This window comes from Streptomyces sp. 1114.5 (genome assembly GCF_003635085.1).
Lineage (GTDB): Bacteria > Actinomycetota > Actinomycetes > Streptomycetales > Streptomycetaceae > Kitasatospora.
Genome location: NZ_RBXE01000001.1, coordinates 2,457,836 through 2,515,047, shown reverse-complemented (window position 1 = coordinate 2,515,047; position 57,212 = coordinate 2,457,836). Strand labels below are relative to the sequence as shown.

The 57,212-nt window shown below is 74.0% G+C and carries 44 protein-coding genes, 5 tRNA genes and 1 pseudogene (2 of these 50 running past the window's edge); 30 read left to right on the top strand and 20 right to left on the bottom strand.

Annotated elements, in window-relative coordinates; genetic code table 11:
* Together BX285_RS11115 and BX285_RS11110 are read right to left on the bottom strand one after the other, a co-directional pair.
* Positions 1-56, bottom strand: partial view of an ABC transporter transmembrane domain-containing protein gene (locus BX285_RS11115; RefSeq protein ID WP_121175031.1) — the beginning only. It extends 3,985 nt beyond the left edge of the window; the window shows 56 of its 4,041 coding nt (coding positions 1-56); its start codon is at positions 54-56; its stop codon lies beyond the left edge, outside the window.
* 304 nt (positions 57-360) lie between these two features.
* The gene (locus BX285_RS11110; protein ID WP_121177429.1) at positions 361-1,062 is read right to left on the bottom strand and encodes a TetR/AcrR family transcriptional regulator; all 702 of its coding nucleotides are present in this window, start codon (positions 1,060-1,062) and stop codon (positions 361-363) included.
* A gap of 148 nt (positions 1,063-1,210) precedes the next feature.
* Between BX285_RS11110 and BX285_RS11105 the strand changes: the two genes are divergently transcribed.
* The 4 genes from BX285_RS11105 (at position 1,211) to BX285_RS11090 (ending at position 7,751) form a co-directional block, all read left to right on the top strand.
* Complete coding sequence (locus tag BX285_RS11105) at positions 1,211-2,929, top strand: carboxyl transferase domain-containing protein (RefSeq protein ID WP_257032774.1); 1,719 nt, start codon at positions 1,211-1,213, stop codon at positions 2,927-2,929.
* Positions 2,930-3,094: 165 nt separating this feature from the next.
* A complete protein-coding gene (locus BX285_RS11100; RefSeq protein ID WP_121175030.1) occupies positions 3,095-5,386 on the top strand; it encodes a biotin carboxylase N-terminal domain-containing protein in 2,292 nt (763 codons plus the stop codon).
* Complete coding sequence (locus tag BX285_RS11095; RefSeq protein ID WP_257032772.1) at positions 5,383-6,363, top strand: hydroxymethylglutaryl-CoA lyase; 981 nt, start codon at positions 5,383-5,385, stop codon at positions 6,361-6,363. The genes BX285_RS11100 and BX285_RS11095 overlap by 4 nt, the downstream gene beginning before the upstream one ends.
* A gap of 197 nt (positions 6,364-6,560) precedes the next feature.
* Positions 6,561-7,751, top strand: a complete 1,191-nt coding sequence (locus BX285_RS11090) for an acyl-CoA dehydrogenase family protein (RefSeq protein ID WP_097237822.1) — start codon at positions 6,561-6,563, stop codon at positions 7,749-7,751.
* Between the two features lie 32 nt (positions 7,752-7,783).
* On the opposite strand, the gene BX285_RS11085 is transcribed toward BX285_RS11090, so the two are convergent.
* Positions 7,784-8,320, bottom strand: coding sequence for a universal stress protein (locus tag BX285_RS11085; RefSeq protein ID WP_373560509.1), 537 nt, complete (start codon positions 8,318-8,320; stop codon positions 7,784-7,786).
* Positions 8,321-9,077: 757 nt separating this feature from the next.
* Between BX285_RS11085 and BX285_RS11080 the strand changes: the two genes are divergently transcribed.
* Positions 9,078-9,854: an HAD family hydrolase gene (locus BX285_RS11080; RefSeq protein ID WP_121177426.1), complete on the top strand. Its 777-nt coding sequence runs from the start codon at positions 9,078-9,080 to the stop codon at positions 9,852-9,854.
* Positions 9,855-10,197: 343 nt separating this feature from the next.
* Here BX285_RS11080 and BX285_RS11075 read toward each other — a convergent pair whose 3' ends face one another.
* Complete coding sequence (locus BX285_RS11075; RefSeq protein WP_183107049.1) at positions 10,198-10,998, bottom strand: GNAT family N-acetyltransferase; 801 nt, start codon at positions 10,996-10,998, stop codon at positions 10,198-10,200.
* A gap of 980 nt (positions 10,999-11,978) precedes the next feature.
* Here BX285_RS11075 and BX285_RS11070 point away from each other — a divergent pair.
* The 5 genes and pseudogenes from BX285_RS11070 to BX285_RS11050 form a co-directional block, all read left to right on the top strand.
* Positions 11,979-12,984, top strand: a pseudogene (locus BX285_RS11070) (helix-turn-helix domain-containing protein); the annotation flags it as partial.
* Between the two features lie 931 nt (positions 12,985-13,915).
* Entirely contained in the window at positions 13,916-14,518 is a 603-nt protein-coding gene (gene orn / locus BX285_RS11065) for an oligoribonuclease (protein ID WP_097237820.1), read from the top strand.
* 123 nt (positions 14,519-14,641) lie between these two features.
* Positions 14,642-14,717, top strand: a tRNA-His gene (locus BX285_RS11060).
* 176 nt (positions 14,718-14,893) lie between these two features.
* A complete protein-coding gene (locus tag BX285_RS11055; RefSeq protein WP_097237819.1) occupies positions 14,894-15,340 on the top strand; it encodes a DUF4442 domain-containing protein in 447 nt (148 codons plus the stop codon).
* A 124-nt stretch (positions 15,341-15,464) separates the two neighbouring features.
* Positions 15,465-16,364, top strand: a complete 900-nt coding sequence (locus BX285_RS11050; protein ID WP_121175028.1) for a hypothetical protein — start codon at positions 15,465-15,467, stop codon at positions 16,362-16,364.
* Between the two features lie 147 nt (positions 16,365-16,511).
* Here BX285_RS11050 and BX285_RS11045 read toward each other — a convergent pair whose 3' ends face one another.
* Together BX285_RS11045 and BX285_RS11040 are read right to left on the bottom strand one after the other, a co-directional pair.
* Positions 16,512-17,420 (bottom strand): spermidine synthase, encoded by a 909-nt coding sequence (locus BX285_RS11045; RefSeq protein WP_121177424.1) that lies wholly within the window; start codon positions 17,418-17,420, stop codon positions 16,512-16,514.
* A gap of 69 nt (positions 17,421-17,489) precedes the next feature.
* Positions 17,490-18,005, bottom strand: coding sequence for a hypothetical protein (locus BX285_RS11040; RefSeq protein WP_259470498.1), 516 nt, complete (start codon positions 18,003-18,005; stop codon positions 17,490-17,492).
* 264 nt (positions 18,006-18,269) lie between these two features.
* Here BX285_RS11040 and BX285_RS11035 point away from each other — a divergent pair, with 264 nt between their 5' ends.
* On the top strand, positions 18,270-19,904 hold the full coding sequence (locus tag BX285_RS11035; protein WP_121175027.1) for a tetratricopeptide repeat protein: 1,635 nt from the start codon (positions 18,270-18,272) through the stop codon (positions 19,902-19,904).
* 47 nt (positions 19,905-19,951) lie between these two features.
* Here BX285_RS11035 and BX285_RS11030 read toward each other — a convergent pair whose 3' ends face one another.
* Positions 19,952-20,608, bottom strand: a complete 657-nt coding sequence (locus tag BX285_RS11030; protein WP_121175026.1) for a histidine phosphatase family protein — start codon at positions 20,606-20,608, stop codon at positions 19,952-19,954.
* Between the two features lie 242 nt (positions 20,609-20,850).
* On the opposite strand from BX285_RS11030, the gene BX285_RS11025 reads away from it, so the two are divergent.
* The 3 genes from BX285_RS11025 to BX285_RS11015 are packed head-to-tail and all read left to right on the top strand — an operon-like array spanning position 20,851 to position 25,078.
* Entirely contained in the window at positions 20,851-22,068 is a 1,218-nt protein-coding gene (locus BX285_RS11025) for a hypothetical protein (RefSeq protein WP_121175025.1), read from the top strand.
* Positions 22,065-23,711 carry a hypothetical protein gene (locus tag BX285_RS11020; protein WP_259470497.1) on the top strand — a complete coding sequence of 549 codons (1,647 nt, stop codon included), beginning with the start codon at positions 22,065-22,067 and terminating at the stop codon, positions 23,709-23,711. The genes BX285_RS11025 and BX285_RS11020 overlap by 4 nt, the downstream gene beginning before the upstream one ends.
* Positions 23,711-25,078, top strand: a complete 1,368-nt coding sequence (locus BX285_RS11015) for an AAA family ATPase (protein ID WP_097237815.1) — start codon at positions 23,711-23,713, stop codon at positions 25,076-25,078. Before BX285_RS11020 ends, BX285_RS11015 begins: the two co-directional genes overlap by 1 nt.
* Before the next feature lie 3 nt (positions 25,079-25,081).
* Here BX285_RS11015 and BX285_RS37230 read toward each other — a convergent pair whose 3' ends face one another.
* Positions 25,082-25,378 carry a hypothetical protein gene (locus BX285_RS37230; RefSeq protein ID WP_097237814.1) on the bottom strand — a complete coding sequence of 99 codons (297 nt, stop codon included), beginning with the start codon at positions 25,376-25,378 and terminating at the stop codon, positions 25,082-25,084.
* Between the two features lie 234 nt (positions 25,379-25,612).
* On the opposite strand from BX285_RS37230, the gene BX285_RS11005 reads away from it, so the two are divergent.
* From BX285_RS11005 to BX285_RS10995, 3 genes are all read left to right on the top strand, one after another.
* Complete coding sequence (locus BX285_RS11005) at positions 25,613-25,969, top strand: hypothetical protein (protein ID WP_097237813.1); 357 nt, start codon at positions 25,613-25,615, stop codon at positions 25,967-25,969.
* A gap of 128 nt (positions 25,970-26,097) precedes the next feature.
* A complete protein-coding gene (locus tag BX285_RS11000) occupies positions 26,098-26,655 on the top strand; it encodes a bifunctional DNA primase/polymerase (RefSeq protein WP_097237812.1) in 558 nt (185 codons plus the stop codon).
* A gap of 68 nt (positions 26,656-26,723) precedes the next feature.
* A tRNA-Lys gene (locus BX285_RS10995) sits at positions 26,724-26,797 on the top strand.
* A 166-nt stretch (positions 26,798-26,963) separates the two neighbouring features.
* On the opposite strand, the gene pgi is transcribed toward BX285_RS10995, so the two are convergent.
* Entirely contained in the window at positions 26,964-28,625 is a 1,662-nt protein-coding gene (gene pgi / locus BX285_RS10990) for a glucose-6-phosphate isomerase (RefSeq protein WP_121175023.1), read from the bottom strand.
* 195 nt (positions 28,626-28,820) lie between these two features.
* Positions 28,821-30,404, bottom strand: a complete 1,584-nt coding sequence (locus BX285_RS10985; RefSeq protein ID WP_183107048.1) for a Na+/H+ antiporter — start codon at positions 30,402-30,404, stop codon at positions 28,821-28,823.
* 202 nt (positions 30,405-30,606) lie between these two features.
* Here BX285_RS10985 and BX285_RS10980 point away from each other — a divergent pair, with 202 nt between their 5' ends.
* The 4 genes from BX285_RS10980 (at position 30,607) to BX285_RS10965 (ending at position 33,466) form a co-directional block, all read left to right on the top strand.
* A complete protein-coding gene (locus BX285_RS10980) occupies positions 30,607-31,515 on the top strand; it encodes an NADP-dependent oxidoreductase (protein ID WP_121175022.1) in 909 nt (302 codons plus the stop codon).
* A 100-nt stretch (positions 31,516-31,615) separates the two neighbouring features.
* A tRNA-Lys gene (locus BX285_RS10975) sits at positions 31,616-31,689 on the top strand.
* 152 nt (positions 31,690-31,841) lie between these two features.
* Positions 31,842-32,831 (top strand): GlxA family transcriptional regulator, encoded by a 990-nt coding sequence (locus BX285_RS10970; protein ID WP_121175021.1) that lies wholly within the window; start codon positions 31,842-31,844, stop codon positions 32,829-32,831.
* Positions 32,831-33,466 carry a DJ-1/PfpI family protein gene (locus BX285_RS10965; RefSeq protein ID WP_121175020.1) on the top strand — a complete coding sequence of 212 codons (636 nt, stop codon included), beginning with the start codon at positions 32,831-32,833 and terminating at the stop codon, positions 33,464-33,466. Before BX285_RS10970 ends, BX285_RS10965 begins: the two co-directional genes overlap by 1 nt.
* A 51-nt stretch (positions 33,467-33,517) precedes the next feature.
* On the opposite strand, the gene BX285_RS10960 is transcribed toward BX285_RS10965, so the two are convergent.
* Positions 33,518-34,708, bottom strand: coding sequence for an MFS transporter (locus BX285_RS10960; RefSeq protein WP_259470496.1), 1,191 nt, complete (start codon positions 34,706-34,708; stop codon positions 33,518-33,520).
* 128 nt (positions 34,709-34,836) lie between these two features.
* Positions 34,837-36,492, bottom strand: a complete 1,656-nt coding sequence (locus BX285_RS10955; RefSeq protein ID WP_121175018.1) for a chitinase — start codon at positions 36,490-36,492, stop codon at positions 34,837-34,839.
* A 214-nt stretch (positions 36,493-36,706) separates the two neighbouring features.
* On the opposite strand from BX285_RS10955, the gene BX285_RS10950 reads away from it, so the two are divergent.
* Positions 36,707-39,913: a S41 family peptidase gene (locus BX285_RS10950; RefSeq protein WP_259470495.1), complete on the top strand. Its 3,207-nt coding sequence runs from the start codon at positions 36,707-36,709 to the stop codon at positions 39,911-39,913.
* Between the two features lie 38 nt (positions 39,914-39,951).
* Here BX285_RS10950 and BX285_RS10945 read toward each other — a convergent pair whose 3' ends face one another.
* From BX285_RS10945 to snpA (BX285_RS10925), 5 genes are all read right to left on the bottom strand, one after another.
* Entirely contained in the window at positions 39,952-40,197 is a 246-nt protein-coding gene (locus BX285_RS10945) for a hypothetical protein (protein WP_097237805.1), read from the bottom strand.
* 198 nt (positions 40,198-40,395) lie between these two features.
* Positions 40,396-42,465 (bottom strand): phosphocholine-specific phospholipase C, encoded by a 2,070-nt coding sequence (locus tag BX285_RS10940; RefSeq protein ID WP_097237804.1) that lies wholly within the window; start codon positions 42,463-42,465, stop codon positions 40,396-40,398.
* Positions 42,466-42,665: 200 nt separating this feature from the next.
* Positions 42,666-43,325 (bottom strand): pentapeptide repeat-containing protein, encoded by a 660-nt coding sequence (locus BX285_RS10935; RefSeq protein WP_121175017.1) that lies wholly within the window; start codon positions 43,323-43,325, stop codon positions 42,666-42,668.
* A 118-nt stretch (positions 43,326-43,443) separates the two neighbouring features.
* Positions 43,444-44,070 (bottom strand): snapalysin, encoded by a 627-nt coding sequence (gene snpA / locus BX285_RS10930; protein WP_183107047.1) that lies wholly within the window; start codon positions 44,068-44,070, stop codon positions 43,444-43,446.
* 311 nt (positions 44,071-44,381) lie between these two features.
* The gene (snpA, locus tag BX285_RS10925; RefSeq protein ID WP_121175016.1) at positions 44,382-45,053 is read right to left on the bottom strand and encodes a snapalysin; all 672 of its coding nucleotides are present in this window, start codon (positions 45,051-45,053) and stop codon (positions 44,382-44,384) included.
* A 254-nt stretch (positions 45,054-45,307) separates the two neighbouring features.
* On the opposite strand from snpA (BX285_RS10925), the gene BX285_RS10920 reads away from it, so the two are divergent.
* Positions 45,308-46,288, top strand: a complete 981-nt coding sequence (locus BX285_RS10920) for a LysR family transcriptional regulator (protein ID WP_259470494.1) — start codon at positions 45,308-45,310, stop codon at positions 46,286-46,288.
* On the opposite strand, the gene BX285_RS10915 is transcribed toward BX285_RS10920, so the two are convergent.
* Positions 46,285-47,493, bottom strand: coding sequence for a low temperature requirement protein A (locus BX285_RS10915; RefSeq protein ID WP_097237800.1), 1,209 nt, complete (start codon positions 47,491-47,493; stop codon positions 46,285-46,287). The genes BX285_RS10920 and BX285_RS10915 overlap by 4 nt on opposite strands.
* Before the next feature lie 447 nt (positions 47,494-47,940).
* A complete protein-coding gene (locus tag BX285_RS10910; protein WP_121175014.1) occupies positions 47,941-49,647 on the bottom strand; it encodes an ABC transporter family substrate-binding protein in 1,707 nt (568 codons plus the stop codon).
* Between the two features lie 335 nt (positions 49,648-49,982).
* Here BX285_RS10910 and BX285_RS10905 point away from each other — a divergent pair, with 335 nt between their 5' ends.
* From BX285_RS10905 to BX285_RS10885, 5 genes are all read left to right on the top strand, one after another.
* Positions 49,983-50,963, top strand: a complete 981-nt coding sequence (locus BX285_RS10905) for an ABC transporter permease (RefSeq protein WP_030060231.1) — start codon at positions 49,983-49,985, stop codon at positions 50,961-50,963.
* 16 nt (positions 50,964-50,979) lie between these two features.
* On the top strand, positions 50,980-51,906 hold the full coding sequence (locus tag BX285_RS10900; RefSeq protein ID WP_121175013.1) for an ABC transporter permease: 927 nt from the start codon (positions 50,980-50,982) through the stop codon (positions 51,904-51,906).
* A gap of 70 nt (positions 51,907-51,976) precedes the next feature.
* A complete protein-coding gene (locus BX285_RS10895; protein ID WP_121175012.1) occupies positions 51,977-54,055 on the top strand; it encodes an ABC transporter ATP-binding protein in 2,079 nt (692 codons plus the stop codon).
* Positions 54,056-54,115: 60 nt separating this feature from the next.
* Positions 54,116-54,189 (top strand) — tRNA-Lys (locus BX285_RS10890).
* Between the two features lie 73 nt (positions 54,190-54,262).
* Positions 54,263-54,922: a GPP34 family phosphoprotein gene (locus tag BX285_RS10885; protein WP_183107046.1), complete on the top strand. Its 660-nt coding sequence runs from the start codon at positions 54,263-54,265 to the stop codon at positions 54,920-54,922.
* A gap of 28 nt (positions 54,923-54,950) precedes the next feature.
* Here BX285_RS10885 and BX285_RS10880 read toward each other — a convergent pair whose 3' ends face one another.
* Positions 54,951-55,838 carry an alpha/beta fold hydrolase gene (locus BX285_RS10880; protein WP_259470493.1) on the bottom strand — a complete coding sequence of 296 codons (888 nt, stop codon included), beginning with the start codon at positions 55,836-55,838 and terminating at the stop codon, positions 54,951-54,953.
* Positions 55,839-55,961: 123 nt separating this feature from the next.
* Between BX285_RS10880 and BX285_RS10875 the strand changes: the two genes are divergently transcribed.
* A tRNA-Lys gene (locus tag BX285_RS10875) sits at positions 55,962-56,035 on the top strand.
* 240 nt (positions 56,036-56,275) lie between these two features.
* Positions 56,276-57,212, top strand: the start of a protein-coding gene (locus tag BX285_RS10870) for a transglycosylase domain-containing protein (protein ID WP_259470492.1). The gene runs 1,502 nt beyond the window's last position; the window shows 937 of its 2,439 coding nt (coding positions 1-937); the start codon lies at positions 56,276-56,278; the stop codon falls past the right edge of the window.

Below are 57,212 nucleotides of genomic sequence, written 5' to 3'. Positions count from 1 at the left end.
GGGGCCGGTGGGCCGCTCGGGAATTGCTCCACCGTGGATCCGTGAGTCTCAGGCATATTTAGGGATGCTAACCATTTCGTCGGGTGGCCGCCACGGCGTTTCCGGCCCCGGTGGATTCGGGGCGGCCCGGAACGGCCCGGATCGTCCGGTCCGGCGGACTGGCCAACAGCCGGCGGCCTGCGGTGATTCCCGATCGAACCACCCGCCCCCGCGCGGCACCCGTCGACCGCCGCCCGCCTCCAGAGTCGCCGACCAGCCGCCGAACGCCCAGCGGCCGGGGGCGGGCGGAGGCCGTCCTTTGGGCCTAGGACTCCGGAAAAGGCGGGAGAACGATCCCGGACGGGCAGGGGCAGACCGGACTCAGACGCCCGCGGACGCCGAGCCGGTCGACGCCGAGCCCGCCGATGCCGGTCCGGTCGACGCCCCGCCGGTCGACGCCGCGTTGGCGGCAGCGGCGAACGCGCCGTGGGCGAGGGTGTGCAGCAGCGTGGCCATGCCGTCGCGCTGGAGCCCCGAGCGCTCGCCCTGGCCGGGGTTCGAGCCGAGGCTGTGCGGGGTCGAGTTGATCAGACCGAAAACGGCGTGCACGGCGGCCCGGGCCACCGGCTCGGCGGCGGGGTCGGCCAGCGGCGGGTAGGCCTGCCGCACCACCTCCACCCACAGCTCGACGTAGCCGCGCTGGAGCCGACGGACGGTGCGGCGGTCCTCCTCCTTGAGGTTCAGCAGCTCGCGGTCGTGCAGGGTGATCAGGTCGCGGTCGTTCAGGGCGAAGTCGACGTGGCCGCCGATCAGCGCGTCCAAGGCTGCGGCCGGGCCGTCGCCACCGCCCGCCCGGCGACGCCCCTCCTCCAACAGGCGCTCGCTGATGCCGATCAGCAGGTCGGCGAGCATCGCGTCCTTGCCGGCGAAGTGGCGGTAGAGCCCGGGGCCGCTGATCCCGACGGCCTTGCCGATCTCGTCCACGCCGACGCCGAGGAAGCCCCGGGCGGCGAACAGCCGCGCGGCCTCCCGGCGGATCTGGTCGCGGCGTGGGAGCGCGGAGGCTGTGGGGACGTTCGGCATGCTGCCCATCGTAGACAGTCGGGTTATCGACCGTTAACCTGGGCGGCGTAAGTTAACGTTAATTAACGTGGGACTCCATGGGCGCACCGGCGGCCGGCACGGCAGCGGGGCCGCCCACTCGGTGCCGAGGGCAAGGGAGCTCTTGGGAATGGTCATCTCAACCGTCGGCGCAGCCACCGGCGCCCGGCTCAGCCCAGTGAACGGCGCAGCGAACGGCGCAGCGGCGGGTGCCGTAACACCCGCAGCGGCCGCGCCGGCACCCCGGCTCGGCACCTCCGTCGACCCCGGCTCGGCGGCCTACCTCGCCAACGCCGAGGCGCACCGGGCGCTGGTGGCCGAACTGCGGGCGAAGCTCGACGCGGCCGCTCTGGGCGGTGGCGCCAAGGCCCGCGCCCGGCACACCTCGCGCGGCAAGCTCCTCCCCCGCGACCGGGTGGACACCCTGCTCGACCCGGCCTCGCCCTTCCTGGAGCTGGCCCCGCTGGCCGCCGACGGGATGTACGACGGGGCGGCGCCGGCGGCCGGTGTGATCGCCGGCATCGGCCGGGTCGCCGGACGCGAGGTGGTGGTGGTCGCCAACGACGCCACCGTCAAGGGCGGCACCTACTACCCGATGACGGTGAAGAAGCACCTGCGCGCCCAGGAGGTCGCGCTGGAGAACCGGCTGCCCTGCATCTACCTGGTGGACTCCGGCGGCGCCTTCCTCCCGATGCAGGACGAGGTCTTCCCGGACCGCGACCACTTCGGGCGGATCTTCTACAACCAGGCCAGGCTCTCCGCCGCGGGCATCCCGCAGATCGCCGCCGTGCTCGGTTCCTGCACGGCCGGCGGCGCGTACGTCCCGGCGATGAGCGACCAGGCCGTGATCGTCCGCAACCAGGGCACGATCTTCCTGGGCGGGCCGCCGCTGGTGAAGGCCGCCACCGGCGAGGTGGTCACCGCCGAGGAGCTGGGCGGCGGCGACCTGCACTCCCGCACCTCGGGCGTGACGGACCACCTGGCCGAGGACGACGCCCACGCCCTCTCGATCGTCCGCACGATCGTCGCCGGACTCGGCCCGCGCGCGGCCAAGCCCTGGCCGCTCGCCCCGGTCGAGCCGCCCGCCGTGGACCCGGCGGGCCTGTACGGGGCCGTCCCGGTCGACCCGCGCACGCCCTACGACGTGCGCGAGGTGATCGCCCGGCTGGTGGACGGCAGCCGCTTCGCCGAGTTCAAGGCCGAGTACGGCGCGACCCTGGTCACCGGCTTCGCCCGGATCCACGGCCACCCCGTCGGCATCGTCGCCAACAACGGCGTGCTGTTCTCCGAGTCGGCCGTCAAGGGCGCCCACTTCATCGAGTTGTGCGACCAGCGGGGCATCCCCCTCCTCTTCCTGCAGAACATCACCGGGTTCATGGTCGGCCGTCAGTACGAGGCGGGCGGCATCGCCAAGCACGGCGCCAAGATGGTCAACGCCGTCGCCTGCACCCGCGTCCCGAAGCTGACGGTGGTGATCGGCGGCTCGTACGGCGCCGGCAACTACTCGATGTGCGGCCGGGCCTACTCGCCCCGCTTCCTGTGGATGTGGCCGGGCGCCAAGATCTCCGTGATGGGCGGCGAGCAGGCGGCCTCCGTCCTGGCCACCGTCCGCCGCGACCAGTTGGAGGCGCACGGCGAGCAGTGGCCGGCCGAGGCGGAGGAGGAGTTCAAGCGCCCCGTCCGCGAGCAGTACGAGCGTCAGGGCAACGCCTACTACGCCACCGCCCGGCTCTGGGACGACGGTGTGATCGACCCGATGGACACCCGCACCGCCGTCGGTCTCGCCCTCACCGCCTGCGCCAACGCCCCGCTGGCACCGCCCGCTCCGTTTGGCGTCTTCCGCATGTGACGCCGCCCGGGTGTCACCCCTGCCCCGGTCCTGCCCCCTCCCTTCCGGGTGTGGCACCCACGGACCGGGGTGACACCCACGGCGCCGGTCCTGCCCCGGGCCGGCGCCGACCGCCCACCGCCACCTCCTTCGTACGGCTCCCCTCGACCCGGAGGAACGCCTCCCATGTTCGACACAGTTCTGGTCGCCAACCGCGGCGAGATCGCCCTGCGGGTGATCCGCACCCTGCGGCGGCTCGGTGTCCGCTCGGTCGCCGTGTTCAGCGACGCGGACGCCGACGCTCCGCACGTCCGCGAGGCGGACGTCGCGGTCCGGCTCGGCCCGGCCGACCGCAGTGACAGCTCGGCGGCCGAGACCTACCTGCGGACCGACCAGATCCTCGCCGCCGCCCGCCGCACCGGCGCCCAGGCCGTCCACCCCGGTTACGGCTTCCTCGCCGAGAACCCCGGCTTCGCCCGCGCCTGCGCCGACGCGGGCCTCGTCTTCATCGGACCACCTCCCGGTGCGGTCGAGTTGATGGGTGACAAGATCAACGCCAAGGAGGCCGTCCGGGCCGCGGGCGTCCCGGTGGTCCCCGGCAGCCAGGCCAGCGCGCCCACCGACGGGGATCTCGTCGCCGCAGCCGACGAGATCGGCTACCCCGTCCTGCTCAAGCCGTCCGCCGGCGGCGGCGGCAAGGGCATGCGCCTCGTGCGGGACCGGGCCGACCTGCCCACCGAGATCGCCGCCGCCCGCCGCGTCGCCCGCACCGCCTTCGGCGACGACACCCTGCTGCTGGAGCGCTGGGTCGACCGGCCGCGCCACATCGAGGTGCAGGTGCTGGCCGACGCCCACGGCACCACCGTCCACCTCGGCGAGCGCGAGTGCAGCCTCCAGCGCCGCCACCAGAAACTGATCGAAGAGGCTCCCTCCGTTCTCCTCAATGCCGAGACCCGTGCCGCGATGGGCGCCGCGGCCGTCCGTGCCGCGGAGTCCTGCGGCTACACCGGGGCCGGCACCGTGGAGTTCATCGTCCCCGGCATCGACCCGGACGCCCCCTCCGCCGCCGAGGGGGTGCGGGACTTCTTCTTCATGGAGATGAACACCCGTCTCCAGGTGGAACACCCCGTCACCGAGCTCGCCGTCGCCGTCGGCGCCGACTCGGCCCGGCTCGACCTGGTCGAGTGGCAGCTGCGCGTCGCTGCCGGTGAACCGCTCACCTTCACCCAGTCCGACATCTCCTTCCTGGGCCACGCCATCGAGGCCCGCATCTGCGCCGAGGACCCGGAACGGGACTTCCTGCCCACCGGCGGCCGCATCCTCACCCTGGACGAGCCCCGGGGCGAGGGCATCCGCGTCGACTCCGGAGTCGCCCCCGGAACCGTCGTCACCAGCGCCTACGACCCCATGCTCGCCAAGGTCATCGCGTACGGGCCCGACCGCCCGACCGCGCTGCGCCGGCTCCGCGCCGCGCTGGCCGACACCCGCATCCTGGGCGTCACCACCAACACCGGCTTCCTGCGGCGGCTCCTCGCACACCCCGAGGTCGTCGCCGGCCGACTGGACACCGGCCTGGTGGAACAGACGGCCCGGCAGCAGCCGGCCCTGCTCACCGCGCCGTACTCCCCCGCCAACGCGACCGCCCCGGCCGGGACCGCGACGCCCGCCCACCCCGGGGACGGAACCGACGCCGCGGCGACCGAACCGCCGTCGCCCTCCCACCTCCTCTACTTTGCGGCCGCGCTGGCACGGCACCTGGAACTCACCCCGGCCGCCGCCCCCGGCGACTGGACCGACCCCTTCTCCCTTCCCTCCGGCTGGCGCCTGGGCGGCACCCCCGCCTGGACGACCCACCGACTCCGTACCCCCGGCCAGGACCCGGTCTCGGTGCGCATCCGTTCGATCACTGCCGGCAACGTAGCCGATGCCACTGACAATCCCGTCGGGCTCACCCGCGAGGTGGAGCTCCGGCTCGACGGCGGAGCGGTGCACCGCGCCCGCGCGACCCTGGCGGGCGACCGGCTGCACCTGACCGTCGACGGCCTGCAGACCACGTTCTCGCTGGCCACCGACACCACCCCCGGCCTCGCCGCCGGCCCGGTGACCTGGCTCGGCGTCGAGGGCGACGCCTGGCCCCTGCACGGCTACGACCCGGCCGTCGAGAGCGCCGCCGGGGCCGGCGCGCACCACGGCGCCCTGACCGCCCCGATGCCCGGCACCGTCACGGTCGTCAAGACCACGGCCGGCGAGACCGTCCGCAAGGGCCAGCCCCTGCTCGTGCTGGAGGCCATGAAGATGGAACACGTGATCGCCGCGCCGCACGACGGCGTGGTGGCCGAACTGCGGGTCACCGCGGGCGCCACCGTCGCGATGGAGGACCTGCTGGTCGTGGTCGCCCCGGCGGAGGAAGCCACGGCCAGGGACGCCCCGGCCGAACCGGACGCCGCTCCCGCCGAGCCCGCGGAGGTGCGGTCGTGACCGCCCGCGAGCCCGATGCCCTCGACCTGGGCCTGCCCGACCCGGTCCGCGCCCCCGGCCTGCCCGAGGAGGTCCGGATCCACGAGGTCGGGCCGCGCGACGGGCTGCAGAACGAGAGCTCCCTGGTGCCGGTCGAGGTCAAGGCCGAGTTCATCGCCCGGCTCGCGGCGGCCGGCCTGCGCACCGTCGAGGCCACCAGCTTCGTTCACCCGAAATGGGTACCGCAGCTGGCCGACGCCGAGGAGCTGATGCCCCGGCTCGCCGGCCTGCCCGAGCGCCACCCGGGCCTGCGGCTGCCGGTTCTGGTGCCCAACGAGCGCGGCCTGGACCGCGCGCTCGCCCATCACGCCACCGACATCGCGGTGTTCGCCAGCGCCACCGAGACCTTCGCCCGGCGCAACCTCAACCGCTCGGCGGACGAGGCCATGGCGATGTTCCGTCCGGTCGTGACGCGGGCCGTCGAAGCCGGGATCGCGGTCCGCGGCTACCTCTCGATGTGCTTCGGCGATCCCTGGGAGGGGCCCGTCCCGGTCGACCAGGTGGTCCGCTTCGGCGTCCAGCTGCTGGAGATGGGCTGCTCGGAGCTGAGCCTCGGCGACACCATCGGCGTGGCCACCCCGGGCCAGGTCAGCGCCCTGCTGACGGGCTTCGCCTCGGCCGGGGTGCCGGCCGACCGGCTCGCCGTGCACTTCCACGACACCTACGGGCAGGCACTCAGCAACACCCTGGCCGCGCTGCGCGAGGGCGTCACCACGGTGGACGCCTCGGCCGGCGGCCTGGGCGGCTGCCCGTACGCGAAGAGCGCCACCGGCAACCTGGCCACCGAGGACCTGGTCTGGATGCTGCACGGCCTCGGCATCCACACCGGCGTCGACCTGCGCGCGCTGGTCGCGACCAGCGGCTGGATGGCCGCGCGCCTCGGCCGGCCGAGCCCCTCCCGCACCGTCCAGGCGCTGCTCGGCGCCGACCGGGGCTGACCCGCCCCGCGCCCGCTCCGGCGCCGGCCGCGGCCCGTACGGTCCGGTCGGCGCCCGGGCACCACGTTCATCTCATCGCACTCATCCCATCGCGCTCATCCCTCGACCGGACCGTACGACCGTCACACCGTCAGACGGACGCCGGTCATCCCGCTCACGCCCGCGGCCACCCCGGCCGGGGCCCCAGGAGGATCACCATGCTCGACCACCGACTCAGCAGCGAGTACGAGGAACTGCGGCGCACCGTCGCCGAGTTCGCCCAGGACGTGGTGGCGCCGAAGATCGGCGGGTTCTACGAGCGGGAGGAGTTCCCCTACGAGATCGTCCGCGAGATGGGGCGGATGGGGCTCTTCGGCCTCCCCTTCCCGGAGGAGTACGGCGGCATGGGCGGCGACTACCTCGCCCTCGGCCTCGTCCTGGAGGAACTCGCCCGCGTCGACTCCTCGGTGGCGATCACGCTGGAGGCCGCCGTCTCGCTCGGCGCGATGCCGATCCACCGCTTCGGCACGGAGGAGCAGAAGCGCGAGTGGCTGCCCAAGCTGACCTCGGGCGAGTTCCTCGGCGCCTTCGGCCTCACCGAGCCGGAAGGCGGCTCGGACGCCGGGGCCACCCGCACCACCGCGCGGTACGACGAGGCCACCGACGAGTGGGTCATCAACGGGACCAAGTGCTTCATCACCAACTCCGGCACGGACATCACCGGTCTGGTCACCGTCACCGCGCTCACCGAACCGATCGCTCGTTCGAGTGAAGAGGGCGAATTCCGCTCGCCCACGCGGGAAATCTCCTCCATCATCGTGCCCACCGGGACCCCGGGGTTCCAGGTATCGAAGAAGTACTCGAAGGTCGGGTGGAACGCGTCCGACACCCGCGAACTGTCCTTTACCGACTGCCGTGTTCCCGCGGCCAACCTGCTGGGCGAGCGTGGCCGAGGCTACGCCCAGTTCCTGCGGATCCTCGACGAGGGCCGCATCGCGATCGCGGCCCTGGCCACCGGCCTGGCCCAGGGCTGCGTCGACGAATCCGTGAAGTACGCCGGCGAGCGCCGGGCCTTCGGCCGGCCGATCGGCGCCAACCAGGCCATCCAGTTCAAGCTTGCCGACATGGAGCTGCGCGCCCACACCTCCCGCCTGGCCTGGCGGGACGCCGCCTCCCGGATGCTGCACGGTGAACCGTTCAAGAAGGAGGCCGCGATCGCAAAGCTGTACTCGTCGGAGGCCGCCGTCGACAACGCCCGCGAGGCGACCCAGATCCACGGTGGGTACGGCTTCATGAACGAATTCCCGGTCGCCCGTTTCTGGCGCGACAGCAAGATCCTGGAAATCGGGGAGGGCACGTCGGAGGTCCAGCGCATGCTCATCGCCCGGGAGCTGGGCGTCACGTCCTGACCCGAGCCCACCAGGGATTGACCGACGAGCCGTCAGGGGATCACGATCACCGGGCGGTTGGCCCGCCGCGCCAGCCGCCCGGAGACCGAGCCGAAGATCTTGCCGAGCAGGCCGTGCGTCGTGCCGACGACGATCGCGTCGGCGGCGTACTCACGGCCGACCTCCTCGATCTCGTGGCAGATGTCGCCGCCGCGCTCGACCAGGATCCACGGCACCCCGGCCAGGAAGTCCGCACAGGCGAGCTCCAGGCCGAGGACCTCGCTCCGGTGGTCGGGGAGGTCGACGAAGACGGGAGGCTCACAGCCCGCCCAGACCGTGGCGGGCAGGCGGTTGGCGACGTGCACGATCACCAGGCCGCACTGCGACCGGCGCGCCATGCCGACCGCGTAGGCGAGGGCGCGCTCGCTCGACAGCGAGCCGTCGAAGCCGACCACCACACCGTGCTGGAACACCGGGTCGAGGGACGGCGCCGACGCGTCCTGCGAGGACGGATCGGCATGCCCGAACGGGTCGGCCGCGCCGGAGGCCGCCTCCGGACGCTCGGCACCCGGGCCCAGGCGGCCGCTCACCGGAGGCCCCGCAGGGCCGGCCGGAGGCTCGCCGCGCCGCTCACGGTGCCCCGGGCGGTCGCGACGGGAGAGGCTGCCGCGGCGCGCGAGGCCGCGCAGAGCGCGCGCGAGGCCCTGCGGTACGCCGACTCCGTCTCCCCCGGTCCCTGCACCCGCACTGCGGGGCACGTCCGGTTCGACCGGTCGGGGAGGCTCAAAACCAGCCATGGCTCACGGCTCTTCGATGGAGAGGGGCCGACAGGAGAGGACAACGCTGCCCGGGCAGCAGGCCCGCCCACGGGATGACGTCGGTCTGAGCCGCGCAGCACCGTATGGACCTGTTCCTTTCAGAGTACGACGGGCGTGGGGCCGAGCCCAGTGGCGAAGCCCCGGAGCGACGTTGTTCCCGCGAAAGGGGGATGCGCCCGCCGTGGCGGTGCGCCCTGCCCGCAGGCGGTCACGCCCCCTCCGGAAAGGAGGTTCCCTGGAGCTTGACTGAGCGGGCCAGACGACGCAACAGGGCCCCCGGACACCGTGACCGGACTGTCATGGATCGGCGACGATCCGTTGCGAGGCGTCGCGAACCGTTACTCCCCGCTGCCCCGTTGCCCCGCCGCCCCCGCTGGCCCCGCCGCCCCCGAGGGCCCCTTCCGGAGCTGCCCGGTACCGGCGGCCGTACGCCAGCTGCCGGAGTCCGTTCCAGCCACTTCGTACGGCTTCGGGACGCTGTCTGGCATTTGCCAGATGCATAGGCGCGGGCGCTGGCACCATGCTGGACATGCCCCTGCTGCTGTTCGACCTCGACAACACGCTGCTCCCCCGGGACGCCGCCTTCCGGGCCTGGGCACAGGACTTCCTGTCCGAACACGACCTCCCGCCCGGCGACCTCGACTGGTTCGTCACCCTCGACGGCGGCGGCTACGTGCCGCGCAGCACCGTACTGTCCGCGGTCCGGCGCCGCTACGGCCTGGACGGGTCCACCGAGTTCCTGCTCGCCCACTACCGACGCGGCATCAACTCCCACATCCACTGCCCGCCCCGGCACATGGAGGCGCTGCGGGCGGCGCGGGCGGCCGGGTGGACGCTCGGGATCGTCAGCAACGGGGGCACCCGCCCGCAGTTGGAGAAGATCCGGCGGACCGGGCTGGGGCCGATGGTCGACGGCTGGGTCATCTCCGAGGAGGCCGACTGCGTCAAGCCGGACCCGCTGATCTTCGAGATCGCCGCCCAGCGGTGCGGCATCGCACCCACCGGGGAATGGGCCGCACACACCTGGATGGTCGGGGACCACGCGCCCGCCGACATCGCCGGGGCCGAGCTGGCCGGGCTGCGCAGCGTCTGGCTGCACCACGGCCGGCCGTGGGCGGAGAGCGGCTACCGGCCGACGCTGAAGGCGGCCGGGCTGCCGGAGGCCGTCGGCCAGGTGCTCGCGGCGCGCAACGCGCCCTCGCCCCGGCCGGGGATCCGGGCCGGCGGGTGGGGTCGGCGGCAGGCCGCCGGGGTGCCGGTCCGGGAGTCGGCCCTGCTCAGCGCGCGGTCCGGCGCGCGTGGGTAGTCGGCCGCCCCGGAGCGTCCGAGTGCGCCCGTTCCTGCGGACGGCGGGGCGGGCGGCCGGGCCGGCGACGAGTCGGGTCAGGGAGCCGGGTTCGGTGTCCGAAACCGATCCGGCGGGTTTGCCGTGATCGCCAAGGTGCGCACGGGCGCCGGGGCGGCCTCCGGCGCGCGCTCCGGCGCGCGGTCGGGCGTCGCCCGGAGCCGCGCCGGAACCGTTCCTGGAGGACCGCACGACCGCGTCGAGCGCCTTCGCCGTGGCCCCGCCCCCACCCCCACGCCGGCCTTCGCCCGGCAGCACCCCGAAGCGCACCCCGAAGCGCACCCCGCCGGCTCGGCCCCGCCGGTCAGCCCTGCGCCGACGTGCGGCTCCACCAGCAGGTTCGGGCCTGCTCGGTGAATCCGAGCGTGCGGTAGAGCGGCTCGCCGAGCGTGGTGGCGACCAGGGTGGCCGGGCGGTCCGGGTGGGCGTGGGCGAGGGCGGTCCGCAGGACGGCGCGGGCCACTCCCCGACCGCGGTGTTCGGGCAGGGTGACGACCCAGTACACGCCCGTGGCCCGGCCGTCGTCGTAGGTGAGGCAGGCGCCCGCCACGGCGCCGTCGACGCGGCCGAGCCACGCCCGCCAACCGGGCTCGCGCAGCAGTTGCTCCGGAAGTGCCTCGCCGCGGGCCCAGGGCTGTCGGGCGGGCAGCGGGAACCCCTCCACGATCGCCCGTTCGACCGACGCGAAGCTGTCGCCGCCCCTGGCCTCATCAACCGTCAGGAGACCACCCCCGGCGGCTTCCGAGGACGCGGGCAGGGTGGCCGTCACGCCCTCGACCGGCCCCGGGTCCCGGACCATCACCGGCATGAGGGGCATCCGGGCGGCCCCGAGGCGGGTGAGGTCAAGCCCTCCGTACGGGTCCTCCAGCACGAAGCCGATGGTCGACCACTCGCTCAGCAGACCAGCCAACTCCCGTTCCAGCAGGCAGGGTTCGGCGTAGCGGCGGGTCACCACGAACCGGTGCGCGTCGTCCGGGGTGCGGGCGCAGCGCACTGCCGTCAGACCCCGGGCGGTGCGGAACCGCCAGCCGTGGACGCGGGCTTGACTGAGCCAGAAGGCGGCGGCGTTGTCGTTGGCCCGTTCGAGCCGGCTGTCGGCGTTCACGGCAGGACCGTAACCCGGCGGCCCGGATGCTGCTTCCGCCCCGTCAGGCTTGGCCTGATGAAGCCTGGGAGGCGCATATCCCGCACCCGTGCGCCCTCTCGTGCACCGATGATTTTCGGTCAATTTCGCACTGCTCCCTCCCGCTTGGGCAAATCCGCAGCCCAGACCCGCCCACCGGGCACCAGGGGGCCGAGCACTCCGTGAACGGCCCTGCGACAACCAGCCACCGTTGCTTCCGCCCTCTTCACAGAAGGGTCGACGGGTGCCACGCTTCGTGATCGAATGCATCACGCCAAATTGCCATGTCGACATAGCGTCGGATGGTGAACTTGTCACAACGGCAATGGTCCACCCGATAGATTTCGATCTTGGCTAGCAGTGCCGCACCACCCACACCACACCACCGAGGGGGCTTGAGCGCCTTGAGCAGGGTGAGCAGGAGCGACGCGAGTCCTGACAGCGGCCAGGCGGTGGCCGGCACCGCGGGCCGACCCGCGAGAAGCACTGGCACCTCCGCGATCGCCACCACCCGCAGCTCCGGCGCCCCGGGCGCCGCCGCGCACCCCTCGTACCCCGCGACGTACTCCGCCGCGGCACACGCCCCCGCGGTCGGCTCGGGCACCGTCCCGGGCGGCGCCGAACACGGCGCGGCCACACCGCACGGAGGCCAGTCGCACGGAGGCCAGTCGCACGGAGCCCAGTCACACGGAGGCGGGCAGCCGACCGGCGGACAGCCCGTCAGCCGGGGCCCCGTCAGCCACGCCCCGGCCCACGGCGGCGACTACCCCGGTTACCCGGGCTACGCCGGCTACCCGGGCCAGCCCGGCTACCCCGTCGGCGTGCCGGGCCAGAACGGCGCCCCCGGTGCCAACGGCGGCCCGCTCGGCGGCAACGCCCTGGGCACCGGCTCCGGTCACGGCCCGCTGGGCCACGGCGGGCTCGGCGCCAACGGCTCCGGCGCGAACAGCTCGGCGAGCACCGTGACGATCTCCGCCCCCCGGAAGCTGTCCGGCCGGCGCCGCCGGGAGACCGTCGCGGTGCTGATCTTCGGCGGTGCCCCGATCTTCGAGAGTTCGATCCCGCTCTCGGTCTTCGGCGTGGACCGCCAGGACGCCGGGGTGCCCCGCTACCGCCTGCTGGTCTGCGCCGGCGAGGAGGGCCCGCTGGCCACCACCGGCGGCCTGACCCTCTCCGCCCCGTACGGTCTGGAGGCCCTGGCCCGGGCCGGCACGATCGTCGTACCGGCCTGGCGCTCGATCTCCCAGCCCCCGCCGGTCGAGGCGATCACCGCCCTGCGCAAGGCCCACCACGAGGGCGCCCGGATCATCGGCCTCTGCACCGGCGCCTTCGTCCTGGCCGCCGCCGGCCTGCTCGACGGCCGCCCGGCCACCACCCACTGGATGTACGCGCCGACGCTGGCCAAGCGCTACCCCCGCGTCCACGTCGACCCGCGCGAGCTGTTCGTCGACGACGGAGACGTGCTCACCTCGGCCGGCACCGCCGCCGGCATCGACCTCTGCCTGCACGTGGTGCGCAGCGACCACGGCGCCGAGGCGGCCAACGCGCTGGCCCGCCGCCTGGTGGTGCCGAGCCGCCGCGGCGGCGGAGGACAGGCCCAGTACATCGATCAGTCTTTACCGGAGGAGATCGGCAACGACCCGCTGGCCGAGGTGGTCACCTGGGCGCTGGAGAACCTCAACCAGCAGTTCGACGTCGAGGTGCTGGCGGCTCGCGCCTACATGAGCCGGCGCACCTTCGACCGGCGGTTCCGCACGCTCACCGGCAGTGCGCCGCTGCAGTGGCTGATCACCCAGCGGGTGCTCCAGGCGCAGCGGTTGCTGGAGACCTCGGAGCTGTCGGTGGACGACGTCGCCCGCCGGTGCGGGTTCCGTTCGCCGGTGGCGCTGCGCGGGCACTTCCGCCGCCAGCTCGGGGTCTCCCCGGCCGCGTACCGGACCAGCTACCGGGCGCGCCGTCCCGGGCAGCAGCCGCCCACCGCGGCCGGTGCGCACGGCGGTGACCTGCGGCTGGCCGGTGCCCTGCCGCACGCGGCGGCCGGCGCCGCCGGGATGGCGGGCGGGTCGCTGTTCGCCGGTGCGCACGGCGCCCAGGCGGCGCAGCCGTTCCCGGGCGGGCCGGGGGCTCAGGCGCCGGTCGGCCCGCACGGGCAACCGGTGCACGGGCAGCCGGCCCACGGGCAACCGGTGCACGGGCAACAGGTCGGCCACGGCCAGCCGGGGGCGCACGGGCAATCCGGGGCGCACGGCCAGCCGGCCGGGTACGGCCCGGGACAGGCCGGGACACCGGCCGCCGCCCAGGCCTTCCACGCCCGGGCGGGCCAGCCGTACCCGCACCAGCAAGCCGCGCAGCAATCGCACCCCGGGCAGCAGGGTGCGGTCGGGCGCGGTCCGGTGCGGGGTCCGGTGGTGCCGCCGCAGATCGGTCCGGGCGCGGGGGCGGGACGTCCGCCGCGCACCGCCGAGCACGCGGCGGCCGAGGACGGCCACCCCCAGCCCGGGGCTCGCGGCCAGGGCCAGGGGCACCGCAGCGCGGTCGAGCGGCCCGCGGACGAGCCGGGTACGGCCGGACGCGGCCACGGCGCGGCCGCCGGACGGCTGCCGTCCCCCGCCGGGCAGCCGGCGGCCGGGGCCGGCGAGCTCCGCGGCCGGCAGGCGCGGGCACCGCAGGCCGTCCGTCCCCAGGGCGGACGGGCGGGCGCCGAGGGTGCCCGGGCGGCGCGCGAGGGCCGTCCCGGGCGGGACGGCCACCCGGTCCGCACCGGTCGGGAGGGCGAGCACCCGGACGGCCCCGGCACGCACGACGGAGCCGAGGAGCACCAGGCCGAGGCCACCGCTGCGGCCCCCCGCTCGGCACCGCCGGTGCCCGCGGCGCGTGATCGCGCCGTAGGGTGAGTTGCGTGAATGACCGTTTGGTATGGATCGACTGTGAAATGACCGGCCTCGACCTCGACCGGGACGCCCTGGTCGAGGTCGCGGTGCTGGTGACGGACTCCGAGCTGAACATCCTCGGCGAGGGCCTGGACGTCATCATCCGGCCGCCGGCGGAGGCGCTGGCGAACATGCCCGAGGTGGTGCGCGCGATGCACACCGCCTCCGGCCTGCTGGAGGAGCTGGCGCAGGGCGTGACCCTGGCCGAGGCCGAGGAGCGGGTGCTCGCGTACGTGCGCGAGCACGTGCCGGAGGCCGGGAAGACGCCGCTGTGCGGAAACTCGGTGGCGACCGATCGCGGCTTCCTCGCCCGGGACATGCCGGCCCTGGAGAAGCACCTGCACTACCGGATCGTGGACGTCTCCTCGATCAAGGAGCTGGCCCGCCGCTGGTACCCGAAGGCGTACTACAACAGCCCGCCGAAGGGCGGCAACCACCGGGCGCTCGCCGACATCCGGGAGAGCATCGACGAACTGCGGTACTACCGCGAGGCCGTGTTCGTCCCCCAGCCCGGCCCGGACGCCGACACCGCGCGCGCCATCGCCGGGAAGTACCAGACCCCGGCCGGCTGATCCGGGTCCGGGAGGGTGCCCACGACCGCGGGAAGGAAACCGTGGCGCGAGCACCCTCTCGGATCCTGTAGAGTTCTTCCTGTCGGAACGGGAACGCGAGAGCGGGAACGGACCGGACAGATGGTGGGTGTAGCTCAGTTGGTAGAGCACCTGGTTGTGGTCCAGGTGGCCGCGGGTTCGAGTCCCGTCACTCACCCCAGAGCCCGAGGGGCCGATCTCTTCAAGAGGTCGGCCCCTCGGGCGTTTTCGCGTTCCTTCAACTGTGCCCGGTGGCCCGGCTTTTCCGGTCGACGTCCGGTCGACGTCCGATGCACTTCAGCTCGATCTCCGGTCGACCCCTGCCGCCGAAAGCTACCGGCTAGTAACATCGTCGCCATGACCACACCTACGATCGGCCAGATGCTCGACGCCACCGTGCCGATGGCGCACACCCTGAAGCTTGAGTACCTGGAGACCACCCCGGAGCGCGCCGTGCTCCGGCTGCCCGACCAGCCCGCGTACCACAACCACGTCGGCGGCCCGCACGCCGGCGCGATGTTCACGCTCGCCGAGTCCGCCAGCGGCTGCATCGTGCTCGCCGCCTTCGGCGACCAGCTGTCCCGGGCCGTGCCGCTCGCCGTCAACGCCGAGATCGCGTACAAGAAGCTCGCCATGGGCGAGGTCACCGCCACCGCCGTGCTCGGCCGCCCGGCCGCCGAGGTCGTCGCCGAGCTGGACGAGGGCGGCCGCCCCGAGTTCCCCGTCACCGTCGAGATCACCCGCGCCGACGGCGCCGTGACCGGTGTGATGACGGTCACCTGGACCCTGCGCCCCAACTCCTGACCGCCGCGCGCCCGGTGGCCCCGGGAACACCACCTCGGGGCCGCCCGTGCGCTGACCGTCCGTGCGCTGACCGCCCGTGACGGTCGGCGTGACCTCACCGCCGGTCCGCTCGTTCTCAACTCACATGCGAGCCATTCACGCGACCAAGCCCCAGGAAGCCGCCCTCCGCGGCGGCAGCGGAGGGCGGCGCGGGATCGCCCGCCGGCTGCCCCGCCCCCGGGCCGTCGCAGCCGGCGGGGCCCTGCTCGCACAACTCTGGGGCCTCGGCGCCGCGGGCGCGTACGCGGCGGCCGCCGACCCGCTGCGGGAACCGGCCCGGCCCGCCGTCCGACACGTCCCGCACGGCACGCCCCTGCTCGGCTCACCCGCGCTCGGCCGGCCGGCGCTCGACGGGCAGTCAGCCGAACGTCCCGTCGGCCAGGGGCAGTCGGCGGCCGGGACGCCGGACCGCTCCCCCGGGTCCGTCGGGGTGCCGGCCGACGGCGGACCCCTCGAAGGGACCGCCGGAGCGATCGGCGGCACCCTGCAGGAGCGGATCCGGGCCGGCGGACTCCCCCTGCCAGGTCAGCCGGCCGCCGTCCCCGACGCCTTCGCGATCGCCTCCGGCCTGACCGGCACCGTCCCCGCCCAACGCCGCGCCGCCGAATCCCACCCGGCCCAGGAGGTCGCGCCCACCGGGCTGCCCGCCACCGGCCACCTGCACCCCGGCACCACCCGCTCCGCCGATCCGCGGCGAGCCGGGAGCACCGAGGCTCCGCCGGTCCCGGCGGAAGCGGCGGGCGCGACCGACACCGCGACCGCGGGCACCGTCGGCCACGACGGCGCGGCAGCCATCCCCGCCGCGGCCGTCTCACCCGGCGGCGACGGGACGCCCGAGACGCTCGCCATCGCCGACACCGCCACCGTCACCCCCGCAACCGAAGGCTCCGCCACCGCGACCGCCGTCCTCGCGCCGATCGCCGCCGGCCTGTTGCTCACCGGTGCGGCCATGTGCAAGCACCGCGGACTGCCCCGCGGACACTGACCGGGCCGGCCTGCTGTCGGCGCGGGTGTGCAGAGCACGGCGGCGGGCTCCAGCAGCGGAAGTTCGCGCCCAGGAGCCGAACCTGGCGGGACGCCGACCGAACCGGGTGGCCCCGCCGTCGGATGGAACGGCGGGGCCGGTGGCTTGTCAGTGGAAGACGCCCGGGGGTGGCTCCGGGGAGGGCGCGGCGGTGGCGTCGGTGGCCGGGGTGGCTCCGGCGGCGAAGTCGGTGAGGGGGCGGCCGTGTTCGACGCGGGCGTGGGCGGGGTCGGAGGCCGCGCGGCGGGTGAGGTCGGCGACGGGGAGCGGGGTGTGGGCGGCGGCCAGGACGAGGTTGCCGAAGCGCTTGCCGCGCAGCACGGCCGGGTCGGCGATCAGGCAGAGTTCCGGGAAGACCGCGCCGAGGGTGGCGACCTGGGAGCGGGCGAAGGGCAGGGCGGCGCCGTCGGCGATGTTGGCGGCGTACCAGCCGCCGGGGGCGAGGGCGCGGGCGGCGAGGGTGGTGAACTCGACGGTGGTGCAGTGGGCCGGGGTGCGGGCGCCGGAGAAGACGTCGGTGATGACCAGGTCGACGGTGCCCTCGGGGGTGCGTTCCAGCACGCTGCGGGCGTCCGCGCCGCGCACCTTGATCTGCCAGCCGCGGTCCAACGGCAGTTCGGTGCGGACGAGTTCGGTGAGCGCGGTGTCGATCTCGGCGACCTGCTGGCGGGAGCGCGGCCGGGTGGCGGCGACGTAGCGGGCCAGGGTGAGGGCGCCGCCGCCGAGGTGCAGGACGGTCAGCGGGCGGCCGGGCGGGGCGACCAGGTCGATCAGGTGGCCGAGCCGGCGCTGGTACTCGAAGCCGAGGTGGGTGGGGTCGGCGAGGTCGACCAGGGACTGCGGGGCGCCGTCGATCAGCAGCGACCAGGCGGCGGGGCGGTCGCGGTCGGGCCGCAGTTCGGCCAGGCCGGAGCCGACGGGACGGGTGAGCGGGCCCTGGGCGCGGGTGCGTCCGTCCGGCCCGCTGGTGTCCACCGTCTCGCTGCCGCGGGCGGCCCTGTTCCTGCTTCGTCCCATGTCGGCCATTATCGCCGCCGCGCGGGACGGCTCGGCCGGACGGCCCGACGGGGCGGAGCCAGCGGTCGGCTAGAACGGGCCGAGGCCGCTCGCGGTGAGCGTGCAGGCGGCCTCGCAGAGGGCGGAGCGGAGAACCCAGGCGTCGGTGGGACGGGCGGCGCGGCCGGCGCCGGCGGGGGGGAGCACCCAGCGGGGGTCGGTGGCGGCCGGGACGAGGGCGCCGGCCGTACAGGAGCTGCCGGGCAGGTGCCAGGTCTCCCAGGTGCCGGCCGGGACGAGGAAGGAGAGGGTGCTGCCGTTGCGGCTCTGGTGCACGGCCCCGCAGGCGCGGCGCAGCCGCAGGATGTCGACGGCTTCCAGGCCGTGCCGCAGGGCGACCGTCACCGTGTCGCAGCCGGTGACGAGGATGCCCTCCTCGGGGGCGGTGCGCTCGCGCCGGGGACCGCCGCACGGCGCGCGGCCGCCGTCCACCGGACCCCGGCCGGGGATCCGGTCGTCGGCGGGGTCGGGGAGCAGGGCGGGGGCGGCGCCGGCGAGCACTCCCCCGGGGACGGGTCGGTACTGCGGCAGTCCGGTGGCCATCATGGGCCCTCCTGTACCTCGTCGGATCCGGAAGCACAGCCGCCCGGAGGGGCCACCGGGCTGGGACGGGGCCGGTGGCGACGGCCTTGGCTTTTCCACGTACCAGGACAACGCCGCGAACACACCCCAGGCCACGGGGCGCCTTACAGCAAGGCATGGCATTTCATGGCAGATATCCCGCAACATCGGCCGCTTTGCCCGGTATTGTCAGCAAATCTCCCACAAACCCAATGTGTCCAACCGGTGACTCCGAGTACTCTCGGCGCCATGGCAGCCACCCCACCGGCCGAGCCGAACCGACCGTCCCCCAACGCCGTCATGCGCGCGCTGCGCGGCGACCGCTCCCCCGGCGAGTTCGCCATGGCGGTGCGCCGGGCCGCCCGCGAGATCGGCGAGCACGTCTCCTGCGACGCCCGCTACATCGGGCGGGTCGAGTCCGGTGAGATCCGCTGCCCCAACTACGCCTACGAGCGGGTCTTCCGGCACATGTGGCCGGACCGCACGCTCACCGACCTCGGCTTCGCCCCCCGCACGTCCGTCCGCCGGCGCCCGGCGGACGGCGGCGGACGGGCCGAACCGCCCCCGCTCCACCCGCCGTTCCCGCCCCTGCCCGCCCCGCGCTCACCACTCTCCACTCAACTCCCGTACGCTGCCTCGCCGTACGCGGATCCAACCGTTCCGGACGGGCCCCGCTGGCCGAGTCCCGGCGCGGTGCCCCGGGGGCTCGATGGATCGCCCTATCTCGACGAGGAGAACGACGACGTGCGTCGCCGTACGTTCCTGGCCGGCGGCACCACCGCGCTGGCCACCGTGATCGGCATCGACCGAACGGCCGCGGCCGCCGGTCGACCGGCCGGTACCGACGGCGCCTCCGGTGTGCTCACCGGCCAAGGCGCCCTTCCCGGTGCGGAGTTCGCCGCACCGTCACTGCTGGCCGGCGAGCCGCTGCTCGGCACCGACCGGGTGGTGCCCGGCCGGCCCGGGCCGGTGCCCACCCTGCGCAGGGTCGGCACCGCCGAGGTGCTCGGGGTCGAACAGGCCGTCCGGGACATCCGGTTGGCCGACGACGCGCACGGCGCCGACGCCCTGTACGAGCTCGCCGGGCAGTCGCTGCGCAACGCGTACGTCCTGCTCAACGAGGGCGAGTACAGCGCCGAGACGGAACGCCGGCTCCAAGCCGGAGCGGGCGAACTCGCCATCTCGGTGGGCTGGTTGGCACACGACTCGAACCGGCTCGCGGACGCCCGCTCGTTCTACGCCGAGGCGCTGGCCACCGCCCGGATGGCCGGGGACTCCGCACTGGAGGCACACGTCTTCTGCAACAGCGCCTTCCTCGCCCGGGACGCCGGCCGCCCGCGCGAGGCGCTGCGTGCCGCCCAGGCCGGGCAGGTCGCCGCCCGGGAGCTGGGCTCCTGCCGGCTGCTCGCGCTGCTGGCCATGCGCGAGGCCGGCGCCTGGGCCCTGCTGCAGGACCGCACCTCCTGCGAACGCGCGCTCGGCCGGGCGTACGCGCTGTTCGACCGCGGCACCGCCGAGGGCGATCCGGAGTGGATGTCCTTCTTCGGCGAGGCCGAGATCGCCGGCCTCCAGTCGCAGTGCTGGTCCGCGCTCGGCGACTGGGACCGCGCCAGCGAGCAGGCCGGGCTGGCCATAGCGCTGCAGAAGCCGCACTTCGTCCGCAACCGGGTGCTGTACACCGCCGAGCTGGCCCACGACCGGCTCGGCCGGGGGGACCTGGCGGGCGCGGCGCACCACGGCTCGTCCGCCGTCGCGCTGTTCGGTGACGTCCGCTCGGCCCGGATCCGGAGCATGCTGGCGGACACCGCCGGGCGGCTGCGCCCGCACGCCGGGGTGCCCGAGGTGCGCCGGTTCCTGGCCGAGTACGAGCGGGCGGCCGCCTAGGACCCGTCCGGCGGTACTGGGCCCGTCAGCGCCCGGTCCCGGATCCGTCAGTGCCCGGCGTTCAGGCCGTCCAGGTGGGAGAGGTCGTTCCAGATCTCCACGGCCGGGGCGCCGTACTCCCAGGACAGCACGCAGAGTGCGGCCGTGCCGAGCTTGAACCGCTGGGCGAACTCGGGCTGCAGGCCCAGCCAGCGGGCGGCCAGGATGCGCAGCAGGTGGCCGTGCGCGAACAGGACGACGTCCCGGTCGGCGCAGTGCATCTGGGTGGTGTCCGGCTCCGGGACGCCGTGCTCCTGGTTGAGGTCGGCGAGGAAGGCGTCCACCCGGGCGGCCACCTCGGAGAGCTTCTCGCCACCGGGCACGCCGTCCCGCCAGATCAGCCAGCCGGGGTGGTCGGTGGCGCGGATGTCCACGCCGGTGCGGCCCTCGTACTGGCCGTAGTCCCACTCCATCAGCTCGGGGCGGTCCACCGCGCGGTCGCCGAAGCCGGCCAGCGCGCAGGTCTCCTTGGCACGGCCGAGCGGGCTGGTGTAGACGAGCGCGTCCGGCAGCCCGTTCCAGGGGGCCTTGGCGAGGCGGGCGCCGAGGGCCCGGGCCATCGCGCGGCCTTCGTCGGTCAGCGGGATGTCGGTGCGGCCGGTGTGTCGGCCGGTGGCGGACCACTCGGTCTCGCCGTGGCGGACCAGCACGATTCGGGCGGGCATGGGAGGGCTCCTCGCAGCGGGGCGGTGGCAACGGTCGGTCTCACCCTTGAGCACCGGGCTCCATGATCCCTCACCGGGGCGGCGGCCACGATCGCGGGCCGGTGCCTACGGCCGCGGGCGGGCTCCGGACGGCCACCGGCGGCCCGGAACGGCCCCGGCCGCTGCCGCGGACACCCGGTCTCCGCCGCGAACACCCGGTCCGCACCGCGTTGTCGGACCCGGATGCGACACTGAGACGCACCATGAACGTCTCGACGAACGTCCCGCTCGGCGGGCACGCTGAGCCGATCGCCCAGCGGCTCGCCGAGCTGCGCGGACCGGCCCCGCAGCGCAGTCTGAACGCCCGCTCCCTCGCCGCGCTCGCCGCCAATCCGGGCTGCCACCGCCGCGCCGTGCTCGACGCGGCCGGAGTGGACAAGTCGGTGCTGGCCGCCCGGCTGGGCCGCCCCGCCCCCTTCGGCCAGTCCCCGTTCGCGATCGCCCGCGGCGTGATCTTCGAGTCCCGGCTGAAGGCGGACGACTACGCCCCGCTGCTCGAACCGCTCCGCCGCCACCTCGGCCTGCCCGCGGACGGCCACAACCCGCTGCTGGTGCCGGACCTGCTGCAGCGCTCCGGCCCGGCCGTCCGCGCCGACCGGACGGCCGAGGCGCTGGCCCGGGCCGCCGCCGACCCGCAGGCCTGGACGCTGCTGGACCACCCGTTGCTGCGCCTGGAGGTGGCCGGCAGCACCGCCTACCTGGAGCCGGACGCGCTGGTGGTGCACGGCGGGCGGTGCACGGTCGTCGAGATCAAGTCCTTCCCGGTGCTGGACGGCAGTGCGGACCCGGCCAAGGTCGGCGCTGCCGCCCGGCAGGCCGCCGTGTACGTGCTGGCGCTCCAGCGGGCCGCCGCCGCGGCGGCCGGGCAGCCGCTCGCGGACGACCCGTACACCGAGCAGCTGCTGCCGGGCAGCCCCCGGACGAGCGTGCTGCTGGTCTGCCCGAAGGACTTCGGCAACCGGCCGACGGCGGTCGCCGTCGACGTCCGCCGCGAGCTGGCCACCACCCGCCGCCAGCTGAGCCGGATGACCGGCATCGGCCGGCTGCTGGCGGAGCTGCCGCCGGGCGCGGACTTCGACCTGGCGGCCGAGGAGGACGGCGCCCCGGCGCGCAGCGCCGAACAGCTGGCGGCCTCGGTCGAGGCGGTGCCCGCCGCCTACAGCCCGGACTGCCTCTCCACCTGCGAGCTCGGCTTCCACTGCCGCGCCCGGGCCCGCTGCGACGACCGGGTCGAGCAGCTGGGCCGGGGCGTGCGCGGCGAGCTGGGCAGCATCCGGACGGTGGCCGAGGCGCTGGCCGCCGCCTCCGGCACCGTCGACCCGAGCAGGACGGACGACGCCGAGGACGCGGCGCAGCGCCTGGCCTACGCGGCGGCCCTGCGCGCGCAGGCGCTGGGGCGGGCGGCGGGGGCGACCGCATGAGCCTGCTCGCCACCCTGGCCCGGCTGGAAGCCGTCCGCAGCGGCCGGGCCGAGCCGCTGGCCACCGTCCGGCACCGGCACCTGTCCGACCGTCCGATGGTGCTGGTCCCGCTGACCGCGGCCGGCGAGTCCGGCGCGCCGCTGGCGGTGATGCTGGGCACCGACCGGGACGCGCCCCGGCTGCACCTGGTGCCGCAGCCGCTCAACCGCACCCTGCGGTTCGACTTCCTCGCCGAGCTGGCCGCCGACCTGCTGCCCTACCTGGAGTCCTTCGCCGACGAGGTCGAGCAGATCGAGGGCTCCGAGAAGGACCCGGAGACCGGCGAGAAGACCCAGGTGTTCCGCGAGCTGTGCGCGGACGCCCCGCAGCTGATCGTGCCCAACGGCGCGGGCGTGCACCACCTGGCCCTGATCGGCCGCTCGACCCGCTTCCGCCGCACCGTCGAGGACGCGGAGCCGGGCCCCTACCCGGCGCCGGTCCGGGTGCCGCTGCTCGGCCGCTGGCTGACCCACCTCACCGACCGCGCCCAGGTGCCCGGCTCCAGTCTGCTGCTGCCGATGACCGGCCTGCTGGCCCGGCACTGGGCCACCGGCCAGAGCCACCTGGAGGACCAGCACCTGGCCGCCCTGCTGGCCTGGCACCGGCCGCCGCCCGGCCTGACCGGCGCGGAGGCGGCCGAGCTGGCCGAGTCGGCCCGGGACGAGCACGGGCAGCTGCTGCACCCGCCGGCCGGCCCGGCCACCGACCCGCGCTTCGACGAGTCGGTGCTCGCCCCGGCGATCACCCGCTACGACGCCGCCGTGGGCGCCCTGCAGCACAGCACCGAACAGCGCGACGAGGCCGCCGCCGAGCGCGCCCGGGCGGCCGTGCGGGCGGCGGTCGAGCAGTTGGAGGCGGTGCTGACGGCCGTGCTGCTGCCGACCTGGCGGGACGTCTGGCAGGGCCTGGACCTGCTGCGCGCCCTGCCGCCGGCCGGCCATCTGGAGGAGCGCTGGACCGGCGACCGCTGGTCCTACACCGGCCACCGGGACCGCCTGGCGGCTGGCGAGCCGCCGCAGCCGAGGCAGGACGACGCCGTCACCGCCGCCCGCAAGCTCGCCCAGCGCGAGCGCGAGCAGGCCCGGCTGGACGTCCAGGAGGCGCTGGACGACCCGCTGGCGATGGCCGAACACCGGCTGGCCGGCGAGGCGTTCAGCGGCGTGGTGACCGAGGTGGTGCCGGACTGGGACACCACCGGCCGCTCTCCCAAGCCCCGGCCGTTGGTCACCGTGCGCACCGCTGACCGCCCGCACGCGGACCTCGGCAGGGAGGTGCACCGGGTGCACGGGCCGTCCGCGCAGAAGGCCGAGGTCGTCGCGGTCGACACCGTCGAGGGCGTCGTCACGCTGCGGGTGCTGTCCGGCATGGGCCGCAGGAAGGAGCCAGAGCCGGGCAGCCTGCCGGAGCCCGGCGAGCCGGTGACCTTCACCCTGTTCGAGTTGACGGTCCGCCAGTCCGCGCCGCTGCCCGAGCCGGACGACACCCCGTGGACCCACGGCGGCCCGCCCGGCACCGCACCCGCACCCGCACCCGCACTCGCACCCGCCCGCGGCACCGCCGGCGCCGGCGCCGAAGACCCGTTCGCCTCCGAGGAGTGGGAGTGATGGCCGAGCCGTCGTCCGCCCTGCCCGAGTCCCCCGGTGCCTCCGCCGACGCCGCCGTGGCCCGCATCCTGGCGGCGACCGTCCGCCCGCCGGCCGGCGCCCCGCGCGGCGTGGTGGTGGACTCGCCGCCCGGCGCCGGGAAGTCGACGCTGGTGGTGCGGGCCGCCCGCGAGCTGGTCGAGGCCGGCGAGCGGCTGATGATCGTCGCCCAGACCAACAGCCAGGTGGACGACCTGGTCGGCCGACTGGCCGAGAAGGCACCGGAGTTGACGATCGGCCGGCTGCACGCCGCGGACACCCGGCCCGGTCCTGAGGTGCTGCGGCACGCCAACGTCACGCCCTCCGACAAGGTCGCCGACCTGGTCGAGCACGACGTGGTGATCTCCACCTCGGCCAAGTGGCAGTGGGTACGGGCCGAGGCGCCGTGGCGGCACGCGATCGTCGACGAGGCGTACCAGATGCGCTCGGACGCCCTGCTCGCGGTGGCCCGGCTGTTCGAGCGGGCGCTGTTCGTCGGCGACCCGGGCCAGCTGGACCCGTTCACCGTGGTCGGCACCGAGCAGTGGGCCGGCCTGTCGTACGACCCGTCCGGCAGCGCCGTGGTCACCCTGCTGGCGCACAACCCGCAGATCGAGCCGCACCGGCTGCCGGTCTCCTGGCGGCTGCCCGCCAGCGCGGCGCCGCTGATCTCGCGGGCGTTCTACCCGTACACCCCGTTCCGGTCCGGCACCGGCCCGGGGGACCGCCGGCTGACCGCTGCCGTCCGCCCCGACGGCTCGGCCCTGGACGCGGTGATCGACCGGGCCGCCGAGCACGGCTGGGCGCTGCTGGAGCTGCCCGCCCGGCACACCGTACGGACCGACCCGCAGGCCGTGGCGGCCGTCGCGGCCACCGTCCGCCGGCTGCTGGAGCGCGGGCTGACGGCCCACTCCGAACAGGGCGAGGCGCCGCTCACCGCGGACCGGATCGCCGTCGGCACCGCCCACCGCGACCAGGCGGCGGCGGTGCGCGCGGCGCTGCTCAAGGCCGGTGTCCCGGTGGACGGCGCGGCCGGGCCGGCCGTCACGGTGGACACCGCCAACCGGCTGCAGGGTCGCGAGTACGACGTCACCGTGGTGCTGCACCCGCTCTCCGGCCGCCCCGATGCGACCGCCTTCCACCTGGAGACCGGCCGGCTCTGCGTGCTCGCCTCCCGGCACCGGCACGCCTGCATCGTGGTGGCCCGGGCCGGGATCGCCGAGCTGCTGGACGAGCACCCCTCCACCGAGCCGGTGCAGTTGGGCGTCCCGGTGGCCTTCCCGGACGGCTGGGAGGCCAACCACCAGGTCCTGCACCACCTGAGCGGCCACCGGGTGCACCTGCGGTAGCCGTCAGTCCTCGGTCTCGCAGACGGCGAAGGCCACCACGGACCCGCGCTCCGCCTGCGCGCTCCACCCGGTCGCGTCGGCCGTCGGCGCATTGACGCGGACCGGGCCGTCCGCGTCGGGGCGGAGCCGGTAGCCGCCGCCGGTCAGGTGGGTGCCGGGCGGGCAGGTCGCTGTCGAGACGCCGCCCGGGGCGCTCGGCGGGCCGGAGACCACCTTCGCGGTCTCGGCGGCGAAGGCCGTCGGGGCCAGGGCGAGCGAGAGGGGCAGGGCGAGGGCCGCGACGGCTGCTCGGAGGCGCATGGGGACTCCCGGGTCCTCTGGGGTGGCTGGATACACCGGGACAACCGGTTCGCATGCGACCAGGTCACCCAGCGCCCGTTGCGCACCCCCGGCGCGCGCCGGGGAATAGCGCCCGCACGCGCACCGTTCCGTTACCGGCCGTCGCCGCGAGACAATGGACGACGGCCACAACCCGGGCGGCGCAGCCCGGCGCAGCTCCGCCCCCGCCCACCGAGACCCCGGAGGTGTCCGTCCATGCCCGACTCCCCTGCAGAGTCGACCGAGCCGACCAGGCGTCGGCGCCCGGCGCAGCTGCTGTTCGAGCCGCAGTCCGCCGAACCGGAGCCGGAACGATTCTTCGACCTGGAGTCGATCACCGACCCGGCGGAGCTGCTGCGCCGCTCCACCGAGCTGGCCCTGGCCTTCCGGGCGGCCGCCGAGCGGGCCACGGACTTCCAGGCGGTCGCCGCGGCACAGCTCGCCGACCCGCGCCGCTTCGACGCGCTGTCGGACACCGAGATCGCCCTGCGCGCGGACTGGACCCCGGACTACGCCACCAAGATGGTCGAGTACGGCCGCACCCTGCTCGAACCGCGCCGCCACGAGGACTGACCCACGAGGACCGACCGCCGGTCCCCTGGCATATGCCAGCGGCGGAGGGTACGCGACGGCCCGCCACCCTGTCCGGCGAACGGCGCTTTCCGCCCCACCGGGGGCGCGCACGGCGCAGGCTGCTGCCCGTGGACATCTGGACGCACCAGTCGGTGGAGTACGTCAGCGTGGCCGGGGAGGCCTGGCTCGCCTCCGCGAGCGAGTACCCGCGCAGCATGCGAGCCCTTTGGGAGAGCCGCCCCTGGGCGCCCTCGGTGCTGCCCTGCGGACGGGCCTTCGACGTGATCAGCATGCCGGCGCTGTTCGGCCGCCGGGTGCTGGACGAGCTGTGGGCCTCCGGGCCGGGCTGCGGCCCGGTCGCCACCCACCGGGGACGGACCCTGCTGTTCGTCCAGCCGGGCGCCGCGCCGCGGCTTCGCCGGCTGCTGGCCTGGGAGGAGTGGGCCCGGGACGTGCCGCCGCTGCTGTGCCACGGCAAGGGCGACACGGTGACGGTGCCGCCGCTGCAGCGGATGGTGAACAGCCCGGACTCCCCCGGCCAGGGCGCCGGCCGCTGGATCATCGCCCCGGAGGACCGCGAGCCCTGGCTGCCCGGCGCCTCGGTGGTGCTGTGGGCCTGCGTACGGGCGGTGCGGGAGCCGGGCGCGCCGGTTCCTGCGGGGGCGGCGGCGGTGACCGGCGGGTGAACGGGGGTAGGCCGGTATCCGATTTTGGCCGGGCCGCGCGGCGCTGCTAGAGTCTTCTCTGTCAGCAGGCGCCGCTAGCTCAGTTGGTTAGAGCAGCTGACTCTTAATCAGCGGGTCCGGGGTTCGAGTCCCTGGCGGCGCACAGACAGCCGGAAGGCCCCTTGCGAAAGCGAGGGGCCTTCCGGCGTTTCAGTGATTCGCCCGCTCGCCTCCGGGGCGCTCTGACCCGGCGCCGACGGTCGGGCTCGGGGCGGGAGGGGCGGAGGCCCGGGCCGGCCGCCGGAGCGGGCGGCCCGGCGCCCCGGGCCTCAGCGGCCGCGCAGCGCGCGGTAGCGGGCGACCAGCTCGGCGGTGGAGCTGTCCAGCCGGTCGGCGCCCTCACCGGTCAGCAGCACCGGCTCGATCCGCTTGGCGAGCACCTTGCCCAGCTCGACGCCCCACTGGTCGAAGGAGTCGATGTTCCAGATCGCGCCCTGGACGAACACCTTGTGCTCGTAGAGCGCGACCAGCTGGCCGAGCACCGAGGGGGTCAGCTCGCCGGCCAGGATCGTGGTGGTCGGGTGGTTGCCCTTGAAGGTCTTGTGCGGGACGAGCTCGGCCGGCACGCCCTCGGCCGCGACCTCCTCCGGGGTCTTGCCGAAGGCCAGCGCCTGGGTCTGGGCGAAGAAGTTGGCCAGCAGCAGGTCGTGCTGGGCGACCAGGCCCGGGAGCAGGTCGGCGACCGGCTTCGCGAAGCCGATGAAGTCGGCCGGGATCACCTTGGTGCCCTGGTGCAGCAGCTGGTAGTAGGCGTGCTGGCCGTTGGTGCCGGGGGTGCCCCAGACCACCGGGCCGGTCTGCCAGTCCACCGGGGTGCCGTCGCGGGTCACCGACTTGCCGTTGGACTCCATGTCCAGCTGCTGCAGGTAGGCGGTGAACTTGGACAGGTAGTGCGAGTACGGCAGCACCGCGTGCGCCTGGGCGTCGAAGAACGCGCCGTACCAGACGCCCAGCAGGCCGAGCAGCAGCGGGACGTTCTGCTCCGGCGGTGCGGTGCGGAAGTGCTCGTCGACCAGGTGGAAGCCGTCCAGCATCTCGCGGAAGGCGTCCGGGCCGATCGCGATCATCAGCGAGAGGCCGATCGCCGAGTCGTAGGAGTAGCGGCCGCCGACCCAGTCCCAGAACTCGAACATGTTGGCGGTGTCGATGCCGAAGTCGTGCACGCCCTGGGCGTTGGTGGACAGCGCGACGAAGTGCTTGGCCACCGCCTCAGTGCCGGCGCCGAGGCCGTCGAGCAGCCAGGTGCGGGCGGAGACCGCGTTGGTGATGGTCTCGATGGTGGTGAAGGTCTTCGAGGCCACGATGAACAGCGTCTCGGCCGGGTCGAGGTCGCGGACCGCCTCGTGCAGGTCGGCGCCGTCCACGTTGGAGACGAAGCGGACGTCGAGGTCGCGCTTGGCGTAGGAGCGGAGCACCTCGTAGGCCATCGCGGGGCCGAGGTCGGAGCCGCCGATGCCGATGTTGACGACGGTGCGGATCGACTTGCCGGTGTGGCCCTTCCACTCGCCGCTGCGGACGCGGTCGGCGAAGGCGGCCATCTTGTCGAGGACGGCGTGCACGGCGGGCACCACGTTCTCGCCGTCGACCTCGATCACGGCGTCGCGCGGGGCGCGCAGCGCGGTGTGCAGGACGGCGCGGCGCTCGGTGTTGTTGATCTTCTCGCCGCGGAACATCGCGTCCCGCAGCTCGGCGACGCCGGTGGCGGCGGCGAGTTCGCGCAGCAGCTCCAGCGTCGCGTCGGTGACCAGGTGCTTGGCGTAGTCCACGTGCAGGTCGCCGACCTGCAGGGTGTAGCGGCGGCCGCGCTCGGGGTCGGCGGCGAACAGCTCGCGCAGGTGGGTGTCGCCCAGCTCGGCCCGGTGCTTGGCCAGGGCGGCCCACTGGGGGGTGCGGTCCAGCGGGGTGCGGGCGTCGGCGCGGGTCTCCGACATCGGTGGCTCCTCGATTCGTCTGGGTGCAGAAACCGGCAGGGCCAGGCGGTGAGGCCCGAAGAGTCAGGGCCTCGGTGCGCGAGGTCGTGGCGGTACTGGTGGTGCGCCGACTCCGTTGACGGCCTGCCCGGGTTCAGCCTATGCAACCCGGGAGGCGGTCGCGCACATTCCGGCCCGCGGTGAGCGAACCCCTCGTCACTTCCGTTCCGACCGCAGGTCCAGCCCGCGCAGCACCTGGTCGACCAGCTCCGGATCGGCGCCGAGTTCGCTGCGGGCGGTGAGCATCTCGCGGCGGGAGGCCGCGATCATCTCCTGTTCGACGTCCCGGGCGGCCCGCCACTGGGACAGGCGCAGCTTGGCCTCGGCGGCCTCCTCCTCGGCGTAGTTCTCCGGGCAGAGCCGGGCCAGCCGGTCGTGCTGACGGTCCCGCAGGCGGTCGGCGACCTCGGCCGGCAGCCGGTCCTGCTCCTCCAGCTCGCCGAGCCGCTTGAGCCCGGCCTTGGCGGCCCGCCACCAGAGCTGACGGACGGCCTGCTCGTGCTTGTCCTGGTCGATGTCCAGCTCCAGCCGCTTGGCCAGCCAGGGCAGGGTCAGGCCCTGCACCAGCAGGGTGAAGAGCACCACGCTGAAGGCGATGAAGACCAGTCGGCCGCGCTCGGGGAAGTCCGCGCCGGAGTGCAGGGCGAGCGGGATGGCGAGTGCCAGGGCGACGGTGGCCACGCCCCGCATGCCGGACCACCAGAGGACGACGCTCTCCTTCCAGCTGAACGGGGTGTCCTCCTCGTCGCCGCTGCGCAGCTTCTTCGACAGCCAGCCGGCCGGCAGCAGCCACAGCAGCCGGACCACGACGACCACGGCGATCACCACGGCGGCGTCGCCGATGAAGCCGGTCCAGCCGCGGCCGGCCTCCTTGAGCACGGTGGCCAGCTCCAGGCCGATCAGGCCGAAGGCGACGCCGGTGATCAGGATCTCGACCACCTCCCAGAAGGCGTTGCCCACCAGCCGGTAGGAGACCGCGTCGGCGTCGGAGGCCCGTTCGGCGAGGTAGAGCGCGCAGACCACGACTGCGAGCACGCCGGAGCCGTGGATCTCCTCGGCGAGGGTGTAGGCGGCGAAGGGCACCAGCAGGTTGAGCGCGACCTGCTGGGTCGGGTCGTCCAGGCGTTCGGCGAGCTTGGCGTTGACCCAGCCGAGCACCACGCCGACGACCACCGCCAGCACGGCGGACAGGACGAAGCGCAGCACCGCGTGGCCGACCGAGAAGTCGCCGCTGACCATGGCCTCGATGGCCAGCGAGTAGATGACGATCGCGGTGACGTCGTTGAAGAGCCCCTCGCTCTCCAGGATCGCCACCAGGCGGCGGGGCAGGCCGACGCTGCCGGCCACGGCGACGGCGGCGACCGGGTCGGGCGGGGAGACCAGCGCGCCGACCGCGATGGCGGCGGCGAGCGGCAGGGCGGGGAGCAGCCAGTGCACCGTACTGGCCACCGCGATGGTGGTGACCACGACCAGGGCGACGGCCAGCAGCAGGATCGAGCGGGCGTTGGCCTTGAAGTAGCGCACCGAGGAGCGCCGGGCGACCGCGAAGATCAGCGGCGGCAGGACCAGCGGGAGGATCAGCTCGGGTTCGACGGAGACGTCCGGGATCTGCGGGACGAGCGCCATGACGATGCCGAGCAGGGTCATCAGGACCGGCTGCGGCACGCCCGTCTTGCGCCCGAGCGGCATGGTGACCACGGAGGCGAGCAGCACCAGGAAGAACAGGGGCAGCTGGCCCACGGGGAGGTTCCTCTCGACGGCGGACGGCTGAGCGCCGCCCAGGATAAATCTGACAATGCGCCCATCAGTGAAGACGCGCCGAGCAGGGGGTTGACCTCAAGTGCACTTCAGGTCGGAGGATCGGGGGGTCGGCGAGAACAGTCGAGCAGTCGGCCGGTCGGCCGGTCGAGCGGTCGAGCGGTCAAGAGGGGCGGGAGCAGAGATGAAGGCGGTCACCGTGACGCGGTCCGGCGGTCCGGAGGTCCTGCGGGTCACCGAGGTGCCCGATCCGGAGCCCGGCCCGGGCGAGGTGCGGGTGCGGGTGTACGCCGCCGGGGTGCAGCCGGTGGACCTGGCGATCCGGGAGGGGTTCCGGCCGCCGGGGGTGGTGGTCGAGCCGCCGTTCGTGCTCGGCAACGAGTTCGCCGGGGTGGTGGACCGGCTGGGGCCGGACAGCGGGGGCTGGGCGGTCGGTGACGAGGTGCTGGGCTTCCGGGTGCTGGACGGCCACGCCGAGCTGGTCACCGTCGACGCCGCCCGGCTGGTCGCCAAGCCGGCCGGGATGCCCTGGGAGCTCGCCGGCTCGCTCTCCGCCTCCGGCCAGACCGCACACATGGCGCTCACCCAGCTCGGGGTGGGCCCCGGCGACACCGTGCTGGTGCACGGCGCCACGGGCGGGGTCGGCACGGTGGCCGTCCAGCTCGCCCGGGCCTGGGGCGCCACCGTGATCGGCACCGCGAGCGAGCGCAACCACGACTACCTGCGCGAGCTCGGCGCGATCCCGGTCGCGTACGGGGACGGGCTGGTCGAGCGGGTCCGGGCGCTGGCACCGCAGGGGGTGACCGCGGCCTTCGACGCCGCCGGGCGGGGCGCCCTGGAGGCCTCGGTCGAGCTGGTCGCCGACCGGGGCCGGATCGGCACCGTGGTCGACCACGCGGGCGCCGAGCAGCTGGGCGTACGGGCGCTGCGGGCGCAGCGGACGGCCGAGCGGCTGGCCGAGCTGGTCCGGCTCTGGGAGTCGGGCGGGCTGCGGCTGGAGGTCGCCGAGGCGCTGCCGATCGAGAAGGCCGCCGAGGCCCACCGGCTGGTCGGCACCGGGCACGTCCGGGGCAAGGTGGTGCTGACCATGTGAGCCCCGGGCCGGGAACCGCGATCGGCCCGGAGGAACGGGGGACCTCCGGGCCGATTGTGTGTTTCGGCTGCTGACCAGGTAATGTTCTCCACGTCAGCAGGCGCCGCTAGCTCAGTTGGTTAGAGCAGCTGACTCTTAATCAGCGGGTCCGGGGTTCGAGTCCCTGGCGGCGCACAGACAGCCGGAAGGCCCCTTGCGAAAGCGAGGGGCCTTCCGGCGTTTCCGGCTCTACCGGCTTTTTTCCGGCTGCGCGCCCGAGCGGGCATGGCAGAAAAGGTGGGATGCAGGTCATTGCTGCCACCCCGGCCCGCTGACAGGCTGGCCGCATGAGAGCACGCAGCGTGCTGGTCGTCCTCTACGAGGGCGTGCAGAGCCTGGACGTGACCGGCCCCGTGGAGGTGTTCGCGGGGGCCGGCGCGGCCGCCGGGCAACCGGGTGCGTACCGGGTCGCCACCGCCTCCCTCGGCGGCGGGCCGGTGCGCAGCCACAGCGGGCTGGGGCTGCTGGCGGACGCCGACCTCGCCGAGGCCGGGCCGGTGGACACCCTGGTGGTCCCCGGCGGGCCGGTCGGCGAGCGTCCGGACGCCGCCCTGGTGGCACGGATCCGGGAGCTGGCCGAAGGCGCCGAGCGGGTGGTGTCGGTGTGCACCGGCGCCTTCCTGCTCGCCGAGGCCGGGCTGCTGGCCGGGCGCCGGGCTACCACGCACTGGGCGCACTGCGAGGCGCTGGCCCGGCGGTACCCGGACGTCGAGGTGGACCCCGATCCGATCTACGTCCGGGACGGGCGCCTCGCCACCTCCGCCGGGGTCACCGCCGGGATCGACCTGGCGCTGGCCCTGGTCGAGGAGGACCTGGGCCGGGAGGCCGCCCTGCTGATCGCCCGTCACCTGGTGGTCTTCCTGCGCCGGCCCGGCAACCAGGCCCAGTTCAGCACCCAGCTGGCCGCCCAGGTGGCGGCCCGGGAGCCGCTGCGCGAGGTGCAGCGGTGGATCGCCGAGCATCCGGAGGCCGACCTGTCGGTCGAGGCGCTGGCCCGCCGCTCGGCGCTCTCCCCGCGGCACTTCGCCCGCGCCTTCGCCGCCGAGGTCGGGGTCACCCCCGGCCGGTACGTGGACGGGGTCCGGCTGGAGGCCGCCCGGCGGCGGCTGGAGGAGACCGCCGAGGGCATCGAGGAGATCGCCCGCCACTGCGGCTACGGCACCCCGGAGGCGATGCGGCGCGCCTTCGTCCGGGCCCTGGCCGCCCCGCCCGCCGAGTACCGACGCCGCTTCCGACCGAGTCACGACATCCGACCGAGTCACGACGGAGAACACTGATGCGCATCGCCTTCCTGCTGTACGACGAATTCACCGCCCTGGACGCGGTCGGCCCGTACGAGGTGCTGTCCCGGATCCCCGGCGCCGAGGTGGTGTTCACCGCCGCCCGGCGCGGCCCGGTGCGCACCGACATGAAGAGCCTGGCGCTCACCGCGGACCTCGCGATCGACGAGGTGGACGCGGCGGACGTGCTGCTCGTGCCCGGCGGGCCCGGGACGGAGGCCCAACTGTCCGACCAGGGCCTGCTGGAGTGGGTGCGGGCCGTCGACGCGACCACCACCTGGACCACCTCGGTCTGCTCCGGCTCACTGCTGCTGGGCGCCGCCGGGCTGCTGAAGGGACGCCGGGCCACCTCGCACTGGTACTGCCTGGAGCAGCTGGCCGCGCTCGGGGCCGAGGCGACCGGCACCGAGCGGGTCGTCCTGGACGGGAAGTACGCGACCGCGGCCGGGGTCTCGGCGGGGATCGACCTCGCGCTGTCGCTGACCGGCCGGCTCGCCGGGGACGCGGTCGCGGAGGCGATCCAGCTGGTCATCGAGTACGACCCGCAGCCGCCGTACTCGGCGGGGTCCACCGCGACCGCGTCGCCCGAGCTGATCGCCCGGCTGAAGTCGCACGCGCTGGAGGTGCGCTGACCCCGCAGCGACCGGAACGGCACCTGCGCTGACCCTCGCCGGGCGGGGGCGCTAACGCCGCACCGGCGGGAAGGCGTGACGGCGGGCGCCGATGACCACGGCGAGGGCGGGGAGCAGCAGCGCGAGGACCGTCCAGGGCAGGGCGCCGGTGCCGAGGCCGCTCAGGACGAGGCCGCCGACCACCCCGCCGCCCGCCATCGCGACGTTCCACAGGGTCACCAGCACGGCCTGGGCGGCGTCCGCCTGCTCGCCGCCCGCGTCGCCGAGGGCGGTCTGCAGCAGCGTCGGAGCGCCGCCCCAGCCCAGGCCCCAGAGCGCTGCGGCGGCGTACACCGGCGCCGCGCTGCCGGACCACACCGCGAGGACGACTGCCGTCACCGCGACCAGCAGTGCGCCGCCGATCGTCAACTGCCGCAGCCGGCGGTGGATGTGGGCTCCGGTGAGCCAGATGCTCAGCAGCGAGGCCAGCCCGAAGACCAGCAGCACGGTGCCGGTGGCGGCACCGAGGCCGGCCCCGTCGAGGAAGGGCGCGATGTAGGTGAAGAGGACGGTGTGCGCCAGTACGTAGAGCACCGTCACGCCGAGCACCGGCACCACGCCGGGCACGGTGAGGGCGCGCCGGACCGGGGTGCGTTCCCCGGCCGGCTGCCCGGGCCGACCGGGCAGCAGCGCCGCGATCCAGCCGACCACACCGACCGCCAGTGCCGTCATGGCCAGGAAGGGCACCCACCAGGCGAGCATCCGGCCGAGGAAGGTGCCGATCGGCACTCCGAGTGACAGCGCCACCGGCACTCCCGCCATCACGACGGCCATCGCCCGGCCCTGTTGCTCGACCGGCACCAGCCGGCGGGCGTACCCGGCCAGCAGCGCCCAGGCGAGACCGGCCGCGACGCCCGCGAGGAAGCGGGCGGCCATCGTGAGCGGATAGGCGGTGGAGGCCGCGGTCACCGTGTTGGCCACCGCGAAGCCGGCCATCGCGGTGAGCAGCAGCCGCTTGCGGTTCCAGCCGGCGGTGGCCGCGGTGAGCGGGATCGCGGTGGCGGCGGTCCCCAGCGCGTAGACGGTGACGGTCTGCCCGGCCGCCGACTCGCTCACGCCGAGGGCTTCGCCCATCCCCGGCAGGACGCCGGCGGGCAGGGTCTCGGTGAGCGCGGTGACGAAGACCGCGGTGGCCAGGGCGAGCAGGGCGGGGAGCGGGAAGGGTGTGCGGGACACCGGGGTGGTGAGCTGTGTGGTCGCCATGGGGACCATGGTTGGACCTGACACGGGTGTGAGGTTCAACCATGGTCCCGCGGACGGCCGGTCGGCGTGGACGTCGGCGCCCGTGGACCTCGGGTCGGCGTGGACGGCCGGTCGGCGTGGACGTCGGGTCAGCGGCCGAAGTAGCCGTCGAAGTTCCGGGAGAACTCCCGCCCGCCGAACCGGTCCCAGTTGATCGACCAGGTCATCAGCCCGCGCAGGTTCGGCTGGGCCCCCGAACGCGGCACGTACGTCCCGCAGTTGGCGAGCCTGGTGAGGCAGTCCAGGGCCTTGTCCACCTCGGCCGGGGCGACGTAGCCGTTGCCCGCGTCGGTGGTGGCCGGCATGCCGATGGCGACCTTGGCGGCGGGCAGCGGGGGGAACACGTTGTTCGCGTTGCCCGCCACCGGGAAGCCCTTGAGCAGCAGGTCGGTCATCGCGACGTGGAAGTCGGCGCCGCCCATCGAGTGGTACTGGTTGTCCAGGCCCATGACGGACCCGGAGTTGTAGTCCTGGACGTGCAGCAGGGTGAGGTCGTCACGCAGCGCGTGGATGACCGGCAGGTACGCCCCGGCGCGCGGGTCCTGGCCGCCCCAGGGACCGGATCCGTAGTACTGGTAGCCGAGTTGGACGAAGAAGGTCTCCGGAGCCATGGTCAGCACGAAGCCCGGGCCGTACTTGGCCTTGAGGGTCTTCAGGGCGGAGATCAGGTTGACGATGACCGGGGTGGTCGGGCTCCTGAAGTCGGTGTCGCCGGTGTTCAGGGAGAGCGAGTGGCCCTCGAAGTCGATGTCCAGGCCGTCCAGGCCCCACCGGTCGATGATCGCCGAGACCGAGCTGACGAAGGTGTCCCGGGCGGTGGTGGTGGTCAGCTGGACCTGGCCGTTCTGGCCACCGATCGAGATCAGCACCTTCTTGCCCTGGGCGCGCTTGGCGGCGATGGCGGCCTTGAAGTCGGCTTCGGACTCGACGGTGGGGCAGTCGGTGACGGAGCAGCGGTTGAAGCGGATGTCGCCGGAGGTGGCGGAGGTGGGCTCGCCGAAGGAGAGGTCGATGAAGTCCCAGGAGTTCGGGACGTCGGCCATCCGGGTGTAGCCGGCGCCGTTGGCGAAGCTCGCGTGCAGGTAGCCGACCAGGGCGTGGCTGCCGGCGGGCGGGGTGGTGGGCGTGCCCGTCGGGGTGCCGGTGGGTGTCGCGGTCGGGGAGGCGGTGGCGGTGGGCGTGGCGGTGGGCGTCGGGGTCGGGGTCGGAGTGGGCGTGGGCGTGGGCGTCGGGCTGGGGGCGCCCGGGCCGTCCAACGAGACGTCGTCCGCGTAGTAGGTGCCCTGGCCGTACCAGCCGTGGGTGTACACGGTGGCGCTGGTCTGGGTGGCGCCGGTGGTGAAGCTGAGGCTGAGCTTCTGGTACGAGCCGCCGGTGCCGGGCGTCCAGGTGCTGGGGCCGCCGCCGTCGACGCCCAGGTAGACGTACGAGCCGTTGACGTACGCGCTGAGCGTGTAGGTGGTGCCGGGGGTGACGGTGACGGTCTGGGCGCACTGGGCGGTGTCGCTCGCCGAGGCTGCGGCGGCGAGCGCGCGGCTGCCGCCGTGCACCGGGCCGGTGACGACGGTGCCGGTGTTGCCGGTGCAGCTCCAGGGGCCGAGCGAGCCGGACTCGAAGCCGCCGTTGACCAGGAACTCGCCGGCCGAGGCGGCGGGGGCGAGGCCCAGGGTGACGCCGACCAGCGTGGCGGCGGCGACGGCGGAGGCGGTGCCGGCGGCGAGGCCGGTTCTGAGGTTTCTGCGCATGCGGGGGCTCCTGCGATGGCGCGGTCGTGGGGGACGTCCGAGGGCACGCCGGAGCACGCGCCAGTGGGGGGAACGGCCCGGCCTGGCACCCAAGTTGGACTAGACCACTGAAGTGGATCCGGCCGTCGGGTGTCAATGGTCCAGACCGGTTCCGGAACACACCACGCGGACGGCCCGGGTTGCCGCAGGTGACACCCCGTCGAAGGATGGAGGGGTGACCCCGCCCGGCTACCTCCGCCACCCGCACCTGCACGGCGACCTGCTCACCTTCACCGCCGAGGACGACGTCTGGATCGCCCCGCTGGACGCCGGCGGCGCCGTCACCGGCCGGGCCTGGCGGATCACCTGCGACCGCACCCGGGTCAGCCACCCCCGCTTCTCCCCCGACGGCACCACACTCGCCTGGACCGGCTGGCTGAGCCTGAGCCCCGAGGTGTGGACCGCTCCCGTCGAGGGCGGCGAGGCCCGCCGGCTCAGCTTCTGGGGCAGCCAGGACACCCGGGTCCGCGGCTGGCTGCCGGACGGCGAGGTGCTGGCCGTCACCTCCTTCCACGAGCCCTTCGGCCACTACACCTGGGCGCACGCCCTGCCACCGGACGGCTCCCCAGGCCGCCGGATGCCCTGGGGCCCGGTCGGCGACGCCCAGATGAGCCGCGAGCGGACCGTCCTGCTGACCGGCTCCGCCCCGCACGAGCCGGCCGCCTGGAAGCGCTACCGGGGCGGCGCCACCGGGCGGCTCTGGGCGGACGGCGAACAGATCCTGCCCGACCACACCGGGCACCTCGCCTCACCCATGCCGGTCTCCGGCCGGATCGCCTTCCTCTCCGACCACGAGGGCATCGGCAACGTCTACTCCTGCCGCCCCGACGGCACCGACCTGCGCCGGCACACCGATCACGCCTCCTACTACGCCCGCGAAGCCGCCACCGACGGCACCCGGATCGTCTACCAGCACGCCGGGGACCTCTGGCTGCTCGACGGCCTGGACGCCCCCGCCCCCCGCCGGCTGCGCGTCCCGCTCGGCGGTGCCCGGGCCGGCCGCCGCCCGTACCAGGTCAGCGCCGCGACCCAGGTCAAGGACCTCGCCTGCGACCGGACCGGCCGGGCCGGGGTCGTCACCGTGCGCGGCAGCCAGTACTGGCTGACCCACAAGGACGGCCCGGCCCGCGCGCTCGCCGACACCCCCGGGGTGCGGACCCGGCTGCCCGTGCTGCTCGGCCACACCGGCGAGGCAGCCTGGATCACCGACGCCCAGGGCGCCGACGCGATCGAGGTGATGCCGCTGCCCGGGCACGAGACGGCCGAACGGCACCACCACCGGGTGCTCGCCGCCGGCCGGCTCGGCCGCGTCCTGGAACTCACCGCCTCCCCCGACGGCAGCCGCCTCGCCGCCGCCTCCTCGGACGGACGGCTGCTGCTGGTCTCCGCCGACGACGGCGAGGTGCGCGAGCTGGCCGCCTCCGGCTACGGGCCGGTCTCCAGCGCCCGCTTCTCCCCCGACTCGCACTGGATCGCCTGGTCCCAGCCGGTCGCCGGGCGCTCGCTGCGCCGCATCCGGCTCACCCGCACCGACGCGCCCGCACCGACCACCGAGGTCACCGACGGCCGCTTCGAGGACGAGCAGCCGGTGTTCACCCGGGACGGCCGCTACCTGGCCTTCCTGTCCTGGCGCGGCTTCGACCCCGTCCACGACGTGCACACCGGCGACCTCTCCTTCCCACTCGGCTGCCGCCCGTACCTCGTCCCGCTGACCGCCGACACGCCCTCGCCGTTCGCCGCGCCCGTCGAGGAGGGCGCCCCGGCCGGGGACGGCGGCGACGGCACCGTGCGGGTCGACCCGGAGGGCATCGGCGAGCGGCTGCTGCAGTTCCCGGTGATCGCCTCCAAGTACTCGGCCACCGACGCGGTGCGCGGCGGCCTGGTCTGGCTGCGCTGGCCGATCTCCGGCACCCTCGGGCAGACCTTCGCCAGCCCGGAGGACACCTCCGGCCGCCCCTCGCTGGAGCACTTCGACCTGGCCCGGGGCACCCGCACCACGCTGGTGGACAAGCTGGACGGCTACGCGGTCTCCGGCGACGGCGGCACCATCGCGGTCTACTCGGCCGGCACGCTCCGGGTCGTCCCGGTCGGCGCCCCCTCCGCCGGCACCAGCGTCGACCTGCGCCGGATCACCCACACCGTCCACCCGGCCGCCGAGTGGCGCCAGGCCTACCACGAGGCCGCCCGGATCGTCCGGGACCAGTTCTGGGACGAGCGGATGTCCGGCCTGGACTGGCCCGCCCTGGTCGCCCAGTACGAGCCGCTGCTGGAACGCGTCTGCTCACCCGACGACTTCGCCGACCTGCTGCGCGAACTCCTCGGCGAACTGGGCACCTCGCACGCCTACGTCACCCCGTCCCGCCGCGCCGAGGGGCCCTCGCTCGCCCAGCAGCCGCTCGGCCTGCTCGGCGCCACCGCGCACCGCTCCCCCGACGGACGCTGGCTGGTCGAGCGGGTGCTGCCCGGCGAGTCCTCCGACCCGCGCGCCCGCGCCCCGCTGGCCGCCCAGGGCGTGCGCGACGGCGACGAGCTCGTGGAGGTCGGCGGCCGTCCCGTCGACCCGGTGCGCGGCCCGCTGCCGCTGCTGGCCGGTACCGGCGGCACCACCGTCGAACTGACCCTGCGCAGCGACCCGGACGGCCCGGTGCGGCGGATCGCCGTCACCCCGCTCACCGACGAGCGACCCATCCGCTACCAGGACTGGGTCTCCAAACGCCGCTCCCTGGTACGGGAGTTCAGTGACGGCCGGTGCGGCTACCTGCACATCCCGGACCTCGGCGGCTCCGGCTGGGCGCAGTTCAACCGGGACCTGCGGCGCGAACTCGACAAGCCCGCGCTGGTCCTGGACGTGCGCGGCAACGCCGGCGGCAACGTCTCCGAACTGGTCCTGGAGAAGCTCACCCGGCACGTCCTCGCCTGGGACTTCACCCGGGACCGCCAGCCGGTCCGCTGGCCGCGGCACGCGCTGCGCGGCCCGCTGGTCGCCCTCGCCGACGAGGCGACCAGCTCCGACGGGGACGTGATCATCGCGGCCATCAAGCTGCTCGGGCTCGGCCCGGTGATCGGCAACCGCACCTGGGGCGGGGTGGTCGGGATGACCGGGCGGCACACCCTCGGCGACGGCACCCAGATCTCGGTGCCGAAGAACGCCTCCTGGTTCGACGGCGGGCTCGGCTGGTCGGTGGAGAACCGGGGCGTCGAACCGGACGTGCACGTGCTGCGCACCCCGCGCGACTGGGCGCGGGGGCGCCACCCCGAGCTGCGGACCGCCGTGCAGCTCGCCCTGGAACTGCTGGAGGACGCGCCCGCGGCCGTGCCGCCGCCGGAGTCCACGCCCCGGCCGGACCTGCGGCGCCCGCCGCTGCCGCCGCGGGCGCGGTGACGGCCCGGGGGGTCAGTGCCAGGGGTCTTGCCTGGGGGTCAGTCCCAGGGGTCTCCCTCTGCGGTCATGTTCTCGGCGGCCCGCCGGTCGGCCTCCGCCTGGGAGAGTTGCTCCTGGGCCAGCCGCTCCTGGGCCAGCTGCTCCTGCAGCGAGCGGGAGCGCTCGACGTCGTCGCCGAAGGCGTCGGCGGCCTCGTCGTGGGCGAGGGCGGCCCGCTGGGCGGCGTCCTCGCCGGTGGCCTCGTGGTGCGGGGGCCGGTGGAACAGCCTGTCGAAGATGCCCATGACTCCTCCTCCGGAGGGAATGTCGGGATACCGGGCTGCCCCCACTCTCACACCGGGCCCGGAGGGACGCACCTTGAGCCTTCGGTCCCTGCCGAACGCGCCCCGGGGCCGTAGCCGGGGCGCTCCCGCAGGCGCACGGGCCCCGCGAGGTCCACGATCCGTGGTTTCCGCGGAGCCCGTACGACTGAGTCCTCCCGGTCAGCCGCTGACGCTGGGCGCGCCCGTCTCCAGGTGGCCGGTGAAGCGCTGGGACCAGCCGGCGTCCGCGTCGACCGTCACGGTGAAGTCGTACCAGCCGTTGGTGTAGGCGACGGCGTTGAAGTAGTCGGTGACGCTGCCGCCGGCCGGGACCTGGTAGGTCCAGGGACCGTCCGTGCGGTAGTTGTTCGACGCGATGGTGAAGGTCATCGGCGTGCTGCCGTTGTTGGCCAGCTTGAAGTAGACGGCGAGCTTGCCCGTTCCCGGCTCGACGGCGTACGAGGCGGTGACGGCGGCGTTCTTGCCCGCCTTCGTCGCGTCGCCCTTGAAGCGGCGCAGGAAGCGGTTGGGGCCGACCACGGACAGGTCGTAGGGGCCGCCGCCGAAGCCGGTGCCGCAGTTGAAGAAGTCGCTGGTGCTGCCGCCCGGGTCCACCGTGTACTGCCAGGGGCCGCCGCTGCGGTAGGCGTTGGCGTAGGCGGCGAAGTGCGAGGTCTTGCTGCCCCCGTTGGCCATGCCGATCCAGACCTTCATGACCCCGGCCGAGCCGAACTCCAGGTGGTCCAGGTTGGCGTTCGGCTGGTAGGGCAGGGCGCGGGCCGGCCGGGTGCCGGACTCCTGCAGCGGAAGCTGGTTGTTGACCGGGGCCGGGTTGGGCAGCGGGCCGCAGGTGGACAGGCCGATGGTCTGGGAGGTGTCGGGCAGTGCGGGCAGGCCGTACACCGGGTTGGCGAAGTCGAACACGCTGGTGAGGTCGCCGCAGACGCGGCGGCGCCAGTCGCTGATGTTCACGCACTGCGCGGGCGTGCCGAGGGCGGACGTCCAGGTCTCCAGGAAGCGCAGCACCGAGGTGTGGTCGAAGGTCTCGGAGTTGACCCAGCCGCCGCGGGTCCAGGGCGAGATCGTGAGCATCGGGACGCGGAAGCCGAGGCCGATGCTGGTGCCGTTGTAGAACTCGCCCGGGGTGCCGGCCGGGGCGACCGGCGGCGGGACGTGGTCGAAGAAGCCGTCGTTCTCGTCGTAGTTGATGAACAGGACGGAGGAGTCGAAGACGTTCGGGTCCGCGTTGAGCGCGTCGATCACGTTGTGGACGAAGTGCGCGCCGTCGGCCGGGGTGGCGTACGGGTGCTCGGAGGAACCCTGGTCGGGGACGATCCAGCTCACCTGCGGGAGGGTGCCGTTCAGCACGTCGGCCTTGATCGCGGCGACGATGTCGTCCGGGGTCCGGCCGGTGACCTTGGGCACCGAGCCCATGCCCTTGACGGCCAGCGGGCTGCCGGCCGGGGCGCCGGAGAACTGGCTGAAGTAGGCCAGGGCGTTGTCACCGTAGTTGTCGGCTGCGTTCTGGTACACCTTCCAGCTGACCCCGGCGTTCTCCAGCGCCTCGGCGTAGGTCTGCCAGCGCAGGCCCTTCTCGTCGCCGCCGTCGTAGGCCGGGCCGCCCGCGGCGCCGGAGGGGTCGATCTGGCCGGACCAGTGGTAGGTGCGGTTGGGGCCGGTCGCGCTGAGCACCGAGCAGTGGTAGGCGTCGCAGATGGTCCAGTTCTCGGCCAGCGCGTAGTGGAACGGGATGTCCTGGCGGGTGAGGAAGCCGAGGGTGCGGACGTTGCCCTTGGCGGCGACCCAGTTGTCCAGCTTGCCGCTGTTCCAGGCGCTGTGCTGGTCGCTCCAGCCGTGCGAGAGGTCCCCGTTGCACTGGGCGAGGCGCTCGGGGTCGGCGCCGCCGGCCGGCTTGGTGAGGCTGAACTGCCACGGGTACTGGCGGGAGAGCAGGCCGTTGGGCTGGTTGAAGACGCTGTAGCCGCCGGCGATCTGGATGGCGCTGCGGTCGGCGAAGCCGCGCACGCCGCGCAGCATGCCGAAGTAGTGGTCGAAGCTGCGGTTCTCCTGCATCAGGATCACCACGTGCCGCACGTCGGTGATGGTGCCGGTCGTGGTGAGTGCGGTGGTGGAGGCGGTGGCGGCCGCGGCTCCGGGGGCGGCCCCCGCGGCGCCGGTCCCGGCGACGGCGAGACCGGCCGCGGCGGCCCCGGACAGCGTGACGAACTTCCTGCGACTCAGCTCGGCCATCAGCCCAACCCGTCCCTTCACTGGCGATGTTGTGTACACAAGTCGGGGCTCACTCGATCGGGGAGAAGTCTCCAGCGCGCACGGAGCGGGCCACCAGATGCGTGCACCAGGTTTGGCGGACTGTTCGTCCGGGAGTCACCGAACGACGCCGGGCTGAACGCAGGACGGAAACGCCGGGGAGGGACGGAGCGGGCAGGCGGTCAGCGGTCCTTCACCTCGATCCCCAGTGCCTGCGCGAACTGCGGTGCCAGCTCCAGCAGTTGGGTGGAGCTGATCACCGCCCCGCGCAGCCCCTGGTGGCCGTCGGCCAGGCCGAGCCGGACGGCGCCGCGCAGGTCGGTCTTGCTCAGGGCGGCCCCGCGCAGCCGGACCTCCTCCAGCGTCGAGCCGGGGAAGGACACCCCGGTCAGCTTCGCCTCGCCGAAGTCCACGTCGCGCAGCAGGCAGTCCTCGAAGACCACGTCCCGCAGGACGGCCGCCCGCAGGTTGACCGCCTCCAGCTTGCAGCCGCGGAACACCACCCGGCGCAGCGCCGAACCGTACGCGGCGATCCCGGCCAGCACGCCGCCGACGAAGGCGCTGTCCTGCCACTCGGAGTCGCTGAGGTCGCAGGCCACCCAGCGGCCGGCGTGCACCCACACCTCGTTGAAGCGGGCCTGGCGCAGCTTGACCCCGCTGAGTGCGACGCCGGTGAACGCGCACTCCAGGAAGGCCGCGCCGGCGCCCGACTCGTCGGTGTGCTCGCCGCCGTCGAAGTGCGCGGTGTCGTAGCGCGCGTCGCTGCGCAGCGGCCCGGTGTGCGGGCGCAGCACCTCGGCGTACGGCAGGTCGGCGAGCCGGTCGGGGGCGGAGCGGAGCATGGCGGAACCTTTCGGACGGGTGTCGCCCGCATGCTCCCACGGGGTACCGACAATCCGGCGGCGCACGCCCCCGGCCCGGCCGCAGCGGGTGCGGCCGGGCCGGGGGTTCGGCGGTGGATCAGCCGCGCGCCCACAGGGAGTTGACGCGGCTGCGCTCGGTGCTGTTCGGGTAGGGGTTGGTGCAGGAGGTGCCCGGGCCGCCGCCGGACATCAGCTCGCTGCACGGGCCGGAGTAGTGGTCGGGCAGGCCGAGCACGTGGCCGGTCTCGTGGGCCGTCACCCGGACCGAGTTGTACTGCCGGTTCTGCTGGTAGTCGAGGAAGATGTAGCCGCGCCCGTGCCCGTCGGTGCTGGCGTAGGAGCCGCGGCTGTCGTTGCCCTCGTAGTACGAGAAGTCGGCGGCCGAGCCGGAGCGCAGCTGGACGTTACTGACCGAGCTGTTCCAGATCTGCGCGGCGCTGGCTATCTGGGTGCGGAAGGTCGGGGCGGAGCTGGCGTCGTAGGTGACCACGACGGTGGCCAGGCCCGGGTTGGCGGCCTGCTTGGCCTTGGCGGAGGCCATCACGGCCTGGAAGAAGGCCTGGTTGTCCGCGGTCTCCGCGGCCGAGCCGGCGTACGTCGAGGCGGTGTAGCCCGGGGCGGCCGGAGCAGCCGGTGCGGCCGCGGCGGCGGTGGTGGCGGGCAGCACGGCGAGGCCGGCCGCGAGGGCGAGGCCGAGGGTGGCGGACAGCACGGATCGCTTCATGTGGGGGTGCTCCGATTCCTGTGGTGCCGTGGCCGGTTGGGGGCCGGCCCTGGGGGACACCTGGTCAACGGGTGATGTCCCAGAGCTTCGGGCAGCCCGGCGGGCGCGCGGATGATGTCAACCCGCGATAGCTCCGTGCAATACCCGGGCCGCCCCGCCGCTTTGGGTCGCCTTTTCCTCGCCTTGACCCAACCGTGCCCCTGGCATTCCGTTCCGGGGGCGGCTAGGCTCCCGAGCGGGGAAGTACCCGGAGCGGCGGGCCGCTCGATTCCGGCCGAGCGGCCTGCCGTGCCCGAACTCCGCTGCGTTGCTTACCGGTTCGCCGCCGCGAGGCCGTTCGCCCAGAGGTAGTCGACCTGGCTGCGCTCGTTGGCGTCGGGGTAGGGGTTGGTGCAGGAGGGGCCGGGGCCGCCGCCGGACATCAGCTCGCTGCACGGGCCGGAGTAGTCGTCGGGCAGGCCGAGCACATGGCCGGTTTCGTGGGTGGTGACGCGCACCGAGTCGTATTCCTGGTTCTGCTGGTAGTCGAGGAAGACGTAGCCGTGGCCGTGCCCGTCGGTGCTGGCGTAGGAGCCCTGGCTGTCGCTGCCCTCGTAGTACGAGAAGTCGCCGTTGCCGCCGGTCTCCTGGAGTCGGACGTTGCGCACCGAGCTGTTCCAGATCTGCGCGGCGCTGGCTATCTGGCCGGCGAAGGAGGGCGCGTTGCCGGTGTCGTAGGTGACGGTGACGGTCTGCAGCCACGGGTTGGCGGCCCGCTTGGCCTTGACCGAGGCCACCACGGCCTGGAAGAAGGCCCGGCTGTTCGCGGCCTGGGCGGCCGAGCCGGCGTACGTCGAGGCGGTGTAGCCCGGGGCGGCCGGAGCAGCCGGTGCGGCCGGGGCGGCGGGCGCGGCCGGTGCGGCGGCGGCGGTGGTGGCGGGCAGCACCGCGAGGCTGGCCGCGAGGGCGAGGCCGAGGGTGGCGGACAGCACGGATCGCTTCATGTGGGGGTGCTCCGATTCCTGTGGTGCCGTGGCCGGTTGGGGGCCGGCCCTGGGGGACACCTGGTCAACGGGTGATGTCCCAGAGCTTCGACCCGGACGGGCCCGCCGCGGATGATGTCAACCCGCGATAGCACCGCCGCATACCGGCGGCAGCGCGTGGCGGCCTGTGGCGGCACGTGGAGCGCTCCGTGACGGAGCCTTGATTGCCTGTCATGTCCTTGGCGAGACGGCTCGGCTGCGTCTATGCTCCGGACGTGGAGCTCGACGTGAGACACCTCCGGGTGCTGTGCGCCATCGCCGACACCGGCAGCCTCCGCAAGGCCGCGCTCCAACTCGGCATGACCCAGCCCTCTCTCACCACCCAGCTGCACCGCATCGAACGGGCCATCGGCGGCACCCTGTTCACCCGCGAGCAGACCGGCAGCCGGCCGACCGCGCTCGGCCACTCGGTGCTCTCCCGCGCCCGGCCCGTGATCACCGAGATGGCCGCGCTGGTGGCCGCCGCCCGTCAGGAGGCCCGCGACGCCACCGGGGCGGGCCGGCAGCGCCGGCTGCGCATCGGCAGCGTCGGCAGCCGGGCGGTCGCGGCCTGGCTGCGCCGGGTGCACGAGCGGCTGCCGGACACCGACACCACCCTCCACGTGGACATCTCCGCCAGCGCGCTGCTGCGGATGGTCGCCGCCGACCAGCTGGACGTGGCCTTCGTGTACGAGAGCGAAGGCTTCCCGCTGCGAGTGCCGGCCGACGCCGAGCAGCGGGTGCTGATGGACCGCGAGCCGCAGTTCGTCGAACTCGCCGCCGGGCACCCGGCCGCCGCCCGCCCGGTCGTCCACCTCGCCGACCTCGGCGGGGACACCTGGATGGTCGACCCGACCGCCGACCACGAGTACGCGGCGATGCGCCGGGCGTTCAGCGAGGCCGGGCTCAATCCCCGGGTGCTGCAGGTGCGGGACAACGCCACCGCCGCCGAGCTGGTCGCCTCCGGCGAGGCCGTCCGCCCCTGCCAGCCGACCGCACCGCCCGGGCCCGGCACCGTCGTCCGGCCGGTGCACGGGGATCCGCTGGCCGTCCGGCTGCTGTTCACCTGGCGCCCGCGTGCGCTCAGCCCGCCCGCACTGGACGCGCTGTACGGCGAACTGCGCGCCGCCTACCTGGATCTGGCCAGGGTCAACCCGGCCTACCTGGCCTGGCTGGCGCGGCACCAACCGGTGCTGCTGGGGCGGGCTGGTTCCTAGACCGAGGTCCGGCTCTCCCGGCTGTGGACCAGCACTCCCGCCGCCACCATCAGCGCGCAGACCAGGCCTGCGGCGAGCACCCCGGGGCCGCCGAGCGCGGTGCAGGCCAGTACCAGGACGGCGCCCGCCGGCGCCAAGGCCTGGGCGACCGCGCCCCGCTTGGTGTGCCGGGAGTGCAGGAACCAGACCGTGACCAGGTAGAGGGCCGTGGGCACGGTGACCGTGGCGGTGGCGGCCCGCTCGGAGATCTCCGCCTTGTGCACGGTCGACTCCACCGCCACCTCCAGCCCGGCGCCGATCGCCGCCGCCGAGCCGAACACCAGGTAGTGCCCGTAACCCCAGGCGAAGGCCTGCCGGTTGGAGCGCAGGTGCTCGTGGACGGGCCGGGCGAAGTAGATCCACCAGGCCGCGAAGCAGATCAGCAGGCCGCCGATGGCCACCGGTACCAGCCGGCCCAGCTCCTCGTGCTCGTCCACCGCGGACTGCACGGCGACGGTCGCCGCCGCCACCGTCTCGCCCAGCACGATCAGGGTGAACAGCCCGTACCGCTCGGCGATGTGGTGCGGGTGCCAGGAGGTCTGCGTCCGCAGCTCGGCGATCACCGGCACGGCGAGCTCGCACAGCACGCCGATCGGGAGGACGTACGGCCGGGCGCCGTGCGGCAGGAACAGCACGACCACCCAGCCGACCTGGCAGAGGGCGATCCCCAGCGCGTAGCGCAGCGCGACCCGGCGTGCCTCGCCCTGCTCGCCGGCCGCCGCGCGCAGCCACTGGGTCACCATCGCCAGGCGCATCACCACGTACCCGGTGATCGACAGCGCCATGTCCTGGGTGGCGAACAGCCGCGGCACCCCGGCGGCGAGGATCAGCACCCCGGCGATCTGCACCAGCGTGGTGACCCGGTACGGCACGTCGTCGCAGTCGTAGGCGGAGGCGAACCAGGTGAAGTTCATCCAGGCCCACCAGATCGCGAAGAAGGCCAGCACGTAGCCGCGCAGGCCCTCCCCGTAGTGCCCGGCGGCGAGGGAGTGGGCCAGTTCGCGCCCCGCCTGGCCGACCGCGACCACGAAGCAGAGGTCGAAGAAGAGTTCCAGCGGGGTGGCGACCCGGTGCGGCTCGTGGCGGTCGCGCGGGACCATCCGGCGCACCGGCGGCGGGTCGACGTGGCGCGTGCGGGGTGCCGCGGCGGCGGGATCACTGGCCATCGGAGCTGCTCCGGGGGTCGGAAGGGGCTGGTCGTCCGACGCATCCTGGCAGTGGCCCGGGCCCGGCGCACGCACCGGCGCGGCCCGGGAGCCCGTACGACCCCCGGGCCGCGATGGCCCCGGTATGCCCCTTTTCTCCTTGCCGTCAGCCGCAGTTGACGCCGCGGTGCGCGAACCGGGTGACAGCCCGGCAGGTTTCCGGGCGCGCCCCGCGCGCTGCGCCGCGGACGGCCGGAACCCGCCGCTAGATTCGTCCCGGTTGGAGGAGCGAGGCCCCTGCGGGGCCCATGACACGGGCGGCCTGCGGGCAACGCGGAAGGTCAAGGCGGGTGGCGGGACAGCGGGGGCGGCGGAGCCGACCTTCCCCTGTCCGCGCCACCGGCCTCGTGATCACCGCGCTGCTCGCCAGCGCCTGCCGTGCGGCCGTCCCGGTGGCGGCCGCGGCCGCTACTTCTCCCAGCCGACCTTGCTGTAGTCCTCCTGGGCGAGGCCGAAGGCGCCGTAGTTGGCGAGGCCCTTGCGCACCGCCACCACGGCGGGCCGCTGGTAGAGCTCGACGGTGTGGCCGAGCTCCCAGATCTTCGCGTCCGCCTGGTTGTAGAGCTTCGCGGCCTCCACCGGGTCGACCGTCCCGGCCGCCTGCTTCAGCAGGCCGTCGATCTCCGCGGTGCCCAGCCGGGACGGGTTGCTGAAGGTGTTGTCGCCCACCGGCAGGCGGAAGTTGGCGAGGCTCTTGGAGTTCGGGAAGGAGTCGGTGTTGCGCCAGCTCGCGATGTCGAACTTGCCCGGGGTCACGTACTTGGCGAAGTAGTCGTTGGCGGCCACCTTGTCCAGGTCGACCTTGACTCCGGCCGCCTGCCACATCGCCGCCGCCGCGGTGGCGAGGTCGAGCTGGGCCTGCGCGGTGCCGTCGCTGAGCACCCAGTGCAGCTCCAGCGGCCGGCCGTCCTTGGTGCGCGGCTGGCCGCTGCCGGACTCCTTCCAGCCGGCCTCGTCCAGCAGCTTCTTCGCCGCAGCCAGGTCGAACTTGGCCCAGTCGCCGGAATTGTCCTGGTAGCCGGCCTGGTTGGGCATGATGATGTGGTTGCCGAGCGGCTTGAACTCCACCGGCACCCCGTTGTTGGCGATCTTGATCAGTGCCGAGCGGTCGATCGCCTTGCCGAGCGCCTGGCGCACCCGCTGGTCGGCCAGCGCACCGGTGCCACCGAAGGAGATGTGCACCTCGTCCCAGGGGCTGGCGGCCCGGATCACGGTGTCCTTGGCGTTCTTGAGCTGCCCGTACGCGGTGGCGGTGCCGGCCGAGGCGAGGTCGATCTCGTTGTTGAGGTAGGCCTGGATGCTCGCGGCCTTGTCCATCACCCGGAAGGTGATCTTGTCTGCCTTGGCCCGGGTGCCCCACCAGGCCGGGTCCGGGACGAAGGTGATGGTCTGCGCGGTCTTGTCCGCCACGCCGATCTTCAGCGCACCCGCGGTGATCGGAACCTTCTCCACCCAGCCCTTGTTGAAGTCGTCCGGGGTGGAGATGCCGGCCGCGGGCACCAACGGGCGGAACAGGTTCTGCCAGTCCGCGTACGGCTCCGAGAAGGTGACCTTCACCTCGGTCGGGTCGGCGCCCTGCTCGACGGAGGAGATCAGTTCGTAGCCGGACGGGTCGTAGCCGTTGTACGCCGGGTCCTTGCCGTTGCTCGTCTGCCAGTCGGCCTTGAAGTCCAGGTAGCTCAGCGGCTTGCCGTCCGACCACTTGGCCTTGGGGTTCAGCTTGTACGTGATCACCTGCGGCGAGGTCGAGGTGACCTTGGCCTCCACCAGGTAGTCCGGGTTCGCCCGGAAGGTGCCGGAGGCGTCGGTGCTGAACAGCGAGGGTTCCAGGGCGCGGACCAGGTTCACCGTGTCGGTGTAGGAACCGCCGTCCACCTGGAGCGGGTTCCACTGGGTGATCCACTGGTCCAGGGCGAAGCGCACCTCGCCACCGTCCTTGATCTGGTCCAGGGACTTGGCGTTGATGTCCTGGGAGTCCTGTCTCGGTGGCTCGCTCTTGGCCACGTCGCCGGCCGAGCCACCCCCGCCCGAGGTGCACGCGGTGACCGCGAGCGCGACGGCGACGGCGAGGGCGGCCGCCCGGCCGAGCCGGCGGGCCGTGGTGGAAGCGTCCATGAGGGTCCCCCTGGTGAGGTCTTCGGTACGGGAGTTGTGCCGCGCGAGGTGTGGCGAGGCTTGAGCGTGGGCAGCCAAGTCGGCACCGGGCGAGCAGAACGTAACAGCGGATCAGATCCGCCACCAGGGGGAGGAGCGCACACCTGATCCAAAAGTCACACGCGGCAACACGGCCGCAATACCCCGGCTGTGCCACGGTGCTTCACTCTGACCTGCGGTTTCCCGAACTCCCCTGCTACCCGTGCCATCTGATGCCCTGACCGGGCCCCGACCGAAAGCCACCACCCGATGCCCACCAGACGCTTCGGCCGAGCCCCCACCCCGGGCGGCCGTTGATGCTCCGCTACCTGGCGAAGCGGCTGAGCTACTACGCGGTGCTGCTGATCGCCGCCGTCTTCCTGGCGTACGCGATATCCGCGACCGCCCTGCAGCCGCGCACCTACTTCGACGCCAAGGTCCCCCGCCCGTCCGCCGAATCGGTCGAGCGCCAGCTCACCGCGCTCAACCTGAACGACCGCACCCCGGTCGCCGAGCGTTTCGGCCACTGGGCCGGCGGACTGCTGCACGGCGACCTCGGCCGGACCATCCACGACACCCCGGTCACCGACGACTTCGGCCGCCGGGTCTGGGTCTCCCTGCGGCTGCTGCTGCTCGGCAGCGTGCTCGGCATGCTCCTCGGCGTCGCCGTCGGCGCGTGGAGTGCCGTCCGCCAGTACCGGATCTCCGACCGGCTGCTCACCGTGCTGTCCTTCGTGCTGCTCTCCACCCCGGTCTTCCTGGTCGCGCTGTTCCTCAAGAACGGCGCCATCGCCGCCAAGGACGCGGCCGGCCACGACGTGATCCCGTTCACCGGCTACGAGACCCCCGGGCTCACCGGCGGCCTCGGCACCCACCTGGCCGACTGGGCGCTGCACCTGCTGCTGCCCACCATTTCGCTGGCCCTGGGCGGCCTCGCCACCTACAGCCGCTACCAGCGCGGCACCATGCTCGACGTGCTCGGCTCCGACTACCTGCGCACCGCCGAGGCCAAGGGCCTCACCCGCGGACGGGCGCTGCTCAAGCACGGCCTGCGCACCGCCGTGATCCCGATGTCGACCATGTTCGCCTACAGCTTCCTGGGCATCTTCACCGGCGCGATCTTCACCGAGACGATCTTCGGCTGGCACGGCATGGGCGAGTGGCTGATCCAGTCGATCAACGAACAGGACGTCAACTCGGTGGTGGCGATCAACCTGTTCACCGCCGCCGTCGTCCTCGCCTCCGGCTTCCTCGCCGACACCCTGCACGCCGCCCTCGACCCGCGCGTGCGGTCCTGACCGGGAGACCTTCGAGATGACCACCACCGTCGCCGAGGCCTCCCCCTCGACCACCGCACCCCGGGCCGACGGCCGCGGACGACTCGTCCTCGCCCGGCTGCTCGCCGCCCGCGGAGCCGTCGCCGGGGCCGTCGCCGTCCTGCTGCTGTTCGCGCTCGCCTTCGGCGGGCCGTACCTCACGCCCTGGGACTACGCCACGCCCGACTTCTCCGCGCTGCACCAACCCCCCTCCGCCGCACACTGGTTCGGCACCAACGGGGTCGGCCAGGACGTGTTCGCGCAGACCGTCCGCGGCCTGCAGAAGTCGCTGATCATCGGCTTGCTGGTGGCGCTGTTCTCCACCGCGCTGGCCTCCGTGGTCGGCGCCTGCGCAGGCTACTTCGGCGGCTGGACCGACCGCGTGCTGATGTTCCTGGTCGACCTGCTGCTGGTCTTCCCCTCGTTCCTGATCATCACCATCGTCTCGGCCCGGCTGAAGAGCGCCGGCTGGATCGCCTTCGTGCTGCTGCTCGCGCTGTTCAACTGGATGATCACCGCCCGGGTGGTCCGCTCGATGACCATCTCCCTGCGCGAACGCGAATTCGTGCGCGCCGCACGGTTCATGGGCGTACGACCGCTGCGGATCATCAGCCGGCACATCCTGCCGAACGTCGCCTCCTTCCTCATCATCGACGCCACCATCGCGGTCGGCGGCGCCGTGATGAGCGAGACCGCGCTCTCCTACTTCGGCTTCGGGGTCAAGCCGCCGGACGTCTCGCTCGGCACCCTGCTCGCCGCCGGGACCAGCGAAGCCCCGGTGTTCCCCTGGCTGTTCTACTTCGCCGCCGGCCTGCTGGTGCTGTTCGTCCTCGCCGTCAACCTGATCGGGGACGGGCTGCGCGACGCCCTCGACCCCACCTCCGGGGCCCGGCCCCGCCGTTCCCGCCGCGAGCGCCGCCCGTGACCACCACCCTCTCCCACAGGAAGCGCCGCCCCGTGACCGCCACCGCCCGTTCCCCCAGGAAGCCCCGCCCGTGACCACCACCGTCGAAACGCCGCTGCTCGCCGTCCGGGACCTGCGGGTGGACTTCGCCGGGCCCGACGGTCCGGTCCCCGCCGTCCGCGGGGTGGACCTCACCCTGCACCGCGGCGAGACCCTCGGCATCGTCGGCGAGTCCGGCTCCGGCAAGTCCGTCACCGCGCTGTCCGTGCTCGGGCTGCTGCCCGGCACGGCCCGGGTCGGCGGATCGGTGCAGCTGGACGGGCAGGAGCTGATCGGGCTGCCGGGCAAGGAGCTCGCGGCGATCCGCGGCCGCCGGATCGCCATGGTCTTCCAGGACCCGCTCTCGGCCTTCACCCCGGTCTACCGGATCGGCGACCAGATCGCCGAGGCGGTCCGCATCCACCAGCGGGTGGACAAGGCCGCCGCGCGCCGCCGCGCCGCCGAACTCCTCGACCTGGTCGGCATCCCGGCGCCCGACCGGGCCCTGGACAGCTTCCCGCACGAGTTCTCCGGCGGCATGCGCCAGCGCGCGATGATCGCCATGGCCGTCGCCAACGAGCCCGACATCCTGCTCGCCGACGAGCCCACCACCGCGCTCGACGTCACCATCCAGGCCCAGGTGCTGGACGTGCTGCGGACCGCCCGGCAGGAGACCGGTGCGGCCCTCGTCCTGGTCAGCCACGACCTCGGGGTGATCGCCGGGACGGCCGACCGGGTCGCGGTGATGTACGCGGGGCGGGTGGTCGAGACCGCCGAGGTGGACGAGTTGTTCGCGGCGCCGCGCCACCCGTACTCGCTCGGCCTGATCGGCGCGCTGCCCCGGCTGGACGGGCACGGCGGCCCGCTGGTGCCGATCCCCGGCGCCCCGGCCCCGATGGCCGAGCTGCCGCCGGGCTGCCCGTTCGCGGCGCGCTGCCCGCTGGCCGAGGAGCGCTGCTCGGTGGCGGAGCCCGCCCTGGAGGGCGCGGACGGCCACCTGGCGGCGTGCGTACGGTCGGCGGAGCTCGCCGAGCGGCGGCCCGCGCCGTCCGAGGTCTACCCCGTCCCGCAGCTGCCCGCCCGCACCGACTCCGGCGACCGCTCCGCCCTGGCACCGGTGCTGACGGTCAACGGCCTCGGCAAAACGTTTCCGCTCCTCAAGGGCACGGTCTTCAAGCGCAAGGTCGGCGAGGTGTACGCGGTCGACGGCGTCGACCTGGACCTGCGCGAGGGCGAGACCCTCGGCCTGGTCGGCGAGTCCGGCTCCGGCAAGTCCACCACGCTGTTCGAACTGCTGAAGCTCGGCGCCCCCGAGACCGGCCGGATCGAACTCCTCGGCCGGGACACCGCGAAGCTCACCCGCGCCGAGGCCCACCGGCTCCGCGCCGAACTGCAGATCGTCTTCCAGGACCCGATGGCCAGCCTCGACCCGCGGATGCCGATCGGCGACATCGTCGCCGAACCCCTGCTCGCCCAGCACACCCCGCGCGAGGAGATCGCCCGCCGGGTGCCCGAACTGCTGCGCCAAGTCGGTCTCGACCCCGAGCACGCCGTCCGCTACCCGCACCAGTTCTCCGGCGGCCAGCGCCAGCGCGTCTCGATCGCCCGGGCCCTCGCCGTCCGGCCGAAGCTGCTGGTGCTGGACGAACCGGTCTCCGCCCTGGACGTCTCCATCCAGGCCGGCGTGCTCAACCTGCTGCAGTCCCTCAAGACGGAACTCGGACTCTCCTACCTGTTCGTCTCGCACGACCTCTCGGTCATCCGGCACCTCGCCGACCGGGTCAGCGTGATGTACCTCGGCCGGACCGTCGAACAGGGCGAGGTCTCCGCCGTCTTCGACCGCCCCCGGCACCCGTACACCCGCGCCCTGCTCTCCGCCGTCCCGCTCCCCGACCCCGCCGCGGAACGCGCCCGCGACCGCATCCTGCTCGCCGGCGACCCGCCCTCCCCCACCGAACGCCGCACCGGCTGCCCCTTCCGTGCCCGCTGCCCGCGCTACGCCGGGCTCACCGCCCCGGCGGACCGGGCGCGCTGCGAACAGGAGCGGCCCGCTCTCGACGGCCCGCCCGGGACGGACCACCAGGCGGCCTGCCACCACCCGGAGCCGCCTGCGCACGGTCACAGCAGGTAATTGGCCGAATACGATTCGGTGGATCGGGTCGGCGCCGTGTAATGTCTTCGACGTCAGCAGGCGCCGCTAGCTCAGTTGGTTAGAGCAGCTGACTCTTAATCAGCGGGTCCGGGGTTCGAGTCCCTGGCGGCGCACATGGCAAGATCTCAGGCCGTCCACTCCGGTGGGCGGCCTGAGGCGTTTCCGGAGCGGGTAGACCTTCTCGCCATGACCTCCTCCGACCCCCGCCCGCTGGCCGAGGAACTGCTGCTGCTCTGCGCCGATCCGGCCACCGGGCGCCTGCGATCCCCGACCACCTTCCCGACGGCGGTCGCGGGCGCCGTCCTCGCCGAGCTGCAGCTGACGGGCACGATCACCGTCGAGGACCGCCGGATCACCGCGTTCCGGCCACTGGACGACCACGACGAGCTCGCCGCCAGGGTGCTGACCGAACTGGACCGGGCGGGCGGGAGCCGTCACCGGACCACCCTCGACCACGCACTGGGCGAGCTCCGGTACCGCAACGCCCCCCGGCGCCACCTGGACCGACTGACCGACCAGGGCGTGCTCACCGTCCGCACCCCCGGTTTCCTCGGGCTGCCCCGCCGCCGGTGGACCGCCGTCCGGCCGAACACCGGGGCACTGATCGCCGAGCGGGTGGCGGCGACGCTGGCCCGGACCGCCGACTCCGGCCCGACCACCCCGGCGGAGCAGCGGGACCACCAGCTGGCCGGGCTGATCGGGGCGGCCGGGCTGGAGCGCCGGCTGTACCGGGGCGCGGAGGGCGAGCCGGCCCGCCGCGCCGTGCGCCGGCTCGCCCGCAGCCTGCCCGTCCCGGCGGCCGTGAGCCGGGCCGTGGCCCGGCGGAGACGGGCGATGAGCAGTTGACGACTGAGCCCCCGGACCGGCCCGGGGCTCAGCGGGTGTCGAGCACGGCCGAGGCCACCGCGTCCGGACGGTCGAACATCACCAGGTGCCCGGCCGGGGCGGTGGTGCGGAAGTCGGCGCCGAGCAGCGCCGCGAGTTCCCGCTGCTCGGCCAGCCGGGTCTCGGTGCGCCGGGTGCGGCAGCCGTCGTCGGCGGCCAGCACGGTGACCGGCAGGTCCTCGGGCAGCGGCCGGGTGCGCCGCAGGTCGTCCAGCTCGGCCGCCAGGTCGAGGTAGCGCGTGTTCTCCCGCAGCAGCGCCCGCAGCGCCCGGCCGGTGCGGTAGCAGTGCCGGACCAGCGGCTTCGGGGCGAGGTCCTCGTGGCGGACGGTGGCCAGCCGGGCCGCCACCCGGCGGGCCGTCGGGCCGAGCAGGTAGGGCACGGCGAGGGCGGTCGCGGCGCCGGCCACCGCCCTGGCCGCCAGGTCGCGCGCCCCGGGCGCGGGGTACGGCCGGGCCGCCGGCTCGACGCTGCCGTCGACCAGGACCAGCCCGGCGGTCCGCTCGGGGTGCAGCCGGGCGAAGGCCTCGACGTGGAAGCCGGCCAGCGAGTGCCCGACGACCGTGCAGGGCTCGCGCAGCCCGAGGCCGTCCAGCACCGCCCGGATCCGGTCGGCCTCGCCGGCCGCCGTCGGGGCGGGCCGGTCGCCGGCGGGCTCGGCGGCGCTCAGGCCGTAGCCGGGCCGGTCGAAGCGGACCACGCTGCGGAAGGGCGTGAGGAAGGGGACGACCAGGTCCCAGTCGAACCAGCTGCAGCCGAGGCCGCCGGAGAGCAGGCAGAGCGGGCCGCTGCCCTCGGTGCGGACGTGCAGCGGGACGCCGTCGATGCGCAGGAAGCGCGCCCTGGCGGCGGGGTGTCCTGGCTGGGGGCTGGGCACGGTTCCACCCTAACCAGCGGCGACCTCCACCCCAACCGGGAGGAAAGGGGTAGATCAGGCAGCGACAGCCGGAGGCGGTTCGAGGCACCCCTCGGGACCGTGTATTGTTTTTCAGGTCAGCAGGCGCCGCTAGCTCAGTTGGTTAGAGCAGCTGACTCTTAATCAGCGGGTCCGGGGTTCGAGTCCCTGGCGGCGCACAGACACCGGGGAGCCTCTCGCAGCAGCGAGGGGCTCCCCGATTTTTTGGCCCTCGAAGTCCGATTTGTGTGTGATGTCGGTCTCGATTGGCGCTCCGCCGGAGCCATCCGGCCCGCCCTGGTCGTCCAGGGCAGTAGAACCGGAATCGGGACAAAGGTCCCCAACCGCCGTTCTCCCCCCACGCCGATGTCTCCCGCCCATGCAGGCTGCTTCGGTCCGCCCGCAGGAAAGGCCGCGCTTTGTCCCGAAACGCCCAGAGCGGCCGTCGCACGCCGTCGATCAGTCTCCGGCCGGTCAAGCGGCTCAAGCGCCCCGCCGGCACGGTGGGAACGTCCGGCGGCTCCGGCGGCTCCGGCTTCTCCAGCTTCTCCGGCGGATCCGGCGGCTCCGGCGGCGGGAAGGCGCGCCGTCCGAAGCGCACCGGCTGGCGCCGGCTGATACCCACCTGGCGGATGACCCTGCTCGGCTTCGCCTCGGCGCTGCTGCTCGGCGTCGGCCTGTTCGCGCTGGGGATCGCGCTGGTGAAGGTCCCGGACGCGCACGCCGCCGCGACCGCGCAGAGCAACACCTGGCTCTACGCGGACGGCTCGGTGATCACCCGCACCGGCCAGACCAACCGGCAGAACGTCACCCTGGACAAGGTCTCCCCCGCCGCCCAGCACGCCGCGCTGGCCGCCGAGGACCGGAACTTCTACAACGAGGGCGCGGTCAACATCCAGGGCCTGGCCCGGGCGGCCGTCAACACCGCCAAGGGCGAGGGAACCCAGGGCGGCTCCACGATCACGCAGCAGTACGTGAAGAACACGTACCTGAACCAGAAGCAGTCGATCACCCGCAAGGTGAAGGAACTCTTCATCGCGATCAAGGTGGACGCCACCGAGAGCAAGGACGACATCCTCTCCGGCTACCTGAACACCTCCTACTACGGCCGCGGCGCCTACGGCATCCAGGCCGCCGCCCAGGCTTACTTCGGCATCGACGCCTCGGCGCTCAACCCCGCACAGGGCGCCTACCTGGCCACCCTGCTGAACGCGCCGAGCGCCTACGACGTGGCCACCGCGACCGCAGCGGGCAAGCAGAACGCCGTCAACCGCTGGAACTACGTGCTGGACGGCATGGTCAAGGAGGGCTGGCTCTCCGCCGAGGAGCGGGCCGCGACCACCTTCCCGGACGTCC

What these genes read in the sequence shown, in the direction of transcription:
- BX285_RS10940 (WP_097237804.1), bottom strand. Translation starts at nt 42,465, where the DNA reads ATGGCCGAGCTGAGTCGCAGGAAGTTCGTCACGCTGTCCGGGGCCGCC.
- BX285_RS10965 (WP_121175020.1), top strand. Translation starts at nt 32,831, where the DNA reads ATGCGCATCGCCTTCCTGCTGTACGACGAATTCACCGCCCTGGACGCG.
- BX285_RS11100 (WP_121175030.1), top strand. Translation starts at nt 3,095, where the DNA reads ATGTTCGACACAGTTCTGGTCGCCAACCGCGGCGAGATCGCCCTGCGG.
- BX285_RS10945 (WP_097237805.1), bottom strand. Translation starts at nt 40,197, where the DNA reads ATGGGCATCTTCGACAGGCTGTTCCACCGGCCCCCGCACCACGAGGCC.
- BX285_RS11110 (WP_121177429.1), bottom strand. Translation starts at nt 1,062, where the DNA reads ATGCCGAACGTCCCCACAGCCTCCGCGCTCCCACGCCGCGACCAGATC.
- BX285_RS11040 (WP_259470498.1), bottom strand. Translation starts at nt 18,005, where the DNA reads ATGATGGCCACCGGACTGCCGCAGTACCGACCCGTCCCCGGGGGAGTG.
- BX285_RS11020 (WP_259470497.1), top strand. Translation starts at nt 22,065, where the DNA reads ATGAGCCTGCTCGCCACCCTGGCCCGGCTGGAAGCCGTCCGCAGCGGC.
- snpA (WP_183107047.1), bottom strand. Translation starts at nt 44,070, where the DNA reads ATGAAGCGATCCGTGCTGTCCGCCACCCTCGGCCTCGCCCTCGCGGCC.
- BX285_RS11030 (WP_121175026.1), bottom strand. Translation starts at nt 20,608, where the DNA reads ATGCCCGCCCGAATCGTGCTGGTCCGCCACGGCGAGACCGAGTGGTCC.
- BX285_RS11035 (WP_121175027.1), top strand. Translation starts at nt 18,270, where the DNA reads ATGGCAGCCACCCCACCGGCCGAGCCGAACCGACCGTCCCCCAACGCC.
- BX285_RS10980 (WP_121175022.1), top strand. Translation starts at nt 30,607, where the DNA reads ATGAAGGCGGTCACCGTGACGCGGTCCGGCGGTCCGGAGGTCCTGCGG.
- BX285_RS11005 (WP_097237813.1), top strand. Translation starts at nt 25,613, where the DNA reads ATGCCCGACTCCCCTGCAGAGTCGACCGAGCCGACCAGGCGTCGGCGC.
- BX285_RS11015 (WP_097237815.1), top strand. Translation starts at nt 23,711, where the DNA reads ATGGCCGAGCCGTCGTCCGCCCTGCCCGAGTCCCCCGGTGCCTCCGCC.
- snpA (WP_121175016.1), bottom strand. Translation starts at nt 45,053, where the DNA reads ATGAAGCGATCCGTGCTGTCCGCCACCCTCGGCCTCGCCCTCGCGGCC.
- BX285_RS11090 (WP_097237822.1), top strand. Translation starts at nt 6,561, where the DNA reads ATGCTCGACCACCGACTCAGCAGCGAGTACGAGGAACTGCGGCGCACC.
- BX285_RS10960 (WP_259470496.1), bottom strand. Translation starts at nt 34,708, where the DNA reads ATGGCGACCACACAGCTCACCACCCCGGTGTCCCGCACACCCTTCCCG.
- BX285_RS10935 (WP_121175017.1), bottom strand. Translation starts at nt 43,325, where the DNA reads ATGCTCCGCTCCGCCCCCGACCGGCTCGCCGACCTGCCGTACGCCGAG.
- BX285_RS11045 (WP_121177424.1), bottom strand. Translation starts at nt 17,420, where the DNA reads ATGGGACGAAGCAGGAACAGGGCCGCCCGCGGCAGCGAGACGGTGGAC.
- pgi (WP_121175023.1), bottom strand. Translation starts at nt 28,625, where the DNA reads ATGTCGGAGACCCGCGCCGACGCCCGCACCCCGCTGGACCGCACCCCC.
- BX285_RS10900 (WP_121175013.1), top strand. Translation starts at nt 50,980, where the DNA reads ATGACCACCACCGTCGCCGAGGCCTCCCCCTCGACCACCGCACCCCGG.
- BX285_RS10905 (WP_030060231.1), top strand. Translation starts at nt 49,983, where the DNA reads ATGCTCCGCTACCTGGCGAAGCGGCTGAGCTACTACGCGGTGCTGCTG.
- BX285_RS10915 (WP_097237800.1), bottom strand. Translation starts at nt 47,493, where the DNA reads ATGGCCAGTGATCCCGCCGCCGCGGCACCCCGCACGCGCCACGTCGAC.
- BX285_RS10885 (WP_183107046.1), top strand. Translation starts at nt 54,263, where the DNA reads ATGACCTCCTCCGACCCCCGCCCGCTGGCCGAGGAACTGCTGCTGCTC.
- BX285_RS10970 (WP_121175021.1), top strand. Translation starts at nt 31,842, where the DNA reads ATGAGAGCACGCAGCGTGCTGGTCGTCCTCTACGAGGGCGTGCAGAGC.
- BX285_RS10910 (WP_121175014.1), bottom strand. Translation starts at nt 49,647, where the DNA reads ATGGACGCTTCCACCACGGCCCGCCGGCTCGGCCGGGCGGCCGCCCTC.
- BX285_RS11080 (WP_121177426.1), top strand. Translation starts at nt 9,078, where the DNA reads ATGCCCCTGCTGCTGTTCGACCTCGACAACACGCTGCTCCCCCGGGAC.
- BX285_RS11105 (WP_257032774.1), top strand. Translation starts at nt 1,211, where the DNA reads ATGGTCATCTCAACCGTCGGCGCAGCCACCGGCGCCCGGCTCAGCCCA.
- BX285_RS11025 (WP_121175025.1), top strand. Translation starts at nt 20,851, where the DNA reads ATGAACGTCTCGACGAACGTCCCGCTCGGCGGGCACGCTGAGCCGATC.
- BX285_RS11050 (WP_121175028.1), top strand. Translation starts at nt 15,465, where the DNA reads ATGCGAGCCATTCACGCGACCAAGCCCCAGGAAGCCGCCCTCCGCGGC.
- BX285_RS37230 (WP_097237814.1), bottom strand. Translation starts at nt 25,378, where the DNA reads ATGCGCCTCCGAGCAGCCGTCGCGGCCCTCGCCCTGCCCCTCTCGCTC.
- BX285_RS10955 (WP_121175018.1), bottom strand. Translation starts at nt 36,492, where the DNA reads ATGCGCAGAAACCTCAGAACCGGCCTCGCCGCCGGCACCGCCTCCGCC.
- BX285_RS11055 (WP_097237819.1), top strand. Translation starts at nt 14,894, where the DNA reads ATGACCACACCTACGATCGGCCAGATGCTCGACGCCACCGTGCCGATG.